65 protein-coding genes and 1 pseudogene (1 of these 66 cut by a window edge) are annotated in these 53,872 nt (G+C 64.1%); 24 read left to right on the top strand and 42 right to left on the bottom strand.

Annotation, left to right across the window (positions count from 1 at the left end; genetic code table 11):
• Together ACWEQQ_RS08095 and ACWEQQ_RS08100 are read left to right on the top strand one after the other, a co-directional pair.
• Window positions 1-363, top strand: a 363-nt coding sequence (locus ACWEQQ_RS08095) for a sterol desaturase family protein (protein WP_452347701.1), incomplete at its 5' end; no start/stop codon positions are given.
• 450 nt (window positions 364-813) lie between these two features.
• Window positions 814-1,146 carry a hypothetical protein gene (locus tag ACWEQQ_RS08100; protein WP_452347702.1) on the top strand — a complete coding sequence of 111 codons (333 nt, stop codon included), beginning with the start codon at window positions 814-816 and terminating at the stop codon, window positions 1,144-1,146.
• A 281-nt stretch (window positions 1,147-1,427) separates the two neighbouring features.
• On the opposite strand, the gene ACWEQQ_RS08105 is transcribed toward ACWEQQ_RS08100, so the two are convergent.
• The 4 genes from ACWEQQ_RS08105 to ACWEQQ_RS08120 all read right to left on the bottom strand — a co-directional run bounded on the left by ACWEQQ_RS08105 (window position 1,428) and on the right by ACWEQQ_RS08120 (window position 2,776).
• Window positions 1,428-1,787, bottom strand: a complete 360-nt coding sequence (locus tag ACWEQQ_RS08105) for a DUF732 domain-containing protein (protein WP_452347703.1) — start codon at window positions 1,785-1,787, stop codon at window positions 1,428-1,430.
• A gap of 83 nt (window positions 1,788-1,870) precedes the next feature.
• Window positions 1,871-2,071, bottom strand: a complete 201-nt coding sequence (locus ACWEQQ_RS08110; protein ID WP_452347704.1) for a hypothetical protein — start codon at window positions 2,069-2,071, stop codon at window positions 1,871-1,873.
• 17 nt (window positions 2,072-2,088) lie between these two features.
• A complete protein-coding gene (locus ACWEQQ_RS08115) occupies window positions 2,089-2,280 on the bottom strand; it encodes a hypothetical protein (protein WP_452347705.1) in 192 nt (63 codons plus the stop codon).
• Between the two features lie 193 nt (window positions 2,281-2,473).
• Window positions 2,474-2,776 (bottom strand): hypothetical protein, encoded by a 303-nt coding sequence (locus ACWEQQ_RS08120; protein WP_452347706.1) that lies wholly within the window; start codon window positions 2,774-2,776, stop codon window positions 2,474-2,476.
• A gap of 407 nt (window positions 2,777-3,183) precedes the next feature.
• Here ACWEQQ_RS08120 and ACWEQQ_RS08125 point away from each other — a divergent pair, with 407 nt between their 5' ends.
• The gene (locus tag ACWEQQ_RS08125) at window positions 3,184-3,774 is read left to right on the top strand and encodes a hypothetical protein (RefSeq protein ID WP_452347707.1); all 591 of its coding nucleotides are present in this window, start codon (window positions 3,184-3,186) and stop codon (window positions 3,772-3,774) included.
• A 499-nt stretch (window positions 3,775-4,273) separates the two neighbouring features.
• Here the strand turns inward: ACWEQQ_RS08125 and ACWEQQ_RS08130 are convergent, their stop codons facing one another.
• The 3 genes from ACWEQQ_RS08130 to ACWEQQ_RS08140 all read right to left on the bottom strand — a co-directional run bounded on the left by ACWEQQ_RS08130 (window position 4,274) and on the right by ACWEQQ_RS08140 (window position 5,775).
• The gene (locus ACWEQQ_RS08130) at window positions 4,274-4,729 is read right to left on the bottom strand and encodes a hypothetical protein (RefSeq protein WP_452347708.1); all 456 of its coding nucleotides are present in this window, start codon (window positions 4,727-4,729) and stop codon (window positions 4,274-4,276) included.
• Window positions 4,729-5,076 (bottom strand): GntR family transcriptional regulator, encoded by a 348-nt coding sequence (locus ACWEQQ_RS08135; protein WP_452347709.1) that lies wholly within the window; start codon window positions 5,074-5,076, stop codon window positions 4,729-4,731. Before ACWEQQ_RS08135 ends, ACWEQQ_RS08130 begins: the two co-directional genes overlap by 1 nt.
• 282 nt (window positions 5,077-5,358) lie before the next feature.
• A complete protein-coding gene (locus ACWEQQ_RS08140; protein WP_452346467.1) occupies window positions 5,359-5,775 on the bottom strand; it encodes a nuclear transport factor 2 family protein in 417 nt (138 codons plus the stop codon).
• A gap of 398 nt (window positions 5,776-6,173) precedes the next feature.
• Here ACWEQQ_RS08140 and ACWEQQ_RS08145 point away from each other — a divergent pair, with 398 nt between their 5' ends.
• From ACWEQQ_RS08145 to ACWEQQ_RS08155, 3 genes are all read left to right on the top strand, one after another.
• Window positions 6,174-6,899, top strand: coding sequence for a DUF4232 domain-containing protein (locus ACWEQQ_RS08145; RefSeq protein WP_452347710.1), 726 nt, complete (start codon window positions 6,174-6,176; stop codon window positions 6,897-6,899).
• Window positions 6,900-7,394: 495 nt separating this feature from the next.
• A complete protein-coding gene (locus tag ACWEQQ_RS08150) occupies window positions 7,395-7,841 on the top strand; it encodes a hypothetical protein (protein ID WP_452347711.1) in 447 nt (148 codons plus the stop codon).
• A 594-nt stretch (window positions 7,842-8,435) separates the two neighbouring features.
• Complete coding sequence (locus tag ACWEQQ_RS08155) at window positions 8,436-8,957, top strand: hypothetical protein (protein WP_452347712.1); 522 nt, start codon at window positions 8,436-8,438, stop codon at window positions 8,955-8,957.
• Between the two features lie 201 nt (window positions 8,958-9,158).
• Here ACWEQQ_RS08155 and pip read toward each other — a convergent pair whose 3' ends face one another.
• The 3 genes from pip to ACWEQQ_RS08170 form a co-directional block, all read right to left on the bottom strand.
• On the bottom strand, window positions 9,159-10,127 hold the full coding sequence (gene pip, locus ACWEQQ_RS08160; protein WP_452347713.1) for a prolyl aminopeptidase: 969 nt from the start codon (window positions 10,125-10,127) through the stop codon (window positions 9,159-9,161).
• 253 nt (window positions 10,128-10,380) lie between these two features.
• The gene (locus ACWEQQ_RS08165; protein WP_452347714.1) at window positions 10,381-10,560 is read right to left on the bottom strand and encodes a hypothetical protein; all 180 of its coding nucleotides are present in this window, start codon (window positions 10,558-10,560) and stop codon (window positions 10,381-10,383) included.
• A gap of 526 nt (window positions 10,561-11,086) precedes the next feature.
• Window positions 11,087-11,272 carry a hypothetical protein gene (locus ACWEQQ_RS08170; protein WP_452347715.1) on the bottom strand — a complete coding sequence of 62 codons (186 nt, stop codon included), beginning with the start codon at window positions 11,270-11,272 and terminating at the stop codon, window positions 11,087-11,089.
• Between the two features lie 308 nt (window positions 11,273-11,580).
• Here ACWEQQ_RS08170 and ACWEQQ_RS08175 point away from each other — a divergent pair, with 308 nt between their 5' ends.
• From ACWEQQ_RS08175 to ACWEQQ_RS08185, 3 genes are all read left to right on the top strand, one after another.
• Window positions 11,581-12,021 carry a TY-Chap domain-containing protein gene (locus tag ACWEQQ_RS08175; RefSeq protein ID WP_452347716.1) on the top strand — a complete coding sequence of 147 codons (441 nt, stop codon included), beginning with the start codon at window positions 11,581-11,583 and terminating at the stop codon, window positions 12,019-12,021.
• Between the two features lie 304 nt (window positions 12,022-12,325).
• On the top strand, window positions 12,326-12,586 hold the full coding sequence (locus ACWEQQ_RS08180; protein ID WP_452345946.1) for a hypothetical protein: 261 nt from the start codon (window positions 12,326-12,328) through the stop codon (window positions 12,584-12,586).
• A gap of 129 nt (window positions 12,587-12,715) precedes the next feature.
• On the top strand, window positions 12,716-13,147 hold the full coding sequence (locus tag ACWEQQ_RS08185; protein WP_452347717.1) for a hypothetical protein: 432 nt from the start codon (window positions 12,716-12,718) through the stop codon (window positions 13,145-13,147).
• 636 nt (window positions 13,148-13,783) lie between these two features.
• Here ACWEQQ_RS08185 and ACWEQQ_RS08190 read toward each other — a convergent pair.
• From ACWEQQ_RS08190 to ACWEQQ_RS08205, 4 genes are all read right to left on the bottom strand, one after another.
• Window positions 13,784-14,047: an SbtR family transcriptional regulator gene (locus ACWEQQ_RS08190; protein ID WP_452347944.1), complete on the bottom strand. Its 264-nt coding sequence runs from the start codon at window positions 14,045-14,047 to the stop codon at window positions 13,784-13,786.
• 9 nt (window positions 14,048-14,056) lie between these two features.
• Entirely contained in the window at window positions 14,057-14,590 is a 534-nt protein-coding gene (locus ACWEQQ_RS08195) for a dihydrofolate reductase family protein (protein WP_452347718.1), read from the bottom strand.
• Window position 14,591: 1 nt separating this feature from the next.
• Window positions 14,592-15,515, bottom strand: coding sequence for a helix-turn-helix domain-containing protein (locus ACWEQQ_RS08200; RefSeq protein WP_452347719.1), 924 nt, complete (start codon window positions 15,513-15,515; stop codon window positions 14,592-14,594).
• 780 nt (window positions 15,516-16,295) lie between these two features.
• Entirely contained in the window at window positions 16,296-16,697 is a 402-nt protein-coding gene (locus ACWEQQ_RS08205; RefSeq protein ID WP_452347720.1) for a nitroreductase family deazaflavin-dependent oxidoreductase, read from the bottom strand.
• Between the two features lie 97 nt (window positions 16,698-16,794).
• Here ACWEQQ_RS08205 and ACWEQQ_RS08210 point away from each other — a divergent pair, with 97 nt between their 5' ends.
• Window positions 16,795-17,463, top strand: coding sequence for a TetR/AcrR family transcriptional regulator (locus ACWEQQ_RS08210; protein WP_452347721.1), 669 nt, complete (start codon window positions 16,795-16,797; stop codon window positions 17,461-17,463).
• 63 nt (window positions 17,464-17,526) lie between these two features.
• Here the strand turns inward: ACWEQQ_RS08210 and ACWEQQ_RS08215 are convergent, their stop codons facing one another.
• The 6 genes from ACWEQQ_RS08215 to ACWEQQ_RS08240 form a co-directional block, all read right to left on the bottom strand.
• Window positions 17,527-17,757, bottom strand: coding sequence for a hypothetical protein (locus ACWEQQ_RS08215; RefSeq protein WP_452347722.1), 231 nt, complete (start codon window positions 17,755-17,757; stop codon window positions 17,527-17,529).
• A 580-nt stretch (window positions 17,758-18,337) separates the two neighbouring features.
• On the bottom strand, window positions 18,338-18,967 hold the full coding sequence (locus tag ACWEQQ_RS08220; protein ID WP_452347723.1) for a hypothetical protein: 630 nt from the start codon (window positions 18,965-18,967) through the stop codon (window positions 18,338-18,340).
• Between the two features lie 85 nt (window positions 18,968-19,052).
• On the bottom strand, window positions 19,053-19,700 hold the full coding sequence (locus ACWEQQ_RS08225) for an MspA family porin (RefSeq protein WP_452347724.1): 648 nt from the start codon (window positions 19,698-19,700) through the stop codon (window positions 19,053-19,055).
• Window positions 19,701-21,240: 1,540 nt separating this feature from the next.
• On the bottom strand, window positions 21,241-21,402 hold the full coding sequence (locus ACWEQQ_RS08230) for a hypothetical protein (RefSeq protein ID WP_452347725.1): 162 nt from the start codon (window positions 21,400-21,402) through the stop codon (window positions 21,241-21,243).
• A 71-nt stretch (window positions 21,403-21,473) separates the two neighbouring features.
• Complete coding sequence (locus tag ACWEQQ_RS08235) at window positions 21,474-22,094, bottom strand: gamma carbonic anhydrase family protein (RefSeq protein WP_452347726.1); 621 nt, start codon at window positions 22,092-22,094, stop codon at window positions 21,474-21,476.
• 301 nt (window positions 22,095-22,395) lie between these two features.
• Window positions 22,396-22,623 (bottom strand): hypothetical protein, encoded by a 228-nt coding sequence (locus ACWEQQ_RS08240; RefSeq protein ID WP_452347727.1) that lies wholly within the window; start codon window positions 22,621-22,623, stop codon window positions 22,396-22,398.
• An 89-nt stretch (window positions 22,624-22,712) separates the two neighbouring features.
• On the opposite strand from ACWEQQ_RS08240, the gene ACWEQQ_RS08245 reads away from it, so the two are divergent.
• The gene (locus ACWEQQ_RS08245; RefSeq protein ID WP_452345933.1) at window positions 22,713-23,369 is read left to right on the top strand and encodes an HAD family hydrolase; all 657 of its coding nucleotides are present in this window, start codon (window positions 22,713-22,715) and stop codon (window positions 23,367-23,369) included.
• A gap of 301 nt (window positions 23,370-23,670) precedes the next feature.
• Here the strand turns inward: ACWEQQ_RS08245 and ACWEQQ_RS08250 are convergent, their stop codons facing one another.
• The gene (locus ACWEQQ_RS08250) at window positions 23,671-23,985 is read right to left on the bottom strand and encodes a hypothetical protein (RefSeq protein WP_452347728.1); all 315 of its coding nucleotides are present in this window, start codon (window positions 23,983-23,985) and stop codon (window positions 23,671-23,673) included.
• A 225-nt stretch (window positions 23,986-24,210) separates the two neighbouring features.
• Between ACWEQQ_RS08250 and ACWEQQ_RS08255 the strand changes: the two genes are divergently transcribed.
• Complete coding sequence (locus ACWEQQ_RS08255) at window positions 24,211-24,684, top strand: hypothetical protein (protein WP_452347729.1); 474 nt, start codon at window positions 24,211-24,213, stop codon at window positions 24,682-24,684.
• A 265-nt stretch (window positions 24,685-24,949) separates the two neighbouring features.
• Here ACWEQQ_RS08255 and ACWEQQ_RS08260 read toward each other — a convergent pair whose 3' ends face one another.
• Window positions 24,950-25,843 carry an NADP-dependent oxidoreductase gene (locus ACWEQQ_RS08260; protein ID WP_452347730.1) on the bottom strand — a complete coding sequence of 298 codons (894 nt, stop codon included), beginning with the start codon at window positions 25,841-25,843 and terminating at the stop codon, window positions 24,950-24,952.
• A 130-nt stretch (window positions 25,844-25,973) separates the two neighbouring features.
• Between ACWEQQ_RS08260 and ACWEQQ_RS08265 the strand changes: the two genes are divergently transcribed.
• Window positions 25,974-26,552, top strand: a complete 579-nt coding sequence (locus ACWEQQ_RS08265) for a TetR/AcrR family transcriptional regulator (protein ID WP_452347731.1) — start codon at window positions 25,974-25,976, stop codon at window positions 26,550-26,552.
• Window positions 26,553-26,953: 401 nt separating this feature from the next.
• On the opposite strand, the gene ACWEQQ_RS08270 is transcribed toward ACWEQQ_RS08265, so the two are convergent.
• From ACWEQQ_RS08270 to ACWEQQ_RS08290, 5 genes and pseudogenes are all read right to left on the bottom strand, one after another.
• Window positions 26,954-27,160: a DUF4265 domain-containing protein gene (locus ACWEQQ_RS08270; RefSeq protein ID WP_452347732.1), complete on the bottom strand. Its 207-nt coding sequence runs from the start codon at window positions 27,158-27,160 to the stop codon at window positions 26,954-26,956.
• 49 nt (window positions 27,161-27,209) lie between these two features.
• Window positions 27,210-27,482: pseudogene (locus ACWEQQ_RS08275) on the bottom strand (DUF4265 domain-containing protein); the annotation flags it as partial.
• Between the two features lie 33 nt (window positions 27,483-27,515).
• Complete coding sequence (locus ACWEQQ_RS08280) at window positions 27,516-27,905, bottom strand: hypothetical protein (protein WP_452347733.1); 390 nt, start codon at window positions 27,903-27,905, stop codon at window positions 27,516-27,518.
• A 283-nt stretch (window positions 27,906-28,188) separates the two neighbouring features.
• Window positions 28,189-28,635, bottom strand: a complete 447-nt coding sequence (locus tag ACWEQQ_RS08285) for an RICIN domain-containing protein (protein WP_452347734.1) — start codon at window positions 28,633-28,635, stop codon at window positions 28,189-28,191.
• Between the two features lie 611 nt (window positions 28,636-29,246).
• Window positions 29,247-29,660, bottom strand: a complete 414-nt coding sequence (locus tag ACWEQQ_RS08290; RefSeq protein WP_452347735.1) for a hypothetical protein — start codon at window positions 29,658-29,660, stop codon at window positions 29,247-29,249.
• A gap of 1,175 nt (window positions 29,661-30,835) precedes the next feature.
• On the opposite strand from ACWEQQ_RS08290, the gene ACWEQQ_RS08295 reads away from it, so the two are divergent.
• Complete coding sequence (locus tag ACWEQQ_RS08295; RefSeq protein WP_452347736.1) at window positions 30,836-32,119, top strand: FAD-dependent monooxygenase; 1,284 nt, start codon at window positions 30,836-30,838, stop codon at window positions 32,117-32,119.
• Between the two features lie 455 nt (window positions 32,120-32,574).
• Here the strand turns inward: ACWEQQ_RS08295 and ACWEQQ_RS08300 are convergent, their stop codons facing one another.
• Entirely contained in the window at window positions 32,575-33,465 is an 891-nt protein-coding gene (locus ACWEQQ_RS08300) for an alpha/beta fold hydrolase (RefSeq protein ID WP_452347737.1), read from the bottom strand.
• Window positions 33,466-33,501: 36 nt separating this feature from the next.
• Window positions 33,502-34,158 (bottom strand): TetR/AcrR family transcriptional regulator, encoded by a 657-nt coding sequence (locus tag ACWEQQ_RS08305; protein WP_452347738.1) that lies wholly within the window; start codon window positions 34,156-34,158, stop codon window positions 33,502-33,504.
• Between the two features lie 220 nt (window positions 34,159-34,378).
• Here ACWEQQ_RS08305 and ACWEQQ_RS08310 point away from each other — a divergent pair, with 220 nt between their 5' ends.
• On the top strand, window positions 34,379-34,894 hold the full coding sequence (locus tag ACWEQQ_RS08310; RefSeq protein ID WP_452347739.1) for a hypothetical protein: 516 nt from the start codon (window positions 34,379-34,381) through the stop codon (window positions 34,892-34,894).
• A gap of 186 nt (window positions 34,895-35,080) precedes the next feature.
• Here ACWEQQ_RS08310 and ACWEQQ_RS08315 read toward each other — a convergent pair whose 3' ends face one another.
• Together ACWEQQ_RS08315 and ACWEQQ_RS08320 are read right to left on the bottom strand one after the other, a co-directional pair.
• On the bottom strand, window positions 35,081-35,899 hold the full coding sequence (locus tag ACWEQQ_RS08315) for a hypothetical protein (RefSeq protein ID WP_452347740.1): 819 nt from the start codon (window positions 35,897-35,899) through the stop codon (window positions 35,081-35,083).
• A gap of 198 nt (window positions 35,900-36,097) precedes the next feature.
• Window positions 36,098-36,874, bottom strand: coding sequence for a hypothetical protein (locus tag ACWEQQ_RS08320; protein ID WP_452347741.1), 777 nt, complete (start codon window positions 36,872-36,874; stop codon window positions 36,098-36,100).
• Window positions 36,875-37,146: 272 nt separating this feature from the next.
• Between ACWEQQ_RS08320 and ACWEQQ_RS08325 the strand changes: the two genes are divergently transcribed.
• The 3 genes from ACWEQQ_RS08325 (at window position 37,147) to ACWEQQ_RS08335 (ending at window position 38,736) form a co-directional block, all read left to right on the top strand.
• Window positions 37,147-37,482: a DUF4913 domain-containing protein gene (locus ACWEQQ_RS08325; protein ID WP_452347742.1), complete on the top strand. Its 336-nt coding sequence runs from the start codon at window positions 37,147-37,149 to the stop codon at window positions 37,480-37,482.
• A gap of 292 nt (window positions 37,483-37,774) precedes the next feature.
• Window positions 37,775-38,269, top strand: a complete 495-nt coding sequence (locus ACWEQQ_RS08330; RefSeq protein WP_452347743.1) for a DUF6301 family protein — start codon at window positions 37,775-37,777, stop codon at window positions 38,267-38,269.
• 17 nt (window positions 38,270-38,286) lie between these two features.
• The gene (locus tag ACWEQQ_RS08335; protein ID WP_452347744.1) at window positions 38,287-38,736 is read left to right on the top strand and encodes a TY-Chap domain-containing protein; all 450 of its coding nucleotides are present in this window, start codon (window positions 38,287-38,289) and stop codon (window positions 38,734-38,736) included.
• A 319-nt stretch (window positions 38,737-39,055) separates the two neighbouring features.
• On the opposite strand, the gene ACWEQQ_RS08340 is transcribed toward ACWEQQ_RS08335, so the two are convergent.
• Complete coding sequence (locus tag ACWEQQ_RS08340; RefSeq protein WP_452347745.1) at window positions 39,056-39,337, bottom strand: hypothetical protein; 282 nt, start codon at window positions 39,335-39,337, stop codon at window positions 39,056-39,058.
• 416 nt (window positions 39,338-39,753) lie between these two features.
• Complete coding sequence (locus ACWEQQ_RS08345; protein WP_452347746.1) at window positions 39,754-40,440, bottom strand: sensor domain-containing protein; 687 nt, start codon at window positions 40,438-40,440, stop codon at window positions 39,754-39,756.
• A gap of 643 nt (window positions 40,441-41,083) precedes the next feature.
• On the opposite strand from ACWEQQ_RS08345, the gene ACWEQQ_RS08350 reads away from it, so the two are divergent.
• The 3 genes from ACWEQQ_RS08350 to ACWEQQ_RS08360 all read left to right on the top strand — a co-directional run bounded on the left by ACWEQQ_RS08350 (window position 41,084) and on the right by ACWEQQ_RS08360 (window position 43,393).
• Complete coding sequence (locus tag ACWEQQ_RS08350) at window positions 41,084-41,755, top strand: hypothetical protein (RefSeq protein WP_452347747.1); 672 nt, start codon at window positions 41,084-41,086, stop codon at window positions 41,753-41,755.
• Between the two features lie 305 nt (window positions 41,756-42,060).
• A complete protein-coding gene (locus ACWEQQ_RS08355) occupies window positions 42,061-42,693 on the top strand; it encodes a hypothetical protein (RefSeq protein WP_452347748.1) in 633 nt (210 codons plus the stop codon).
• 214 nt (window positions 42,694-42,907) lie between these two features.
• Window positions 42,908-43,393 (top strand): hypothetical protein, encoded by a 486-nt coding sequence (locus ACWEQQ_RS08360; RefSeq protein ID WP_452347749.1) that lies wholly within the window; start codon window positions 42,908-42,910, stop codon window positions 43,391-43,393.
• Window positions 43,394-43,718: 325 nt separating this feature from the next.
• On the opposite strand, the gene ACWEQQ_RS08365 is transcribed toward ACWEQQ_RS08360, so the two are convergent.
• From ACWEQQ_RS08365 to ACWEQQ_RS08375, 3 genes are all read right to left on the bottom strand, one after another.
• Window positions 43,719-44,312: a hypothetical protein gene (locus ACWEQQ_RS08365; protein ID WP_452347750.1), complete on the bottom strand. Its 594-nt coding sequence runs from the start codon at window positions 44,310-44,312 to the stop codon at window positions 43,719-43,721.
• 400 nt (window positions 44,313-44,712) lie between these two features.
• Complete coding sequence (locus ACWEQQ_RS08370) at window positions 44,713-45,009, bottom strand: hypothetical protein (protein ID WP_452347751.1); 297 nt, start codon at window positions 45,007-45,009, stop codon at window positions 44,713-44,715.
• 133 nt (window positions 45,010-45,142) lie between these two features.
• Window positions 45,143-45,427, bottom strand: coding sequence for a hypothetical protein (locus tag ACWEQQ_RS08375; RefSeq protein ID WP_452347752.1), 285 nt, complete (start codon window positions 45,425-45,427; stop codon window positions 45,143-45,145).
• Window positions 45,428-45,694: 267 nt separating this feature from the next.
• Here ACWEQQ_RS08375 and ACWEQQ_RS08380 point away from each other — a divergent pair, with 267 nt between their 5' ends.
• The gene (locus ACWEQQ_RS08380) at window positions 45,695-46,153 is read left to right on the top strand and encodes a DUF4279 domain-containing protein (protein ID WP_452347753.1); all 459 of its coding nucleotides are present in this window, start codon (window positions 45,695-45,697) and stop codon (window positions 46,151-46,153) included.
• 239 nt (window positions 46,154-46,392) lie between these two features.
• Here the strand turns inward: ACWEQQ_RS08380 and ACWEQQ_RS08385 are convergent, their stop codons facing one another.
• On the bottom strand, window positions 46,393-46,815 hold the full coding sequence (locus ACWEQQ_RS08385) for a nuclear transport factor 2 family protein (RefSeq protein ID WP_452347754.1): 423 nt from the start codon (window positions 46,813-46,815) through the stop codon (window positions 46,393-46,395).
• 70 nt (window positions 46,816-46,885) lie between these two features.
• Between ACWEQQ_RS08385 and ACWEQQ_RS08390 the strand changes: the two genes are divergently transcribed.
• Complete coding sequence (locus ACWEQQ_RS08390; protein ID WP_452347755.1) at window positions 46,886-47,482, top strand: TetR/AcrR family transcriptional regulator; 597 nt, start codon at window positions 46,886-46,888, stop codon at window positions 47,480-47,482.
• A 304-nt stretch (window positions 47,483-47,786) separates the two neighbouring features.
• Here the strand turns inward: ACWEQQ_RS08390 and ACWEQQ_RS08395 are convergent, their stop codons facing one another.
• The 5 genes from ACWEQQ_RS08395 to ACWEQQ_RS08415 all read right to left on the bottom strand — a co-directional run bounded on the left by ACWEQQ_RS08395 (window position 47,787) and on the right by ACWEQQ_RS08415 (window position 53,275).
• Window positions 47,787-48,242, bottom strand: coding sequence for a DUF2871 domain-containing protein (locus ACWEQQ_RS08395; RefSeq protein ID WP_452347756.1), 456 nt, complete (start codon window positions 48,240-48,242; stop codon window positions 47,787-47,789).
• On the bottom strand, window positions 48,239-49,897 hold the full coding sequence (locus ACWEQQ_RS08400; RefSeq protein ID WP_452347757.1) for an MFS transporter: 1,659 nt from the start codon (window positions 49,895-49,897) through the stop codon (window positions 48,239-48,241). Before ACWEQQ_RS08400 ends, ACWEQQ_RS08395 begins: the two co-directional genes overlap by 4 nt.
• Before the next feature lie 458 nt (window positions 49,898-50,355).
• Window positions 50,356-51,345 (bottom strand): TY-Chap domain-containing protein, encoded by a 990-nt coding sequence (locus ACWEQQ_RS08405; protein ID WP_452347758.1) that lies wholly within the window; start codon window positions 51,343-51,345, stop codon window positions 50,356-50,358.
• Between the two features lie 387 nt (window positions 51,346-51,732).
• On the bottom strand, window positions 51,733-52,521 hold the full coding sequence (locus tag ACWEQQ_RS08410; RefSeq protein ID WP_452347759.1) for a DUF6881 domain-containing protein: 789 nt from the start codon (window positions 52,519-52,521) through the stop codon (window positions 51,733-51,735).
• Window positions 52,522-53,077: 556 nt separating this feature from the next.
• Entirely contained in the window at window positions 53,078-53,275 is a 198-nt protein-coding gene (locus tag ACWEQQ_RS08415) for a hypothetical protein (protein ID WP_452347957.1), read from the bottom strand.
• On the opposite strand from ACWEQQ_RS08415, the gene ACWEQQ_RS08420 reads away from it, so the two are divergent.
• Window positions 53,201-53,872: the 5' portion of an NAD-dependent epimerase/dehydratase family protein gene (locus ACWEQQ_RS08420; RefSeq protein ID WP_452347760.1), read on the top strand. 318 nt of this gene lie beyond the right edge of the window; the window shows 672 of its 990 coding nt (coding positions 1-672); the start codon lies at window positions 53,201-53,203; its stop codon lies beyond the right edge, outside the window. The genes ACWEQQ_RS08415 and ACWEQQ_RS08420 overlap by 75 nt on opposite strands.

Here is a 53,872-nt window from a genome sequence, read left to right on the forward strand (position 1 = left end):
CAGTGGCCGCTGCACACCCGACGCATCGGCATGCTCCCGGCACCGATCGAATACCTGTTCAACACCCCGTCACATCACCGCGTGCACCACGGCTCCAACAACCCGTACCTGGACAAGAACTACGGTGGCATCCTGATCGTCTGGGACCGCGCGTTCGGCAGCTACGCACACGAATCGGACCCCGTCGTCTACGGACTGACCAGGAACATCGCAACGTTCAACCCGATCACCACGAACTTCCACGAATTCCTCGCCATGCTCACCGACATCGGCCGAGCACACAACATGCGCACGGTGTTGCGCGCGGCCTTCGGCCCGCCCACCGCGCCGATCAGGTCCGCAATCACCACACACACGCAGTGACGAACACAGTTCGACCTGCGCCCACAACACGGTCCTGCGCGGCGGACCCGGCAACACCGTCGACGAAGCCCTGACCAGACTACTGGCCCATTACCTCGAGTACTGATCATGCTCGAGGCTCCGGTAGTTTCCGCCCCCGAACTCCAGTGGCGGCCGTTCCGCCATCCCGAATCCGCACGGTCCTGGGGAGCCGTCGGGGTCAACCGTGCCGAACCCGAACGAGCTAAGTAGGGGTGCCATCACCATGCACTGCCGGCGGTTGGTCAGCCGCCCGAGATGCCCGGGGCCAGTTGATCTTCCGATGCCCCGGCGCTGGCCGGCTCGGTCAGCGCGGTATGCGGCAGTTGCGGACGTTCTTCGCACCGCGCCGTAGGGTCGCGATCACGACCGATGGCCGACCGTCCGGTCGATCGCGCTGGACGTCCAGACTCCATCCACCACACTTGAGCCGTGGAACGAGAACTGACCGTTAACGAGCAGGACGCTCTGTGCGCCATGCTGGAGGGAGATTTCCCGGGCGCTGTCGAACTGCGAGCACAGGTGCTCACGGCCAAGGTCGTCGGGAAGTGCCGCTGCGGCTGCCCCACTATCGACCTCATGGTCGACCCGAGCGCACCCACCGCTCCGAACGTAGCCAATCCGGTTATAGAGGCCGTGACCGACGACGGAGGAATCCTCCTGTTCGTTCAGGAAGGAAAGCTAACCGGCCTCGAGTATTACTCACTGACCGACGACACACCCGATCACTTCCCACCACCGGATCGAATCCATCCCACGCCGTGACAGGGCCAGTTCAGCGGGATCGGAGGAGACGAAAGAAGCCGCTGTGGAAAGCATTAGAAGCGCATCGCCGTCTTCTGCGTGTAGCCAGGCATGAGCGACGTGCCAGTGCGCGATATTCGGCATTATGGTGCGTTCGGCCGGACTCGGATCGCCACGGCCAGTTGATCTTCCGCCACGCCGCGCTGGCCGGTTCGGTCAGCGCGGTATGCGGCAATAGGGTGCGTCGCGAGAGCCAGCGAGGACGAGGCGAACGTTCAGGGCGGGCCAGCCATGCACCGGCATCAGCCGGGGCAATAGGCAGTCTCGGCGGCGTTCACGAAGGCCATCGCCGAGCCGAACTCGCCTGGCTCTTCGCTCAGGAACTCGGCCAGACTGTGCTTCGATAGGCCGTCCGCGAGCAGATCGCAGACGGCATGGCCACCTTCGGAAATGCCTGGGAAATCCGAGATGATGTCGGGAAGTACCTGAATGCCATCCCGCTGGATGAGCAGGAACCCAAAATACGCGTCCTGTAACGGGCCGTAGTTGTGGGGGCCCGCGACCGGCCGAAGCTCTGACGACGGCAATGCTGAGGCGGGGGCGGCGAACAGAACAGCAGCGGCCGCGGCGGCGAGCCCTGTAGCGATCTTCGAGAAGAGCAAGACGATTCCAATCGTGGGACAACTGCGCGACCCGGTGGTCGCCACGAAGATCGTAAATGAGGGTCGCCGAACTCCGCCGGGCGTCAATTCGCGTTACGCCACTGGACCCCACGTGGCGGGTCGCCGGCAACCTCGTCGGCCGGTTCGGTCAGCGCGCTCAGCGGCAGAATAGTGCGTTCGGTCGGCCGAGATGATCTCGGCACGTTGATCTTTGGGGCTGCGGTGTAGCTCGCTTCAAACCGTGCGGCACGCTGCAATAACGGATAGCCGATGTTCGTCGGCACCGCCTATCCCAAGGCTGTCACAAGGTGCAGTGTTCCCAATTGATCGCGTCGAGTCGTTCCCATCGGTTCTCCAGCCAGTCCCACAGCAGCTGCTCGACCTCGTTCACGTCCGTCACAGTCGTGCACAGGTATCGATACTCGCCCTCGCCAGTTCTGGGGTGTACTTCGAGGTCGTATTCGGTGTCGCTGGCGCGGTAGATCTGGATCATGGGAGCCTGTCCAGCCCTTTGCATCGTGATGAATGGCCCGGTGGGTATGTAACGCAGTTTGCTCAACTAGTAGTGCAGATGGTCGCGGGTCAGCGTTGTCAGTCTTCTACCGCCGACGGTCACCTCCAGGTTTCGGAACACCACTGGTGCCTGCGCGGGCAACGTGTCGGCCCAGGGAGCGCCAAGTTCTTCGTCAGATTTCATCGGGGTACCCCCAGCCGCAAAAGACTTCAGCGTGTGGCACCAGCGCGGCGACCCTGCGGGTGAGCTTCTGCTCGAATTCCTCTCGCCAAAGAAAGAACCGGCTGAACACGACGGGATGGTCAGAATCCGCTTGGACGCGCAGGTCATCACCATCTTCGGTCAGAGTGATGAACACGGCATCACCCATGCTCTCCTTGTCGAGTACGTCGGTCAGCAACGCGGTCACGCCAGCGCGTTCGCGTTCGTCCCTCAACCCTCGAATCGTCAGGGAGACATCGATATTCACAGACACGTTACCGACCCTAACCTCGATCACCGACAGCCCACCGCCAGCCCAGTCGAACGTGGACCGAATACGACCGGCCTGAAACCACCCAGGTCGCGGCATAGCGGACGTTCTGCACCGCACCAGGTTCCGGCAGTCGGCACCTTGCGCTGGCCGGTCCGGTCAGCGCGGTATGCGGCAGGAGCGGACGTTCGTCTGTGAATCGACGACACCACTGCCGTTCGTGCTTTGGGCCACGGGTCACGGTGGCGCGATTTCCGCAGATCCGATTGATCAGCAGGTTCGAGTCCTTGATGCTTCCCCTTACGCGCCGTGGGTCATGTCTTGCGCGTCGCAAGCCGATGAGCTTCGGCGATCCATCGGTGATGAGATGAAGCGCCCGGGTTGGTCCGAGCATTCGAGAGAGAGCCGAGATGACGAGCGATCAGTTTCCGCCCCACCCGGGTCAGTACACATACGAGCCGTTCGGGGCGGGGCAGACCTATCCCGGCGGACCCACGACCGGCAAGGAGACGCCGCCGAGGACTGTGACCTACGCCTTCTATCTGATGCTGGCCGGTGCGGTGCTCACCCTGATCGGTCTGCTGTACAGCTTCACTCAGTTGTCGCACGCACGCGCGAAGGCAACCGCCCACGCCAGAGGGAATCTCACCCACAGCCAGGTCGATTCGATTGTCACTGTCTCCTTCGTGGTCGGCATTGTGATCGCCTTGATCTCCGTTGGGCTGTGGATCTGGATGGCCATCGCGAACCGTGCCGGAAAGAACTGGGCGCGCATCACCGGTGCCGTCTTGTTCGGTCTGTACACGCTCAGCATGCTGGTTACGGTGACCATGTCACGCAGCGACACGTTCTCGCCTCTTCTCGACGTCCTGACCTGGCTGGCGGGCCTTGCCACCGTAATCCTTTTGTGGATCAAGCAATCCAGTGCCTACTTCCGCCCCACCCCGTCCTACATGCCGTACGGTCCCGGCACCTACCCGATGAACCCCCAAGGCTTCTGACCCGTCCTCCGGCGGCCCACCAAGCTTCGGCGAATTCCCTGCGGGCTGGCGCGTCGGCCACAATCGTCCGGTCTGCGCTCCACTCGGACACATCAGGCCTCCACATGGGCAAGACCAGTGGGCATCCGCTCACCCTTGATACGCCGCTTCTTCCAGCGTGAGAAGCCGCAGGGAGCGGACACTCGGCGTGCCGGGTGAGCGTCTGTGGTCCAGCAAACGGGCCCGGCTTCGAGTGGGCCTGAACCTGCAATCAGGCCGAGCCACCGTCGGAAAACTGATGACCTCCATGGGACTTTGCACGATGAGGCCCATTGCACGGAAATCGGCTAGTAAGGGGACGTTCTACACCGCACCAGATTCCGGCCGCCGGTGCCCCGCGCTGGCCGGTTCGGTGAGCGCGGTATGCGGCGATAGCGCGTACGAGTGACGACCGTATGACGCTCTGCACGTTGATCTTCGGCCGTCAGTTTCGATCGACTTCGGCCGGGCTATCACATTGCTACGGTGCGATGCCCATTGCGCACAGCGCTGCAGCAGGATCTCTCATCGAGACAGTGAAGCGGCGACCGCTGGTCGAGCGCAAACGCAATGCGGGGCCGGTGTTCAGGGCCAGCAGCCATCCGTATTTCGGTCGCCAGGTCACGCCTGTCGTGCTCCATGGGCCACCTGGTAGGTCGATGATCTCCGCATGGGCAATGGCGGTCCGAGCAAGGGTGACACGCGGGAAGCCGAACGGGCCGAAGTTCACGGTCAGGCCGGTAGAGCCCGCGCTGATTCGCTGGGTCGATAGCATCACCGCGGTCACAAGCACGATGATCCAGACCGCGGCGCTCAGAAGGTTGTCGAGTTCGGGATCCCACACGGAAATGTAGGTCCACAGAGTCACAACGGGGATGCTGAGGACCAGCATCGCCCAGTTGGTGACGCGGCAGGTGTAGACCGACGCGGCGGGCATTACATCAACTCCTCGATCAAGCCGAGCACCTCGGCCTTGCTGTACCCGTTGGCGAGTGCGGTCTCGATCAGCTGACGCGCGGCCTGTTCCACAGGCGCCGAAGCAGGCGCGCTAGCGGTGACTCGTACTCCACGGCCTCGGCGGAAATCCACGACCCGTTCGGCTCGGAGCTGCCGATACGCGGCCAGGACAGTATTGCGATCGACGGAGAGGGCTTCCGCCAATTCCGTTGCCGGCGGGAGCTGTTCGTTGATCGCCAACTCCCCGGTGGTTACCGCACGCCGAACACACGCCGCGATCTGCTCCTGCAGCGTCGCCCTGGAGGTCTGATCAATGTGCCACAACATGGTGCCAATGAAACTAGCACTATTTGGACACTGCATCCTGCTGCGCGAAGATCCAACCTCCCCGACCCCACGATCCACACCGAAGAATCGATCACGGGCGGACGCAACGTAATCGGCATGAGCGGACGTTCCGCCTGCCTAGGATCGGCACGGCCAGTTGGTCTTCCGCCGCGCCGCACTGGCCGGTTCGGTCAGCGCGGTATGCGGCAGGATAGTGCGTTCGACGCAGGACGAACCTGGGCGCGGCACCGTTGAAACGAGGCAAGTTCCATCCGGTTGGGTTCAAGCGTGCGCGAAGGCTCGCCGGACCACCGCAGGATGTCGAACGAGCTTGGGGCCGAGGACGACCGCCAACAGCGTCAGTCCCAACCAGGGACGAACGTGTGGCGTCAGGCGTCGTATGCGGCCGTCGGTGTCCTGTTCGATCATCATCGCGTCCCCGATCCGCACACCCAGGACGCGCGCTTCGGCCACTGCGACGGCGGTGCTGTCACCCCTGACCACGTGATACCAGGTAAATCCAGTCAAGGCAGGCAGCAGAATCGAGAACACCACACGCAGATCATCATGGCCACGAAAGACCGCGTGACCGGCCAGCGGCGACACCAGTTCTGCGTCCGCCGCCAACGTGCCGATCACAGCATCGACGTCGCCCGTCGTGGTTGCCGCACAGAATCGAGCGATCACATCGTCTTCCACCCAACCCCCTCGCCAACCTGTCTACTACGCAGTGTAGTCATCAAACGTCGGGTGCGCCGAGTTTGCGTGATGCACCAAACTCGGCACGAGCGCGCAAGGCAGGCGGTCGTACGGCGCTCTGCCCGTTGATCTTCCGATGCCCCGCACTGGCCTGTTCGGTCAGCGCGGTATGCGCAATGACCGCACACGGCCGGTAGGTAGTCGAGGCGGGCTCGCCGTAACCGCCGGCAGCGGAGAGCCTCCCTCCAACCCGGGCGTATACGCCGCATCGACAATTGGGAACATTCTTGTTCGCTAACACTCGGGGCGGTCGCGCAGATATATCAATCGTTGCAGCAGTGTCGCCGATCGGTTTGCAGCGCAACGGGATACGGCGCGAACGAGGGAGTGATCGGATCATGAAGCGAACTACCGCGGGTGTGGCAGTGTTGGCCGGCGTGTTGGTGGCGGTGACCGCTGGGTGCACCGCGAACGGAAATGGGTCACTGACGGTTTCGCCGGGTCCGGTCACCGTGTCGAACTCGGTTCCGACCGGCGGTCCGACGGGTTCGGGTGGGACGCCGGCACCCAGCGGTGCGCCTGCTTCGCCGGGGCCGGGGGGCTCGCCGGATTCCGGCGGCGGGCAGCCATCCGGCGGAGGTAGTCCGGTTGCGGGCGATGGTTCGACCGGGACCCCGGCGCCGACGCCGACGGTCGCGCCCATCACGGAATGCACGAACGGTCAGATCCATGTCCGCGCCGAAAACCTGGCAGCCCTGAACCAGAACTACGCCGGCACCGCGCTGATCTTCGAAACCACCGGCGACACCTCGTGCTGGATGGTCGGCTACCCCGGCGTCGACATGTGGGCCCCGGGCAACAACTGGGTGCACGCCCGGCGCTCCCTGTACAGCGCCGTCTGGGGTCAGAACCCCGACCACAGCTTCTTGACCCCACAGCAGGTGACGATCAAGCCGGGGCAGCCCGCCCACGCCATCGTCGAAAGCACCACCACCGATAACGGCCGCCCCTGCCCGGTATCCCACACCCTCAACGTCACCCCACCCGACATGACCGCCACCCAACCGGTGGAGACCGGCAGCATGTACCCCTGCTCGGTCGTCATCCACCCCATCACCCCGTAGCCCGAGCAACTCCCCGCCGTCCGGCGCCCAGGAATCACTGTGGTGCACAGGGCCGGCCGCGGAAGAACCGCATGTATCGATGATCCCGGCCACGTCGGTTTCCTCGGGCACATTCGCCACGTCCACTCCACAGCTCGGCGAGAGTAAAGGGGTTGACGGTCGTGAAGTGCTATGCGGCAGTCAATGGTCTGCGACCAGGGCCCATGACATTGAGCCCATGGCCGTTTCGAACCGCGCACTCTGCGGCGGAGAAGGTGCATACAATGCGTTCCGAACCGGGTCGTTCGGCTAGCCAGGAGCAGGCCGCGGGGACCGGTTCCGGCGCGAACCGATCGTCAGGATCGATCTCTCGAGGGCAGTCCGATGGTGGTTTCACCGATTGCTTCGATTTTGTGCCGTCTGATCGTATCGTTAACTGGCTCAAGAAAACTCGCTACTTCAAGGGAACGTGCAGTGTCCGAGATCTGGTCGGACCGAACTCAGAGGGGAGAACGAATGAGAATGCGCGCCTTCGCTGGTATGGCCGTGGCCGCAGCAGCGATTTCGATGGCCTGTGCGGGTACCGCCAATGCGGATGCGGTGAATCCGAACGACTACATGATCGGTGACACCGTCTACTTCAATGTGGGTCCCGCACAGTGTTCGATCAAGTCGGATGGCACGACGGGTTGTGACATCGCGTCCGGCATCGCCAGGTGGCTGAACATGATTCCGGTGACCGATCTCGCCATCGATGTGCCGTTCCTGCCCGCGCACCCGACCTTCGGCGTGTTCGGTCCATACGGTCGTTCCGATGCCAACACCCTCCCGCAGGGCAACGGATACGGCTCGACCATCACCTACGCGGGCGCCACGTGCAGTGGTGGCGGGCGCGGCGGGATCCTGTGCAATTCGAAGGGACACAGCTTCGACTTCGGCTGGTCCGGCACCACGACCACCTAGACCGGATTACGCGGCAGCCTGATCATTTGACCCTTTACGCGGGCAGGGCGGCAAGAACAGCCGCTTTCGATTCTGTCTGGGCCGGCAGTATCCCGACTACGTACAGTTCGTGGTCGCTGACATCCACCGACGTTGTCAGTCGATACTGCTCGGTCATCGGCATCGCGGTGCGTTCGGCCGTCCTCGGATGGCCGCAGCCGGTTGATCTTCCACCGCCCCGCGCTGGCCGCATCGGTCAGCGCGGATGCGGCAGGAGTCGGCAGCGACATCCATGGAATACCCGGCCGGCAATGGCAGATCGGGCCGATGACCCCTCGCACGCTCATCGACAATATGCTGCTCGGCCGGGGCGCGTGGATTGCGGCATAGAGCCCACTCGCCTTGACCACGGCCGGGCATGGCGGTGAGCCGGCTGGGTCGGATGTCGGCACTGCGGACTACAGTTTCGGCCGGATCGTGAAGTGGGCCAGGCGGGTTCGGTGCGAGTGGCGTGATCGCGGGATCGGGCCGTGTTCGGCACTCGGTGACGACCGAACTCCCAACATCTGTGTAGTGTCTGAATCACATTCGATTCGGCATACGCGGGGGCGAGATATGCAGATTCACACTTCCCATCCAGTAGTGGACGCAGTACTCGACCGGTATCACCGTGAGCTGGGTGACGAGTTACCGAAATATCGAAATCACGTACTGCGCAGCCTCAACTACCAGCAGTTGCTACTGGGCGAACCAGTGCCCGACACCGCAGCATTGGCATGGGCCGTACATGATCTGGGCATATGGACGGCTGGAACCTGGGACTACCTCGAACCCTCGGCGCAGTTGGTTACACAACACGCCGCAGAGTTCGGAATCGACGATGTCGAGAGAACCCGGCGGATGGTGCTCGATCATCATCGACTGCGCGGCACCAACGATCGACTGTCCGAAACATTCCGTGTCGCCGACCGCATCGACGCCAGCCGCGGACTCGTCTATCACCCATTGACACGCGCCGACGTCAAATCCGTTGTCGCACAGCTACCTTACCTCGGATTTCACATGTTCCTCGCCCACCGAGCCGCCACCTACGCACTGGCACACCCCATCCGGCCCCTACCCATGGTCCGCTGGTAGACCGACTACAGCATCCGGACCGGGCGCTGTCATCGGCGGCTGCGGAGGTTCCGCCAGCCTCGGATCGGCACGGCCAGTTGATCTTCCGACACCACGCGCTGACCGCCTGAGCCCGCAGACATGAGCGGATGTTCCCCATAGCTCGATGATTGAGGACGCCTACCACGGCGGGTGCCCGTCGTCGCCTCCGCTTGCCGCCGTCTAGCTGATCCGATTGGTATCAGACTGTGCGAAACGGGCGATGGCGCGGGCGACCGCCTCGCTCATGGCGGGGCTGCCGGTGTGACCGGAGTCGTCGATGATGCGAAGGCGGGCATCCGGCCAGACTTTGGCGAGTTCCCACGCGGTTTCGAGCGGGGCGCTGAGATCGAGGCGGCCGTGAATCAATTCGCCGGGGATCCCGGCGAGCCGACCGGCTTCGCGCAGCAGTACGCCTTCGTCGAGCCACGCCGCGTGCGCGAAGTAGTGCGTGCAGATCCGGACGAAGGCGAGCATGGCGGTATCCGGCTTGCTGCTGTACTGCCCTGGGCTGCCCAGGGATTCGTGCGCGATGACCGCATCCTCCCAGCGACACCACTCGATCGCGGCGCTGCGGCGTACCACCGGGTCCGGGTGTTCCATCAACTGCCGGTAGCCCTCGACCGGGTCACCGTCGCTGGGCAGCGCGGCCCGGAACCGCGCCCATTCGGCGGGCAGCAGCCGCGCGACACCCCGGTACAGCCAGTCGATCTCGCGGCGGCGGGTGCTGGTGACGCCGACCAGCACGATCCCGGTGACCCGCTCCGGGTACCGCTCGGCGTAGGCGAGGATGAGCGTCGAGCCCCAGGACCCGCCGTAAAGCAGCCAGCGGTCGATGCCGAGGTGGGTGCGCAGCCGCTCCATATCGGCGATCAGGTGCTCGGTGGTGTTCACCGCCATGTCGGTGTCCGGATCGGCGGCGCTCGGAATGCTGCGTCCGCAACCGCGCTGATCGAACTGCACGATCCGGAAGACGTTCGGATCGAACGACTTCCGCGCTCGCGGGCTGCTCCCGCTGCCCGGTCCGCCATGTACCACCAGCGCCGGTCGGCCCGCAGGGTTGCCGCTGGTGCACCAGTACACCTGGTTTCGGTCGCCGACCTCGAGCAGACCGCCGGCGTACGGATCGATCGAGGGAAAGGACGCCGGCACGTTTGCCAAGGTTAGCGGAGGCACGCAGCATCGACGGCGGCGCGGGCGTTGACCTGGCCGTGGCACCAACGTACGGAACGTATTACGGGAATGGACCTGGTCCAGCGGGATCCGCACATCAGCTGTTGCGGATGTCCTGCACCGCACCAGGTTCCGGCCGCCGGCGGCGCCCGCGCTGGCCGATTCGGTCAGCGCGCCATGCGGCATGACAATGCTTTCGGCGTGCGGTGCCGCGCCGGCGGTGCTGCATCTGTCACTGGAGTTCGATGAATGTGTACTCTCCTGGGCGCCACACGTCCCAACTGTTGTCGTTGAACCCGCGAAGCATCGCGATCTCGGGACCTTCGAGTTCCTCAGCCGTCGGGTCGACGGAGAGCGTGCCCGTCTCGAACCGCAGTACAAGACCGACCTCGACCGCGTCCTCGGTGGACACCACGGTCTCATTGATCGCAGGCAGCAGCCATGGCCGGTTCGAACCCGCCCGGGTCGCGGCACGACAGGACACTGCCGGTACGAGCAGCTGAGCGGAGGAAGGAGCGGAAGCCGCAAAAGGTCCTCGCCGGTATCCTGGCCGGAATGGTCGGCTTCGATCTTCGCCGTCGACGTGACCGCGCCGAGCGGAGCCGTCTCGACCGCTTCGACACCGCTACCACTCAACCGGTGGGTTCGAAATACCGTCTTGTGCACGGCCTGCCGCCGGTTGACCCAACTGGGCTGTGGCTCAGGCTGGTTCAGCGCCGCCACCACCATGTTGGTCGGCACCGGCGCCCTCTCCGGCGCCAGTGTGAGCCATGGCGGAACCCGGTTCCAGCCGGGCGTGGCCGGTTCGATTCGGGTACCTGGCCGCCTCGAATCTCGCCCGTTATCCGAGGTTGGTCGATGTCGACTGACTTCGTCACCGCGCTCCAGCCCGCGCAGGACTGGATGGCTGCGGTGTCTAACCAGGTAAAGGCCGGCGGCTACGACGGCCGAGTCAACAACTCGGTGACAGTAATGGCACCGGTCATGTCACCGGGCGACATGGACATGATCAGAGCCTCCGCGGCGTAGACGTCGCCGTTCTCGAGAAGCAGGGCAGCCTCGTCGAGCTGACGTGCGGTGCGAACGGCGGTGTCGTCGCCGGATTCGGCGGTCTTGGTAGTCATTGCGTCGCCCTCCCTCTCCAGCCATCGGGTTTGCCCCGAGTGCAGCCGGTCGAGAAAGGTTAAGTGCGCCAACAGATTCGGGGCTACCGGATCTGCGACGACAACTTCCCGATCTGCGACAGGCAAGCACGAGCCTCGTCGGAATCGCTAGGTCGGCCAGGCGCAGAGTGTCAGTGGAGGCTCGTAGTCTTTGCGGCACATGACAACTCGCGATGTATCGGAGATTCGATGCCGACGCTGGACGTCAAGCCAACACGCTGTTTGCCATCGGGGACGAGACGGCCGGAATGGCTGGACAAGGGGCTCCTGTGACCAGCTGGGACGAATTCGCCCGTAGACTCGCTTACCAGTTCGCCATCCTCCCCGACGGGGCGATCCTTCTGATCGATACCGACGAACCCGACACTCAGCCCGGCTTCGCCCAATTCGCTCAGTTCGAAGACATGCTGCACGCCGAACTCGGCGCATACGCCGACCTGGACCGTAACCCCGGGCTGCACAATCCCGGGCACCAGCTCGCACTGCGCGCGGGCTGGCATCCTCCTGACATCGACTGGGATAACTGGTGGTTCCAGGTGCCTCGGGCGGTGCAGCCGGTGGCCGGTCGAGAGTTGGCCGCCATGGTGATAGTTGGCCTGCGAGACGCGTTCCACGTTCCCAGCCCCGATCGGTTGGTGTACACAGCGTGGAATGCCCGCGCCGGCAACCGGCCGCTGGATCTTCCTTTGCTGGGGATCGCCAAGCAGTAAGCACCCGACCCTCACCGCCGCGTGCCAGTCGGCACTCGAACTCCGCGATTGGATGGGATTCGCTGCGCGGCATGGTGGTTCGGCGGTTGCCCCGATTCGGCATCGCGTACGGGCGTGGACGCTCATACTTCTGGGGATTGCGTCGAGAACACCGTGGCAGGCGAGCCGGCCACGGCCCGACGGGGTTGGTTATCCGACGGTCGATCGAGCTCGTTACGTGATTGCGGGCCCCCAGAATTCGCGGCAGTCCTGTGAGACGGACTCCACCTAGAGTTCTACGCAGCGCAATCCGAAGGAGACGGCGATGAAATCGGTTCTGCGAAGTCAACTCCCACAAGTACTGGTCAGCTGTCTTATTGCTGGCGTGCTCGCCGTCGGCACCGCGCAGGCCGCACCTGTCGTTCTCGACCCTGAGCAGTCCAGCGCGGCCGCCATCGCCACCGGCGACGATTCCGGTTCAGCGGCAACTGGGTCGGTCAGTTCATCGGAACTCGCGATACTGCGAGTGCTTCTGCTGTGCCCCCTGGGCCTCATGTCGGGTCAATCTTGCAATCTGATGCCGTGACTCTGCCGAACGACGAACCGATCTTCCCAGCGCAACAACACATTTGGTGAGAACATCCAGAACAAGGAGTGCGATTTGAAGTATCAAAGCCTGACGCGTCTGGGCTCGTGCGCCGCCGGCATAGCGGTCTTGGCCGCGACCACGGTGTCGATGGCCTCGACGGCCGCCGCCGACGACTGGATCCAGGTTTCGGGTACGGTCCAGTGCGTCAACCAGACGTACACACTCACCGTGCCGGCATCGAGGATTCAGACCGGTATCTCGTCCTATTACTTCCTTGACGGCAAGAACTTGAACACCGCAACCATGATCGGCACCGAGCAGCCCATCCAGCACGGCCAGAACGCCACGGCTTCCTGGACCCCCACCACCAGCGGCACCCACACCGTGTGGTGGCGAGGCATTCAGGCCGGCGGCGGGGGCATCATCGGTCCTCAGGAAATCACTGTGGTCGACCAGGCGCCCGCTGGACAGAACTGCAATTCGACCACCGGCGGCGGCACGGGCAGCGCCGATTCCCTGCCGATCATCGGTCCGCTGCTGAGCCAGCTGGGTCTCTGAACCGAACGGGCACAGTCGAGCGGCGTCGGTTCAGATCAGTCCACGACCAGGCCTGTCACCGAGGGAGCACCGAACGCATTTCGATGATGTCATCGTCGATGAGCGCGGTTTCGAAACCTTGCCCGCGCCTCCGATGAAAAGGTCAAGGCAGCCCGCCTCGGTGCCGAAATCCTCGGCGCAACAACCCCTGCCGGTCGCCGCCTGACCGAGATCGGCCGATACCTCGACTACCTCGGCCGCGAGATGGTCCAGGCCGTTGAACGCTGACGCACATCACCGATGCAACTCGACGATCGCTGATACAGTGCCGCTCACTGCACTGCGAGCGAGTCCGCAAAGACGCTGGCGGTGCTCGACGTTCGAGCTTCCGCCCGTGACCCGAGCCGCCAGACCACGAGCCGAACAGCAGTCATACTCGCTCTGAACCACACCACATTCGGCAATATGGTGCGTTCGGCCGGTCTCGGACGGACACGGGTACTTGATCTTCTGGCGCCCACGCTGGCCGGCTCGGTCAGCGCGACCAGCGGCAGAATAGTGCGTTCATCAGATTGCGCGGGGCATCGCTCAATAGCCCAGTAAGTTCGAGCGGACTCGCTGCAAGTGCGCGATCCGTCGATACTGCGTGGTGGTCGGTTATCGGGTATGGAGCCCGTCGAGCACGAGTGTGATCAGCTGGTTCGCGGAGCCGCGTGGTTGAGCGCGGCGGACCGCTGTCGCGGTTCCGATGAGCAGATCGAGCACGTCGGTGCCGTCGACGTCCGCTCTTACCGTCCCTGCCTTTCTCGCCTGTGCGAGAACGTCTTCGAACGATCGATTGAACTCCCGAACGCGCCACGAATCACGTTGCGCGACAATTTGTATGCCATATTCCGAAATCCTTACCGCGATGAATGGGATGGTGGGGCGTCAGCGCACGACCGAGTAACGCACGCAGGCGAATTCGCCGTTATGAGCGACTTCCATGGTCTTCAGTTCGAGGCGGCGGGGGAGCAGGGGTGCGCCCGCGCCCAGCGTGACGGGGGCGATGGAGACGATGATTTCGTCCAGCAGGCCCTGATCGGCGAATTGGCCGACCAGCTCGCCGCCGCCCATCAGCCAGAGGTCTTTGCCGTCGGCGGCCGCGGCCATCTCCTCGTGTACGACCTCCACCGGCTTCGAGGTCAATCGGACGTCGCGGTCGTCGTCGAAGGCCGGGAACTCGCGATGGGTGAACACCCAGGTCGGCATGTTGTAAGGCCAGGGCTCGGTGGAATTCTCATTGATCCATTGATAGGTGCTCGAGCCCATGGCGATCGCGCCCGCACCAGCCGCGAACCGGTTCAGTCCCAGCGGGCCGTCCCAGTCGACCTGCCGAGACAGCAGCCAATCCAGGTTGTGGTCGGGGGTCGCCAGGAATCCGTCCAGACTGGTAGCGGTGTGGTAGACGGTCTTGAAGGTCACGTCATCCTCTCTGGTGTAGCCATTCGATGGGATCGCCGTCTCCGATTTCGGTTCCGGCGATGGATAACTCGGTTCGCAGCCAATGCCGTACGAGATACCTGCGGTGGGTGGAGTAGCTGAGGATGTGGGCGATCACGCTGCCGATGACGAAGCTCTGCGGCGGCTCGCACAGCGCATCGATCAGGGTGTCGTCCCACCCGCAACGCCGGGTGAGATCACGGATGGTATCCAGCCACCGAACCGCTACGCGCTCATGGCGTTTCACCAATTCCGGGAGGGCGTCTTCGGCGGCCGTCGGGATGTCCTCGCCGTCGATCGCGGCCAGCCACACCTCCTTCGACTCGATGAGATGGGTGAGCACGGTGGCAATGGATTCCTCAGGGCCCCGGAACGACTCCACCAGCAGGCCCGGAAATCGCACCCGCCGGTACTGCGATTCGTCGAGTTGCGCTGCCATACTGAGGAGTTCGCGAGTGTCGTCGATATCGTGATGGATCAGCAGGGTCGTGGGATCCAGCACGGCCTGTTCTTTCGGCGCACTCGTCACCCACAGCGACATGGGCGGGTGAAAGTGGATGCCATTGCTCGTGGGCAACCACCGTCGGCGCTCGTCCGCGGGAGTCAGGCTCGGCGGATGCCCGAACGCGGCGTTGAACGCGCGGCTGAAACCCTCCACCGAGTCGTACCCGGCCGCGAACGCGACGTCGGTCACCGACTTACCCGTCGACAGCTCCCACGCCGCCCGCTCCAGCAGCACCCGCCGCTTCAGCGCCACCGGCGGCTCGCCGATACCGCGCGAGAACTGTCGGGTGAAATGGAACGGCGAAACGAACGCATCAGCCGCCATCGCACCGAGCGTGGTGTTGTTCTCGTCCAGCACCGCGTCGAGCAGTTCGCGTAGTCGATCTCGTCCGGTCTTGGCCACACGACGAGTCTGCCAACGCGGCCCCGAGACCCGCTTGACCGATCTTGCTCAGCCTCCGACTCCACCTCGGCATACGGGTTCAGGCCGTACTCACACTGCAAATGATGCGTTCCGCCAGCGACGGATCAGCAGGGCCAGTTGACCTTCGCCTGCCTTTCACTGGCCGGTTCGGTCAGCGCGGTGTGCGGCATAGAAAGACGTTCTGTGCGTCGGGTGTCTGGACGTGGGGAACGTCCTCCTGATGCGCTTGTAGGGCTTGGTGTCCCGTCGCAGCAGGAGGACGTTCCATGAACAACGGTAATGGCTTGTCCCGGGGTGATCGCAACCGTAACGCGCGCCTGAACCGGCTGCGCGCCTTGGTCCCGACTGGCAATGCGTTCGTCGGGATCGACCTGGCCGACCGCAAACAGATGGTCGTGATCACCGATCATGATTCGAAAGTGCTGGCCCGCAGAACATCCTGTCCCTACGGACTTCACGGAGGCCACCTTCTCCGGCACCACGCACTTCACGGAGGAGCCGCATGCCGCTCTGACCGCGCCGGCCAGAACGCCGGGTCGGCGTGGCCTTCGAATTCGGTAGCGGCCCAGCGGGTTCGGTGTGGATGGAGATCAGGGTCCCCGAGGCGCGCACCGAAGTGCTCGATAGGTTGGCGGCGCGAGCCGGGGCGAGGCCCGCTCGCCGAGCTGACCGCGGTGCGTGACACGACGCGCTGGCAGCCGGGTGCGACGATCCGGCGGTGTGCAGCGAGAACCCGGACCGGACCGGTACCTACGCGGATCAGCGAGCGGATTCGGAGCTGAAGGTCACCGTGTTGCCGAGGTCCATTCGCAGGAATTCGGTGATGCGGAACAGCTTCGGCGGGCGTGCGGCATCCGCGGGCAGCGCCTGGAATGCCTCGGTCTCCCCGACGATACGGGGGGCGGCGAGTTCCACGTCGCGGCCGCCGATCCGCAGGGATGCGCCACCGGCCGCCAGGACATTGCGCACCCAGTCCGCGCGCGAGCCGTAGACCAGCACGAACAGATACCCGCCCGGGACGGGATGGGCGTCGAGCGGGGTGCGGTAGGTCGTGCCCGAGGTGCGGCCGATGTGCGTCAGCACCGGCCACTTCCCGTTCGCGATCGCGCGCGGATTGAACAGCCGCTTGTTGACGTGCCCCCACCATCTCGGCATCGGCATCGGATTCTCCTTCTCTTACGGGCGTAAGGTTGACTTACAGCCGTAAGGTAGGCTTACGGGCGTAAGCCTGTCAATACCCTTCGAACCGGGAGCCGCAGTGCCACGAGGATCGCAACCGCTCAGCCGGGAACGGGTGCTGGATGCCGCCATCCGGGTCGCGGATCGCGGTGGCGCGGAATCGATCTCGATGCGGCGGGTGGCCCAGGAACTTGGAGTGGAGGCGATGTCGCTGTATCACCACGTCCCGAACAAGGAGGCCATCCTCGACGGTGTGGTGGATGCGGTGTTCGCAGCGATCGACCTACCTGATACCGGCCGGGCGGACTGGCGGGACGCAATTCGGGTACGCGCCCATTCCGCCCGGCAGGTGTTGTCGCAGCACCGCTGGGCGCTGGGGCTGATGGACTCCCGCCGCAACCCCGGACCAGCCACGCTCCATCACCACGATGCGGTACTCGGAGTCCTGAAAGCGGCCGGGTTCACTCTCGCCGACGCCTCGCATGCCGTCTCCGTCATCGACAGCTACATCGGCGGTTATGTTCTGCAGGAAGCGAATCTGCCCGCCGCGACCCCTGCCGATGTCGAGGACGTGGCGAGCGACATCCTCGAGCGCCTGCCCGCGGATCGGTACCCACACCTGCGCGAGCTGATCACCGATCACGCCCTGCGACCGGGCTACGACCATACGGGCGAGTTCACCTACGGCCTGGATCTGATCCTCGATGCGCTCGAAGCTCGCCGCAGCCCCGGGCAGGGTCCCCGCTGACCTGACGGCGTGGGCTGGCACCACACCCAACCATTCATGTCAGGATTTCCTGACAGGATTCAGTCACGTAGGCGAGGCAGAGGTTCCGGTAGTCATCGGCACTGTGCCCTGGGGCTCTGCGAGCCGGTGCCGGCCACCGGCCGAGGGTGCCACCGCGTCAGGGCGCACGGCTGTGGGTATGTCCAGCAGAGCGTGCAGACGGGCGAGGAAGGCGTCGATGCTGCCGTAGCGCGCGAGGATCTGCGCGAGCAACTCGTGCGCGGTCGATCCCATCAGATCGGTCATTTCACCCATGAAGGTTCACCGACCGGTCGGGCCGGTTCCCTCCGGCATTCTGCACCGCGATCGCGACCATGTAGCTAATTCGGAGATATCTGCGCCGTCATCCGCGCCGAGCACGACGCCATCGAGGCGCGGATGTCCGGAGGTGGCACATCCCACGCTGACCACATCGGAAGGACGAGGGTCTCGCCCCAGCGGCGCGGTAGCGCACGTTAGGCGAGACCCTCGTATCGGCTCAGCGGGGTCAGGGGGTTGTGTGCTGCGCCGACACCTCAGCGCATACCAACAGGTCGGCCTTCTCAATCGGTCGGTGCCCGATCGTGGCCGAGGGATGATGAGGTCGTTACCGGCTCCCCCATCCCGTCCGACCATGTCGTTGAGTGTTCGAAAACGATCGATGCGAGCAATCCGCTGGCACAATGGCGTCGGACCATCGAGCGGTCTGGTAGCCGGTTGCGCCCGCGGTGAGGAGGTCTGCCACGTCGAGATACGCCACCCTCGGTTCGTGCGCACCCTCTTCGATCCACTCGGGGTGAGCAGCATCGGACCGTGAAGCGCTGCGGTCGGTGCTGTTGCTGGGGATAGCCCGGGATCAGCTGATCGTGTTGATGAGCCAATTGCCCAGACTTTGTGTCATCACCTCGTCGCTGTCGTCGATGCGTTCACGATCGAACTCACCGTTGCCGAACCAATCGACCTCGGCCTGGGAGCGCACTTTGATTTTCACCGGAATCCGGGGCCACCAGCCCACGCGTTCCATCAACGCGCCTTCCTCGCTCCGGTGCGGTGTCCCGTTCCAGGACACGTAGAACCCGGTCCGAGTATCGACGCGTTCGGTTTCCGACTTCGCGAGCGCGTAGCGGGCAAGCAGCGCGCCGCGCCCGAGACCACCGACGGTGAGCGAGTGTTCGGAACTGCGTACATCGTTGGCGAGGGTGATCGTTTCGGTGATCACCGAGGAGTTGGTCTCGAGATCGGCCGCACCGTTGTTGTATCCGACCAAGATGACGTCGTAACCAGCCGCGTGCAGGGCCGCAAGCAGCGAGTACTCCTCGTTGGCGACATCCTCGAGGAGAACGTCGAGGTCGGTGGGCCGGTTATGGATGGAACCGGCGGCGATGATGAACGGATCGACGAGATCAGCGCCGTCGGCCGGATACAACCGCGCCTCACCGGCATCGAACTTCCAGGTTTCGGCCGGCTCGGGGATAGCGGGCATCATGTCCTACCTCTCCTTCGTGCGAGCATTGCCTGTTCAGCAAGAAACGTTGTGGTGCAAAGGATTTCAACTCGACCGTGCCACCGTTTCAGAAGGTGAACTGGTCGCCGTAGGCGGTGGTCTGCACCAGCCGCTCAGCGGTGCTCACCGTGGTGGTGATGAAAGGGACGGCCGATACCGGCGAGGCGCATTGGGCGATATTGAGCGCGGCATTGTTGAACGCGATGCGATGCGGGAAGGTCGTGGTGGCATCCAGGCGGGCCGTCTCGGTTCTGGCGATAGTGACCTGGCCGGGTCCCAAGTTCGCGAACACGCCTTCGCCCACGCCCAGATTCCCGATGACACCGGGCCTGATCACCCGACCGGGAATTCTCGCGCCCAGCCGTTGATCGGTGCCGATCTCGACACCGAAGCCGCCGTCCACACTGATCCCGCAGCCGAGGATGAATCCCGCGACCGCCTCACCGGAGGTGATCTGGCCGCCGTCGACGGTGACCGAGTAATCGCCGGACATCTGCGCGGCATGCGAGAACGTCATCAGGAAGTTCGGTGTCCGGTCACCGGGCGGGTTCGCCTCGATGCTGCCGACCGACGCCGTCAGATGGACTCCCCCACCGGAGACCTCCGCACCGGGCGGCTGGGCGCGGCCGAGGCCGGCGCCACCGGCCCACATGCCCAGCCCAGCCAGATTTGCCGCGACCGCAGCGGCCACAGCGCCGGTGAACGAACCTCGCATGCCTGAGCCTTCCGGTTCGCGACGATAGGCAACTCGACAGCACACGAACAAATCCACATGGGAGGGATACCGTTCGGCAAGCCTAAACGGCGCCACCAGCCAGGCGATGTCACGGCCAGGCGTGTCGACCAGGGCACCCGGCGTCGATCCGCGTCGATCCCGACGGACATCGACGCCGAAGCCGCCTCCCTCCCGCCCGAGTGGGCGGCGACCGGGACACAGATATCGATCGGTGGAGGGTCAAGGGCCAGCGGATCCGAGCGTCAGGGCCAGTGGATCCCAGCCGCGCCGGCACGTCCTCGATCCGGAGCGGTGACCGGCACGTCGGCGCATGGCCGACGCGCGACGGACGGGCCATCGCACCCTCAACCGAGCCACGGCGGTTCGTACGACTCGGTCGCGCCCGACCAGGCCAACGAGGGACACCTCGCCCCCGAGGGGTAGTCAGTTGAGCACTGGCGCCGCCATTCAGTTCGGAAAGGCCTCCGGCCCTGCAAGTGACGCCTTTTCTGCTCTGTACGGAGGAGCCGAATTGCCCTGTTTCCGGGGCATCGTGCCGGGAGACAATCAACAGGTCGATACCGCGCGGGTTGCGTCGGTTCACGCATCAGGAGCTGCTCATGATTGCGCCGGTCATACCCCACCGGCAACGGTCGACAGCACCAGAGCGCTCGGCCACCAGAGCGCTCGGCCACTGCCTGTGCTGGGCGAGTCCCGAAATCGCCGCAGAGAACACAGTGACGACATCTCGCGACCGTGACTCCTGGTCACAGGACCCCGCACACCAGCATGAGCTGATACATCGGCACGAGCTGACTGCCCGCCACGTCACCCGGACGGCTGGACAATACAAACACGGTGGCGGTCACCGCAGCCGGTCAGTGCATCCGCCGAAAATTCTCCGGACTACCACCGTCATGCTCGGATCCCTTGCAGCCGCGACAGTGATCGCGTTCGGTGCGTCGGCGAATACGCCGACCGTCGAACTCCCACAAGTACCCAGCAGTTTCTCTGGCGAGCTGCGCGGGGGCAACCTTGGCACCTGCGCGGATATCAGCCCGGACTCCCGGGGTCGTGCTGGCATCCTGGTCCGCACTTTCGACGGTCCGGAGGCGACGCATACGCCGCCTCCGACAACCACCACAACACCGCCGCTGCATCCCCCACCGCCGGTGAATCCCCCACCGCCGGTGCTTCCCCCACCGATACTCTAGGTCTGAGCATCGACATAGCTCGCAGGGTATGAGGCGCAATCAGATTCGGCCGCCGCGGACCAACCGCATCAGCGCCTCGAACCCAAGACAGTTGCGCCAGCCTACCGGCCTGTCGTGCTGGGAGAACTGGATGCCCCAAGCCCGCCACGCCCTGTATGCCGACGGGGAAACCCTCCATATCTCCACCTGGCCCGGATCGGTCCGAAACACCCGAGACATCACCCGATTCGTCGCACTGGAAGGTCGGGTCTACTCCCTGGCCGCCCGCAGCCGTGCTCGACTAAGGCGATGTGCCTGAGGACTTCCCGCTGCGAGACATGCTGATCTCACAAGGCAAACCGGCCGGTCATGACGGCGGCTCCGCGATCGCCGGACCCGATGGCGCCGGGCTGGTCGAGCCGGTGAGCGGTGCGGAACGCCTCGTGATCGCCGATATCGATCCCGCCCGGGTAGCCCAGGAACGACAGAACTTCGATCCTGCCGGCCACTACTCTCGCCCCGATGTCTTCTCGGTCACTGTAGACCGCCGCCGTCGCTCCCCTGCAACCTTTCTCGACGACTAGCTACTGCCATCACTGCGGCGCAATTCGTGCAAGGGAGTCGACACGTCTCGGCCGGTGCCGAGTCGCGGCCGGTCGATCGGAATTTCGGCCAGTGGTGCGGTCTCCCGCATCGAAGCCAACGACCTCTTGGCCAATTCCTGATAGACCTTGACGCCGTTTGCCTTCCACCGCAACGTCTGCTCATCCAACGGCCGGGTCTCGGTCACCGGATTACCCACCGCGAGATGCTCTGCGGGGATCGTCGTGTCCGCCCGAACCATGCTCCCGGCGCCCACGAGCGCGCGTGCCCCCACCCGTGCGCCATCCATCACGACTGCGTTCATGCCGACCATCGCCCCCGACTCGATCACGCAACCGTGCAGTACCGCACCGTGCCCGATGTGAGATTCGGCCTCCAGCAACAACTCTCGCCCCGGAAACGAATGCAGCACACAGCCATCCTGAACATTGGATCCCGCACCGATGACGATCGGGCCGAAGTCGCCTCGGACGCTGGCCACCGGGCCGATGTAGCAGCCAGTTTCGACCACGACGTCTCCGATCAGCACTGCCGACGGGTGCACGAACGCGTCGGCGGCTACAACCGGTATAACTCCGTCAATCTCATAGCTGGGCATACCCACTCCTGTTCCCCCGGGCGGCCCCGGTCCCTTTTCGGAGCCTCTCACAACGTCTCAGGGCGTCAGAATTCGGCATTGAAGCAGGGCTTGAGCCTGTAATCGGCATACCGTGCACTGTCGGCGGTCGGGCAGCCGTCCGAGATGCCCTCGGCCCATTGATCTTCCGAGGTACCGCGCTGGCCGGTTCGGTCAGCGCGGTATGCGGCAATTGAGTATGTTCGCTGCATCGGCCGCGGCCTCTCATAGCGGGGCTGTGTCGGAATCCGGTTGCCGATCCCGCAGCGCACCGACACACTGCTCACGTGAATGACGAGACCTCGGTGAACGACTGATCGTCGCTGAGAAGGTGGTTCAGGCTCTCCGCGCCATCAGGACCGAAACGGACTGCAGTATCCACGAGGCCATCGATGAGTTCGGGCTGCGTTATAACCGTCTGCGCCCGGAACGACCGGACGATTTCACACTGCCGCACGGCGAGTACGGTCGCAACGTCTACATCTGAGTGCCACGACTTCTGCGCCGACACCGCATGTCTCCCGCGCCTCGCGCTGGCGGGTTCGGTCAGGGCGATAGGCATTACGGTGCGTTCGGGAAGGAGCTGATTTGAGACATCCGATGGCATTGTTCGACCTGGATGACACGCTCGTGGATCAGACCGGAGCATTCGGCCTGTGGGTATTCGAGTTCGCCGAAGAGCATCGGCTGCCAGACGGTGCGGTGGGCTGGCTGCAAGCCGCTCCGAAGATGTGGCCGGGGCCGAAGGAGCGAATGTTCAATGAGATCAGAGCACATTTCAGGCTGGCCGAACCAGTTGAGCTGCTGTGGCAGCGGTACCGGCACAGAATGCCCGAACTCGTGCGACCGCGGCCGGGAGTGCTGGAGGGCCTCGCGCTGCTGCGCGGCGGTGGATGGATCGTCGGCATCGTCTCCAACGGTGCACTGGACAATCAGCTCGGCAAGCTCGAACGCACCGGGCTCGCTGAACACGTTGACGGCTACTGCATTTCAGGTGAGGTCGGCTTACGCAAGCCGGATGTCCGCATCTTCGAGCTCGCCGCTCGCCAGATCGGTGCCGATGCCGTCGAGCAGGGATGGATGATCGGCGATGACCCCGAACTCGACGTCGCCGGTGGACACCGCGCAGGAATGCGGACCTGCTGGATAAGCCACGGACGCACGTGGAATGCAGATCTGCCTGTCCCGACCCGTCAGGCACACGACACCAGAGCGGCGATCGACGCGCTGCTATCCCCCGACGCGTCACCGCGATAGCGGGATTCTCCTCAGTACCGATCAGTCACGTCGGCTGCCTACCGGCCCTGCGGTTCGACACGCGCCATTCGGCAGTTGCGGACGTTCCGCCGGCCTCGGATCGGCACGGCCAGTTGATCTTCCGACACACGCGCTGGCCGGTTCGGTCAGCTCGGTATGCGGCATGTGCGGATGTGGCCGCATTTGCTTTGTCGATCTTGCGCTCTGCTCGCCGACGTAGCGGGAACCCGTCGGGTTCGGTCCGCCGCAGGACGGTGGGACCGAATCAAACTGGGGGCATAGTGATTCGCGCGCGAATCGCCTAGTATCCCAATAGGCCGCCGTTGCAGTAGCCGCCGCCACCCATAGTGGGGTGCATGCGGCCGCCAGTCAATTCGCACAGCGTCACCGCCACCGATCCGATGTACCCCGGCTCCTGCGTGGCCTGTTGGAAACTCCCGGTGTCCACGATCGGAGCGACTTCCGGCAACGGACCCGCCGCGGCCGTACCCAGGGCGGAAAGTCCGATTCCGGCCGAAATCATCGCTACTGCAGCTATTTTCATCGGCGTGCGGGTCATTTTGGCAACCTTTGCTCGTGACAACTTGCCAGACGGACGATACGCCTTCACGGCCATGATGAAACGATCATGCTTCCGATTTTGAGGGCACAACTTTCTCGGTAGCGGCAGCGCGCATGTGCCCCCCAGAGTGCTCGCTCATCGGCAGTAGCGGACGTTCTGCGCCGCAACAGGTTCCGACCGCCGGCGCGCTGCGCTGGCCGGTTCGGTCGGCGCTGTCAGCGGCATTACCATCCATTCGTGGAGCCGTGTCTCCGATCTTCAAGCCAGGAGGCACCGACGATGAGCATGTCCATCGACTGGGAGCTGGAAGACTTCGGTTGGGCGAATGTTCGTGTGTCCGATGAGAACACCGACGCAACGGCGGTCGCCTCCTACGTCACCGGTGCACCGCAATATCTCCTGCGAGCGGTCACCGACATCGTGCGCGGCCTTCCCCAGGCCCACGCCGAGTTCGAGGCCGAGCCGACCGTCTATCGATGGCTGTTTCGTCGCCAGGGAAATGAGATCGACATCCGGCTGCTCGAGGTTGCCAACTACGATCTGCCCGACTCGTCAGGAACTCAGCTGTGGCACAGCTGCCAGACCGTCTGGGCACTCGCCGCCTCAGTGTGCATCTGTTTTCGTGACGTCCTGCGACGTTACGGTTTTCAGGGATACCTGGACCGATGGGGCTATCCTTTCCCCCGCAGTGAAGTTGAGGCTCTGACCAGCGGCATCCGTCAGCTGGCGCAACCCGGTGCCGATTCCGATTAACTTCGCGGTGACGCTGCTGCCATTGTCACGCGTTTCCCCCGTCCTGCATGTCCAGCCGCGTGCTCCGGTGCGACCACACCCGGCCGGTTCGCTCAGCGCGGTATGCGGCAGTTCCGGATGTTCTCCTCGCCGCGCTGCAGGGTCGCGATCATGACCGATGGCCGACTGGCCGTCTGGTCGATCGCGATGGGGCACGACGCGCGCGCCGCTCCGACCGGACGGAGTGTAGGTGCCGAAATGGGTCCACGGCCCGGGGACGATCGGTTCAGACGAGCAGGACCCGGCGTCCGCGGGTGTGCCCGGCCTGGCTGTCGGCGTGCGCGGACGCGGCCTCGGTGAGGGGATATGACCGGTCGACCGGGATGTGGAGCTTCCCGCGCGCGATGAGGTCGGCGGCCGCGGCGAGAGCTTCGGGCATGCTGCCGCCGACACCGGCGAATCGGATACCGAGCATCGGCGCCTCGAGGTCGGCGATGGTGATCACTTTGTCCGGGTCTCCGGTCAGGTCGAGGAGTCCGCGGATGACGCCCGCGCCGTTGAGGTCGAGGGCGGCGTCGATGGTGCCGAGCCGGCGTGCTCGCTCCTCCCAACCTGCGTCGTAGGTAATGGCGACGGCGCCCAGGCTTCGCACGTAATCCTGGTTCGCGGCTCCGGCAGTGCCGATCACCTTGATTCCCCGCTCGCGGGCGATCTGCAACACCGCCGACCCGACTCCGCCCGCTGCGCCGCTGACCAGCAGCGTCTGTCCCGGCTGGACGCCGACCAGACGGATGATCCGTAGCGCGGTCTCGACCACCGACGGGTACCCCGCCGCTTCGGCGAAGCTCAATCCCTCGGGTATGCGCGCCCAGGAGGACAGGACGGCGAATTCGGCGTAGGTGTTCGAACCCCGGCCGAACACGGGCTTACCGACCTCTATACCGACTACGCCGTCGCCGATCTCGTCCACCACGCCCGATGCGTCCTGTCCGACGCCGGCGGGCAGCGGGATCGGGTGGATCCGCCGGAACTGTCCCTCGCGGACCCGCCAATCATGCGGGTTCACTCCCGCCGCCCGCACGGCGATGCGTATCTGGCCGGGGCCGGCGTGGGGCTCGGCCACCTCTACCGGTTTCAGGACTTCCGGGCCGCCGTACTCGGCGAAGCGCATTGCTTTCATGCCTCCACGTTATGACTAACGGTTAGCCTTTTACAACGGTTGTTATTTTGTATCGGTTGGTGCTATAGTCGCTTGCCTAACCGTTAGGAATTCGACACCGATGCACTTTTGCAGCTGATAGCATCAAGCGATGACCGTGCCGACCGGGCGTCGTGAGCGCAAGAAGGCCGCGACCCGCCAGAAGATCGCCGACACCGCGCTCGCACTGTTTCTGGAACGCGGATACGACGCGGTGGGCATCCGCGACGTCGCCGCCGAGGCCGACGTGGCCGTCACCACCGTCTTCTCCCACTTCGCCTCGAAAGAGGCCCTCGTCTTCGAGCAGGACGAGAACTTCGAGCAGCGCCTCACCCAGGCGGTCACGGGCAGGTCGGCGGACGAGCCACTGATCCCCGCGCTGCGGCACGAGATCCACGCGATGGTGCGGCACTGCGCGGCCGAGGGCGCCGCGCCGATCTGGCATCTGATCGACCGGACACCCGCCCTGCGCGAGTACGAGGAGTCGATGCGGCTGCGCCACGCGAAGTCGCTGGCGGCGGCCATCGCCGCGGATCTCGGCCAGCCGCGCACCAGCACGGCAAGCCAGGCGATCGCGCGGTTCGTGATCGACGCTTACTCACTGGCCCGTGAGGCAGCCGATCCACAGGCCGCGGTGGACGAAATCTTCCGGATGATCGAAGCGGCCTGGGAGACCGCCCGACCCGCCTGAGGTTCGCAATGCCGTTGCCATTGCAGCACTTGCCGCTGGACCCCAACCGGCCCTACACGGACCGGGCCGCCCTGGCTGCCATCGATCTTCGGCGGTATTGCGGCAAAATAGTGCGCTACCGCTGACTACGTGCTCAGTTCGTTGAACGGGAACACATCCCGGAACCACTGGAGGACATCAGGTCTCATCAGCAATACCCGCTTCGCCTCGGCCGGACTCAGCGGCGGGTCGAACATGTCGGTTGCCGGATTGAACGCCCTCAACTCGGCAGTTGCGGACCGTTCCGCCGGCGTCGGATCCGCAGGGCCCGTTGATCTTCCGATGCCCCGCGCTGGCCGGTTCGGTCAGCGCGGTATGCGGCATGAGCGGATACCACGAGTGGATTCGCCGAAGGCGGTCGGCTACCCGGCCTCGTCCCATTCGTCGCCGATGCATCCCTCGTCGTAAGCCCACCACCCGTCTCGTTCGCCTTGGCGGAGCAGACGTTTCACGGCGGACAGATCGACATGCGGGGGAATACTGAGGGCGACCATCCCGTATTGCTGAAGGCCCTCGTAGTTCGCTCCCAGTGACGCAAAGGTACCGATCACTTGCTTGCTGCAGGTCACCTGCCAATGGTCCTGAGCGGTAAGGGATTACGCGGATCGTGCAATTTCCCGACCACGACACGTGCTCCGTCATCCGCAGCAGGCCCGCGCTGTCGGCAGCGACCCGAATGATGTCACCGATGGCCAGCCCGCGGACAAACCAGGGGGTGTTGGCGAGTTCGACGAGTCCCGGCTCGATCGAAGGGAGTGCCCACATGGATTCGGTACCTACGGGCGGCCAACCGTCCTCATCCACCTCGAGGTCGAAATGAACGCGAACATGGCTCGCCCTTTCCTCATGCGATTCGGTCTGCCGGTCGATCATCACCACAGAATGCACCATGCCCGGATGTTCGGCCGGACGTAGTGCCGGCTTTCATTCCAGGTCAGCGAACACGTCCTCACCGGGACGCCATACGTCCCAGCTCCTGTCGGGGAAGCCTGAAATCATCGCGATTTCGGGGCCAGTCAGTTCCTCGAGTGCCGGATGGATGGAGACCGCACCTATCCCGAACCGCACGACAAGTCCGAGGCCAACAGCTTCCTTGGTCGATACGACGGTCTGGCTTATGAAGGCGCACAACGCATCCCGATATCCGGCATCTCCCAGCGACCGAGTAATGCCGTCGGCGTGAACGGTCGGCCACACATAGCAGGTCAAGCGTGGGCCGTCGAAGTCGAACTGCAGGTAATCCCTGACGAACACCACCGAGGCAAGTTCGAGACCGACCAGGCGAGCGAGCAGCGAATCTCCGAGGGGGTCCATTGGCCTTCCTGGCGGGTGAACTCAGAGGGTTGAGCGGGTTGAACGAACGAACAATAGCCACACCTGGCCGTACCGCTCGTACTGACTGCTACCTCACAACGGTCTGCGTGGTGCACACCGATCGGCAGTTGCATGTGATCGGTCGGCCTCGGATCGGTATGGCCACTTGATCTTCCGGTGCGCCGCGCTGGCCGGGTTGGTCAGCGCGGTCAGCGGCAGAATAGTGCGTTCGGAGCGATCTACCAGAAGGTCAGGCACCTTCCGGATTTCGCCCGCAATAGATTTACCAGCGTTGATTGGCTTGACCGTTGCACGGGTACGTGACGACCGGTGCCGGATCAGGGTTCGCCCCCTGGATATCGAGGCAGAAGTCATTCAGATAGCTACGGATTTCCGCGCCATTCCTGTACCAGGCTTGATTGAGCTGACCGTTACACGGGTACGTGACGACCGGTGCCGGATCGGGGTTCGCCCCCTGAATATCAAGACAGAAACCATTCATTCCACTACGGATCTGCTGGCCGTCCCAATACCAGGCTTGATTGGACTGACCGTTACACGGGTACGAGACGACCGGCGCCGGATCAGGGTTCGCCCCCTGAATATCAAGACAGAAACCATTCATTCCACTACGGATCTGCAGGCTGTCAGCTGACGCCGTAGACGCTACAGTCAATGCGGCAATAGCCGTCAGCAATAGAATGACAGATCTACGAATGCCTTTCAGCACGTTCTTTTCCCCTCCAGTTGCAGCCCCGCTGGCGGCAACTCCGGATGGAGGCTAGCACAGCCACCCGGCGCCGTCTCGGCAGTTTCTCCGACCCTGAGAATTGACGAAAGGCTCTGCCGCGATACGCCTTCCACCCTTCGGGTCCAGCGTCAGTGGGCCGTGGCCCTGCGTCATGGCTTCTCCGTGCGATTGATCGGTGATGACGGGTACGACATGGAGATGAGGGTGGCGGATTACCAGTTCGCGAATGCTGTCGACCTCCGGGTCCGGCGGAGTTGGTTGATCATCTACGGACCGCTCCTCACCGCAGGCAACTGGTCTTTCCCGATGGAAGGCCCGAACCCCGGAAGACGCGGTCGCGCGGGCGCAGTCGGTTCGGCAGGCGCGCCCGAGCCTCATCGACACTGAACACCGGAGTGCGCGACCGACATTCACCGAACGCCACCTTCGTGACACCGAGGCCCGATCATCCTGCCTCGCAGCCACAGCGTCACCTGTACCGACTTCGGATGGCGCACAAGCGATCTGCGGCACGCCTCTGCTTTGCGGTGTCTCGAACGGGTTGCCCTCAGCCGGGCGGCAGTGTCGGTGACCTGTTCGGCCGGCCATGCCTACAGCCATAGCGAAGTGCCAGGTTTGTCCTCGTGAATTGGGTGGTCCGGGCTGAGCAGGTCGATAGACGAGTGCGTTCGACCGGCAATCGTTTTCGAACGGTTGCCGCGTCCAACTGTTGTCGAGCATCGTGCGAACCGTCGATAAGCGAAACCCAAGATTTCGTTAACGCCGTCCTCACAGAGTGGTCTTGTCAGACGACGAAGGGAGAACACAGTGAAGGCACTCGCGAGCACAGCCGTCATCGGCGGAGTCATTGCGGCGGCGGTCATCGGATTGGCCGGGTCGGCGGCGGCGACGGCGACGCCGGTAGTGAACACCTGGTGTCCACACAGCGAGTTGATGCATCCGACGTGGGATGTGAACACCGGGGAACCTGTCATCTGCGTCAGCACCGGGATCACCGGGTACATGTGGGTTCCTGACGCCACCCGCTGATCCCCGGCCACTGCCGCGGATTCACGTGGCGCCCCTTCGGATCCATGCCGGTGAGCGAATCTGGCTGTGCCCCAGTCACCGAAGCGTCCAGCCGACGCAATCCGCAGCAGAGGCCGACACCCGAAAAGCATATCCGCTGCCAGATCCATCGAGTGGCAGACCGGTAGCTGGGCTGATTTCCCGGGCGGCAAGCCGCTCGGTCATCGGCAGTAGCGGACGTTCTGCACCGCACCAGGTTCCGGCCGCGGCGCCCCGCGTTGGCCGGTTCCGTCAGCGCGCCATTCGGCATTCCAAGACGTTCGCCCGCGGGTCCGCTACGTCAGATGATCTCTGGGCGTTGGTCTTCCAACGTAATTGTGCTGGCCGGTTCGGTCAGCGCGGTCAGCGCAGCCGTAGGCAATGGCGGATGTCTTGTACAGCAATGGTTCCCGCACGCTGCGGCTAGTTGGATCTCTCGACGGCGTAAGCGGGGAACCGTTCCCGCATCGCGGCGTCGAACGCGGACGCATCCTCGAGGGAGTCCCACCGGTGGATCTGGTCCCGCTGCAAATACCACCGCATCAACGACGCCGCCTCCGACGCCCGGCCGTCCAACACGCACAGCACGATAGTTCCGCGCAGCAGCGTCGGATCCGGATTCGTTTCCCACGGCGCGATTGTCGGTTCGCGTGCCGTCTGCAGAAGAGCAGGGAACGTGGATCGTTTGGCGAACCACTCACGCAGGCGGAGTTCGATAGCAGATGTTCTGTGCCGCAGCGAGTCTGACCAACTGATCGTCTCCAGATGACCAGCGCTACCAGCGCAATATGCGGTAGTAGAGGGCGCTCGGCGGCGTTGCAACCTGCGCGTAGGAGATACCCTGTCGCCTGCCAGCTTGAAGGGACCACCACGTTGCCAGTCGTGGGACCACCGACAGCGGGTGGTCCACTGAGCGAACATGTTCCAGATCCGTTGTGCGGACCGATCATGGCGAGAGCAGCCGGACGTTCGATAGGTAGCGGAGTTCAGGGTGTTCGCGGGAGTGTGGATGCGGTTTCGGCTGCACCGATGAGTTTCGGGTGGATCCGTAGTCGATACGGCTGGATACACCGACAGCGGTGGGCCTGTGCGGGGAGCGTTCCGGTGCGGGAGGAAACACATGGAGGCAATGATGAGTGTCGACGACCTCGGGCAGGAGTGCACGATCCTGACGGGTGAGCAGGAGCCGCGGGTGAGCGGTGCCAGGGTGTTGGTGGCGGGGGCGAGCATCGCCGGGCCCGCGCTGGCCCACTGGTTGCGCCGACGGGGAGCCGAGGTGACCGTAGTCGAGCGAGAGCCCGAACTGCGTCCAGGCGGGCAAGCGGTGGACGCGCGCGGAGTAGCCAAGGAGGTCCTCCACCGGATGGGTCTGGACGCGGCGGTGCGCGCGGCCCGCACCGAGACCGCCGGCGCGTACACCGTGGACGCGGACGGGAACGTGCTGGAGACCTTCCACGCGGACGACGACGGTGGCGACGGGTTCATCGCGGAGATCGAGATCCTGCGCGGGGATCTGTCCCGGGTGCTCTACGACGACACCCGCGCCGGTGTCGAGTACCTCTTCGGCGACCGGATCGCCGAACTCACCCAGGACGCGGATGGGGTCGAGGTGAGTTTCGCAAGCGGCGACCGGCGCCGCTTCGATCTGGTGGTCGGGGCGGACGGGCTGCACTCAGCGCTGCGCGCGATGGTCTTTGGGCCGCACGAGCGGTTCCTCCGCCACCTCGGGCACGTGCTGGCCTTCTACAGTGTGCCCAACGAGTTCGGGCTGGATCGCTGGCTGCTCGAGTACCAGGAGCCCGGCCGCTCGGCCCTGCTGCGCCCCATTCAGGACGCTACGCGGGCGATGGCCATGTTCTACTTCGTCGCGGCCGACTTCGACGTCGACTACCGTGACGTGGAGGCCCAGAAGCGCCTGCTGCGTGAGCAGATGGCGGGCCTGGGCTGGTTGACCCCGGACATCCTGGCGCATCTGGACGACACCCCGGACTTCTATCTCGACCAGGTTGCCCAGGTGGTGATGGACCGCTGGTCGATCGGACGGGTGGGGCTGCTCGGGGACGCGGCGTTCAGCTCATCGCCGATGTCCGGGCAGGGCACCGGGTTGGCTCTGGTCGGCGCCTACCTGCTGGCCGGTGAATTGGCCGCCGCCGGATGGGATCCCGCGGCCGGATTCGCCCGCTACGAGGCGCGGATGCGGTCGTTCGTCGAGGCCAACCAGGAGATCGGCCGGTTGAATGCCCGCAGCCGCGACGTCCCCGGGCCGGACGCCGAGCCGGGTCCCGATTTCGCCGGCGAATGGTTCACCGAACTGCTCGAGCGCGCCATCAACGGCGTTGAGTTGCCCGACTACTCCGGGGTGCCCGACACCGGGGCCCCATCCGGACCGGCGATCATCTCCTCGGCCAGGCCGTAGCGGTCATACAACGCGTCGAGCGGGGACGACGCTTCGGTAGGCCACCGCCTGGGCCGGTTCGGCTCATGCCGCTGGTCACGCATTCGGGAACGCGGCCTCCACCAGCCGAACGTGCGATAACTTGTTCCACTTCTGCACTGCGTCCGGTGGTCCCAGGACTGGCGGCTGTCGAGCGGTCGGTCGGGGCGAGCCCCACACGGCATCGAGACACACCGTGATCTCGCCTGTAATCCTGGGCAGCCCCGACCTGTCGTCACCTCAACCCGATTACACGCTGCAGGGCTTCAACCCCATTACCGCTATGCCGGGACGACGACAGACCAGGGCACCGACCGAACCGCTTGACACAAAACGCCTTACGCTGATTACAGGACGTTGCCGGTTCGCCACCCAGCAGCTATCGATGCTGGGTGGGCCCACTCGACGAGTTGGAAACTTCCTCCGAGCTTGTCGGTTCATGCGGGTGTGCGTTGTACCAGGTCCAGGATGAAGGCGGTTACGTCCGTTGGCTTTTCCTCGGCCATGAAGTGGCCGGCGTCGATCGGCTGGTAGGTGGCGGTCGGAGCCCATTGCCGCCAGAGAGCGGCTGCGTCGAATCCGAGACGTGCCCCCCAGTCCTGGGAGATCACTGCAACAGGCATGGCCAACTGGGCGCCTGCCTTGCGGTCGGCTCGGTCCATCGCCAAATCGATTCCGGCGGTGGCCCGGTAGTCGGCGACGATGGATGGCACAGCGCGCGTGGAGCTGTCGATGTAGTGTCGGCGGACCTCGGGTGGGAAGGTGGTTCCGCTGGGGTCCCAGGCGTCGAGGAACGAGCTGAAGAAGTCTTCGGCGACGGCTTCGATCATCCGCTCGGGCAAGCCCTTTGGTTGTGCCATCAGATATAGGTGCCAAGCGACGGCGGCATCGACACCGTGCAGCACGTCCCAGGTATCCATGGTCGGCAACACATCCAGAATTCCCAAGTGGGTGATCATGTCCGGGTGGTCGAGCGCTGCTCGGACCCCGACCAGCGCTCCGCGGTCATGGCCGATGAGGCTGAACTGTTCGTAGCCGAGTTCGCGCACGACACTGACGATGTCGAGCGCCATGGTCCGCTTCGAATAGGTGTCCGGCGTCGCCTCTTCGGGTTTGTCGCTCGCACCGTAGCCACGCAGATCAGGCACGATCACCCGGTGGCGGTCTGCCAGTTCACGGGCAACATGCCGCCACATGAGGTGAGTCTGCGGAAAGCCGTGCAACAGGACGATGGGGTGGCCGTCACCGCCGACGGCGACATTCAGATGGACGCTGTCCGCCCCCAGGACATGGCGGTATTCGAAGTCGTTGATTGTCGTGCCCGACATGGGCGCGCACCTTTCGTCGATCGGTTGGACGTGTCGTCAGGAGAAAATGGCGGGTAGCGGAGGTTCTGCACTCGCGCTTGCTCGCAGAGCCGGGACAAGAATCGTGTCGACCAGATGTGCCAGATACTCGGCTCCGGCGGGAAGCCCGTTCAGCCTGCGTAGAAGCAGCACTGCCCCAGTGATTTCCTCGAAAGGGAATGGTTGAGCACCGGCTGGTAGCTCGCCCCGGGTGATGGCAGCCGATATCACCGAGGCTGGCAACTTGGCGCCGGTGGGCCCGCTCGCTTCTTCGATGTGGCGACACAGGTCGGGATCCTCCAGACCCGCATGCAGCAGCATCAAGCTCATCGTCGGGTCGGCAGCATCCATCGTGGTGGCGAGCCGTTCACACAAGGCAATCAGGTCTCCGCGCAAGGAACCGGTATCGACCGGGTCCGCGGAGGTGCCGGCTGCGGGACCGGCCTTGACCGCGGCAACCACCATGTCCCGCTTGGTCTCCCAGCGCCGGTACAGCGTCGCCTTCGACGCCCGAGCACGACGCGCGACCGCCTCGAACGTCAAAGCGTCATAACCGACCTCACCCACCAGCTCCAGCACACACGCGAGGATCTCGACCTCACGCGCCGCATCACGGGGCCTTCCTGCACGCACTTCAGGTACCGGATCCGTGGTGTGACTATTACGAAACGACACGTTCTGTACCGTATGTGGAATTCGGCTGGTTGTCCACCGATCGGTCCGGTCATCCCGAAAGCCGAATGGCGCTGAACAACTGCCCGGCATTTCGACATCCGTACATCGGCCTGATGGTGGGTCCACTTGCAGGCGCCGTGGCTGCTGCCAACCGCCCGGGTCGCGGCATGACAGTGCACTGCGGATGCCCGTGTCGGCGGGTTGATCTACATTTCAGAACGTGTCATCTGCATTCTCCTGGCTCGCGGTACGCGGCCTGTCTTCTGGTGCCGTGCTGGACCATCTCGGATTAATCGATACCGGCGTCGCCCACACTGCTGGAAGTTCACAACTTGCTGCCAAGGCACTGTCCGATGGCTGGTACATCGTCGTGAATTACGACGTTGACCCTGCGGGCTATGTGAGCAAAACCCAGCTCCTGGAACGTCTCTCAATGCAAGGCGATGTGATTGCCTGCTATGACTCGTCCTACGGTGACAGCGCCGTTGCTGAGTGGAGAAGCGGTCGTCGGATCTGGAGCGTGGCCCACTACTGCGTTGGCGGGGAGATACCCGACCACCTCGAATACGAGGGCGACCTACCAGTTGCGTTCTCCAAGATCCTCGCCAAGGCCCAAGCCGCCTATGCTGACTTCGGTTTTTGTTTCCATGCGGTCGCGATTGACCTCGCAGGGGAGGTCACGGGTTCCCGTGAGAATCGCGAGCTGGGCCTCACAGAGATCGCTTGGGCCAACTGACAGCACGAAACTCAGCAGAAGCGGACGTTCTGTAGCCGGCTGGATTCCGGCCGGCGGCATCCCGCAGTGGCCGGTCAGGTCAACCCGGTCAGCGGCATTACCGGATATCTCGGGCCGCAGCGCGTTCAGCAACACTCGGTCGCACATCCAGCGGCAATCGCGGGACCTCCTGGACCCCAGACGATTTCACTCGTTCTTGGGAAGTCGTGGTTCCGTGTCGGGTGAAAGCCGTTCGCTGCCGGAAGCGTCGACCGGACCCGGGCGAGTGACGACCAGACGGCTGATAGCGTCCAGCCACACGTCCTCGGGTGAAAGCGGTTCGCTGCCGGGAGGATAGATCGGTTCCTGGCGAGTTCCGAACAAGTAGTCGCGGAAGGCTCGCAGGTACTCGTCCAGATCCCGTTGATCGGCGAACCTGGTCTCGGTCGGATCGAACCATTCGTCCGGTGTCGGCCGCCACCAGATCATGAAATCGAGGGCTTCGCGCACCAGGGCCCCGTAGGTCGGATCCGCGGCGCAGGCGTGACGCAGCACCGAGGCGTAATCCCGCATTCCACGGCCGCCCTCGGCGCGGTGCATGTCCATCAGCGGCCACAGCAGGCCATCGATATGCGGGATTTCGTCCCACCATGTGGTTTTCGTGCGCGGATTCGCGTCAGCCCGCACTCGGCGGTGTGATGCGGCGACTGGCGTCGGGTAGTCGCAGGGTGCTCCCCGTCGGTCGATATCGTGGGTCGGCCCGATTCCGAGGTTCACGGGTGGGTACCAGACCCCGCGCCACACTGAAACGCCGAGATAGCGGGGATTCACCGGTAGTGGCTCGGCCAGTGAGACGTCGACGGTAATTCGGTGCACGGGTGGCAACAGTCCATCGGGGAACAGATCGGCGACCATCGACAAGCAATCCCGCACGTCGAAGCCGGTCACACCGACACCCCGCCAGAACCGGGCGTCAACGCACTCGTGCGGGTCGAATTCGATCCAGAACCGCCGCGCCGTGGTCATCCGCGATTTCCTCCCACCGGCACCGATGTCGAACGTCAACCCGATAATCCCAGAGCTGATCAGCGTCCACCACTCGATAATCGGCATGAGGGTGCGTTCGGCCGGCCTGCGGCTCGGCCTGTCCGAGCCGCCCCGTAAGCGGCAGTAGAGGATGTTTGTAACGGCGCTCGTAAGGAGCGGCACGCACATGCCTGTCTGTCAGATGTCGAGCGTGTCGGCGAAGTCCTCCGTGTAGCCAATGAGCAGGATCCGCTGCCCGCAGAATATCGTCGCGAGCTCCGACCAGGCGGAGGAGTCCGAGGCGCCGTACAACGAGGCCAGATCGGCGACGACTGCTTGCGCTTCCTCGTAGGTCGGAGCAGCGGGGCGGGCGAAGCCGAGAAGCGAAGCGCCGGTACCGATGTGGCGATATCCATGGCCAGCCATTCGCCGCGCGATGGCGTGGTTCTGGAAGGTATCCCAATCGCCATCGAAATAGCCGTTCGGGATTCCGGCGAGCGCGAGGTCGTCACGACTGACCGGCACGCGCTGGACCACCACCACATCGTCGACAGCACGATCGGGCTGCCGATTGACCTCGACGAGAGCCTTGACGTCGGCCTCCGCTCCGCCTCCGTTCCGAGTACCGACGAGTGCCTCCCAGTCGACGCGCAAGTCTGGATCGTCGAGAACCGCGGCGATGCGGTCGATGCGCGCGTTGTCGGCATGATGTGCCGCGGTGAAGTCACCTTCTTCGTACTCGTGCTCTTCGTAGCCGAGCCGATCATCGAAGGAGGCGTGGATGCTGGTGTATTGACACTGGTCCACATCATCGAGGCTGCACAGAAGCCGTGCGGGCGCGTACTTTCCGCGAAGTGAGTCCAACGCGGTCAGCAACTCCGAGAACGAATCGACCTCATCGAATCGGGCCACTGTGTTGGTATTCCATCGTTCTCGCGTGACTGGGCCGATGGTTTCGTAGGAGGTCACTCGCATACCGCGTATTCTGCCAAGCCGCCGCAGTCCGGGTGATCGCGCTCAACTCGGCAGAATAGTGCGTTCGGCGCACCGCGATGACCGCGGGCCAGTTGTCCCTCGGGCCCGCAGTACGGGAGCCGTGAATTGATGCCCGGGTCGCGCTGGCGCGGGACGTTGAGGGCAACCGTTCGAGCCGGTATCGGACTATGCGGTCGGCCTGATCCAAGCGCGCCGAACCTCTTGCGGCCGAGTACGTTCAATGTTCTGTGGAGCCTAGCAACCTTCCGTCGGTGTACGGATCTGTCGTTGAATTCGTGGAGAACCATCTCAGTCTTCTGTACCGGCGAGAAGTCGGTAAGGGCCGTCGAGTGTGGTGTCCGCAGTGGTGGTTGCACGCTGAGGCCGTCGCGCGACTGGATGCTATGTGGCGGGCGTGGGAGCATTATCGGATCGATAGCAGAACGGGTTTGAGCGTGTGGTTTCTCGACCACGCCGATCCGCATATGAGCATCCTGTTCGACCCGGACGGCCCCTTCCAGTTTTGCTCCACCACATCCGGACACTCCGACGAAATGCCGCCGCTTCAGCTGATCGCGACGCCGCCGGGCCTCTACAAGTCATCCTGAACTGTTGCGCGCCCGGCACACCTGCTTTTCGGGGTGGTCCGCTGGTTCAGCCTCTGGTGATCGACTGCCATCGTGTAATCGGCATGAGCGGGCGTTCTGCGCCGCACCAGGTTCCTGCCGCCGGTGCCCCCGCGCTGGCCGGTTCGGTCAGCGCGGTATGCGGCAGAAGAGTGTGTTGTGTCGGGGGGATCAGATACATTCCCCGCATACCGCATCGGTGAGGTTCAGAGTTGTTCGCGACCGACCGGGCCGGTCGGCACACATCCAGTCCAGTGCTGAAGGAAGTATCCCGTTGCGGGTCGATGTTGAAGGCGCGGTTCGAACTGCGCGCTTGGCGGCCGAGTTCGACTGGACCTGGTATCTGGACAAGGATCTTCCCAGATTCTGTGATGCTGCCGGGTGGGATCTCGGCGAATCCACCGAGTACGGAACGGACATGCACACGGATCTGCGGGTAGTTCACCCTCGTGCGTCAGTGTGGCGACGGAAACGAATGTTCGACACGATGTTGGTGCACGTCAGCGACGAGATCGAGGCGTCGATTCCGTGGGCGGAGCGGCGGCGGTCGCTGGTGGATGGCTTTGCAGCACTTGGCAACGGTCTGTTTCCAGCGATGGGTCCTCCCACCCGGATCGCGCCGGGGCAATCGGCGATGATGAGTTGGGAGCATCCGCGGGTGTGGATCGAACTGAAGATCTTCTCCGACACCGTCATGTTGACTCTCATCAGTCAGGATTGGCAGGCCACCGCTGATGCCGAAGCACGATACTTGGCCGGTGACTGGTGAGCATCGAAGGTACTGACATGAACGCGATGGGCCTCGACACAACGTGGCAGGAGTTTTCTGCGGGATTGGCATTAGCCTTGTCGTGCATGCCCGCCGAGGCGTATCTGGTGCTCAACGCTGCAGACGGCCGGTATGCCCGCTTCTACGTGAATACGCCCGTGCTGTGGTGCGAAATCGTTCACAACGAGCAACTCGCCGAAGCATGGCGGATGCCTGAACAGGTCGAAGCCGTTCTACAGCAACACAGTTGGGCGTCTCCGGTCGATGGGCAGTCCGTCAACTGGCATCGATTGGTAGCCTGGCCGGTGCCTTTCCGTGCATACGAGTTGGTCGCGGACGATGTATCCGTAGCGCTGTGTCACGGTGTGCGGGTGGGAGATCCGACCGAGCTCAGTATCGATGCCTGGATCCAGAACTCGGACGAAGACTTCAACATCTCAGTGTTGACGGGTGTCGTCGAAGGCTGACTACGACACCTTGACCAGGAGTTGGGTGCCGCGGATGGCCAGACGAACGGGACCACACTCAATTCGGCAGTAGCGGACGTTCCGTCGGCCTCGGATCGGCACGGCCAGTTGATCTTCCGATGCCCGGCGCTGGCCGGTTCGGTCAGCGCGGTATGCGGCAATTCCGGATGCGCGTGGGTCGTCGCCTCTCCTAGCGAGCAACCGCTGTCTAACGAGAATGCATTGGCATACACACCATCTCGACGTCTCGTAATGTCAGCGCATGCTCATGCCACCTGAGCGCCTGGGCAGGGTGAGCAGGGGCGGATTGTCGGGTGGGTCAGGGGGCGACGAACATGCCAGTGATCGCGTGAGAGAACGGGATGAGCAGCATCGACAGGATTGAGAAGAACAGGGCATAGCCGGCAGCGCGCTCATGTCTCCAGTGGCCGATGCCGCTGAACATGAATGCGGGAAGGACCAGAACCGGGCCGATGACGATCGACAGGGTTGACAGCACGATAGAGATGACCGAGCACGCCGGTGTCGCGACACTGTGCACCTTCCTGTTGTCCGCGTAGTCCGGATAGTGCCGAAGGTCAGCGTTGCGACGGAATGCCATGGCGGTGATCGTATGGGACACAACCTATTTGCGATGGCGACGCCCCGGCCTCCCCTCCTTATCGCCCCGAGGCCCCTCGACGGTTACCGACTGACCGGCCAGAACATAGCCCAGCCCGATAGCTCGGCCCCGCGAGACGGGTCCGGTACACACGGCAGCACCACAGTGTCACAGCACCAAGGGCCGCCTCTGCTGAGAATGGGCCTGACCCTCCACTAACGACGGAATCGGCAATAGCGGACGTTCTGCACCGCACCAGGTTCCGGCCGCCGGCGCCCCGCGCTGGCCGGTTCGGTCAGCGCGGTATGCGGCATATGGTGCGTTCGAAGACCTTCGCCTTGTCGCACGACTGGGCTGCCCGATTGCGCTGAGTTGATGTCTGGCCGTGTCACTGCTCTGCAGGGCACGACCACCGCCTACGAGCGCAGCGCGGTCGACTCCGCGGGGACGGCCGCCGCCCGGCTGGTGGTCGGATCCTGAATGCGTCCCTGAATGACGGCGAGCCGGGTGAGCAGGGTCTGCGCGAAGGCGGCCTGCAGGGCGGCGCTGCCCCGCTGGACGGTGTACACAGTGAGCAGCGCTACGACACCGACGATCGTGTTGAAGACCGTCCGGTTGTGGGCGGTGTCCGCGCCCATGATCGTCTCGATGACGATGTCGTGGCTGTCGCCATAGGGAATGAACCTGCCCCAGAACCAGTACGTCAATCCACCCAGCGTCATTGCCCACCACACGATCGGCAGCACGAACGTGATGATCGCGATCGGTAGGTTGACGACGGTATATAACAGATCCAGCCAGCTCTGCCCCTGCCCGATCGGCGCGGTGATCCGACGGAACCACCCCGCCCCCTCCGGTGCCTCGGCGTAACGAGGCCGTGGTGCTGCCCTGCCCGTCAACTGCCGAAGGCGTACCCGCTCGATGTCGGCGAAACCGCGCGCGAGCAGCAGCGTCAGCGCGAGCAACGGAATCCCGATGAAGATCACCGCTGTGCCGATGCTCGCCGCGAAAAGGGACACAAGGAGGCTGAAACTGACCAATGCGAGGGGCAATTCCAAGAATATGTATGCGAAGTCGAGGCCCAAGCGCCGGATGATCGTCACGCAGACAACGCTAGGACCACACCCAGCGAGACCCCATCCAACCCTGGTAGGGGATCGGGCTACCCCCAGGGAGGGACGGCAATTGCCAGTATTCGCTGCGAGACCGCGCGACCAGCGGCAATTGAGTGCGTTCGGCGGACGGCATCGATCAAATGGGGCGCAAGGGAGCCCGCATCCATACGCGGGCTCCCTTCGGACTCGGCCCGGCTCGAACGGGCAGCTACCCTCTCCAAACTGCGGGCGCGTTCATCCGGTGGCCAACGCGCCTTAGGCGAGATCAGCGCAGACGGTAGCTTCCAAACTGACTCGCGGGCAACAACTTATCCAAACCGCCCGCTGCGACCCGTTCGAATCGTTCAGATCCGCGTGGTGGTGCCTTCTACAGCGGTCGCCGTGACCAGTTCAGTCCGCGCGACCAGCGGCATTACCGTGCACTGACGGGTTCTTGGAGTTTCGCCCTGCGACTGTGCCGCTGCCTGGCCCGGATAGGTCTGCGCTCGTACTCACGCGGCGTACTCCGCCACGCCCGCATCGAACGAGAACGCGTCGAGGCCCTGCATCATCGGGCCGACACCGGCCGGGTCACCGCAGTGAACGTGCTCGTGCACCGCGCATGTCATCCGGTCGGACTACCTTCGCCGCCATGAGTTTGGCGGCAGAACACGACGGACTGGGCTTCGCGAAGGAATGCGATGGCGACCCTGACGATCGAGAGTTCCTCGAGTACCTGGACAGCCAATTGCGCGCCTTCAACGAACTGCTGGCAATCGAGGGACTCCCGGCCTTGACCAGGCCGGCGGTGCGGGGCACGGCGGAGACGCGAGACCGCACAACTGGGATTCCTTACGCCTTTCTGCACCATCTGCGCAGTGCCTACGCCCGAGCCTGCACGTACCCAGACCAACCTCTGAAACTCGTCGAGACTGAGGAGGACCATCGTGTGGCCGACGAAGCCGTCGAAGAACTCGGCTACACCCTTGCCTCGCACCTCATCTGTCACTCTGATTGCGAAGGCTATTACCTTCCAATCGAATTCGGCGAGCCGCTGTACGGAGAAGACCTCGACATAGACGGTGGCCTGGTCGGATCGACTCCGGCTCTCCTTCGTGAACTTGTCTATGTCTCACCGCACTTGGGCATCAACATCGTCGACGGTGTACTCTCCGACGCCGAAATCACGCGCATTTACGCGGAACAAGGCGACTACCTAGACAATCCGCATCCCTTCTACCGTGAACGTGAGACCTGGATCCACCTCTTCGAGGTAGCGAGAGTATCGATCGAGAATGGCACCGTCATGGACTTCTGCGGCTGACCACCGCCTGCCCGCTCATCATCGGTCCGGAGGCCGCACGGATGCTTGCCCACGGGCATTGATTGTCCGCGAGGAGGGTGCACTGCGCTGCCGCCCGCGCGGTCAGCGGCCACGAGCGGACACCAGAACAGCCCACCTGCCCCCGGGCCGCTGATCTCAAGCTAGGCCGCGCTGACCCCCGCGAATCGCGCGGGTCGCGGCATGTGCGGATATCCATGGAGGAGAAGCAATGCGTCCCTGTCGCACTGGTATGGCACTATCCGCGATGGATCGACAACCTGTGAAACACGGATAGGCCGAACTGGATGACGCTTACACGCAATGAGGCATTGGCGCTACTGAGCGACTCGATCTCGGCGCGACGGCGACGCGGCGCGAAACGGCTACGCGCGCTCGCGGACCCGACAACAGCGGCTCAGGTCCGCACCGCGCTCGAACGCGAACTGCTGGACAAACGCACCTGGGAAACGCAGTACCAATTGATCATGACGCTGGGAATGACCGGCAGCCGCGGAGATGTCGAACTGTTGAAAGAACTGGCGCTGCAACCCCGCTCGGCAACGATGGTCAACACTGCCCTCGGCGACGCCATCGTCCGGCTGGGTCGCGACGTCGACAACGACCCGGCTCCCACCCTGTGGTGCCTGCGACAAGACGTCGAGCTCCTCGCTGACGGCGCGCTGCGCGCAGTCGCGATGCTGCGACTGAAATTCCCCGACACCGCGGTAGACGCCGTCCTCGACTACGCCGAGGCCAATTTCCACGATCTCAACCACAAGTCCCTGGCGTACTGGCCCGCGGTCGCAGCAGCCGGTTGGACCGGGCCTCGCGTACGGGCGTTTCTGACCCGATGCTCGCAAGACAGCCGCCAGTACATCGCCGAAGCCGCAACAGACGCCCTGAACGGTCGCTATCCAAAAGGCGTGAGCGTGCTGTAGCTGACATGGAGCCGAATGCACCGCAATGCCGGGCGGCGAGGACGGTAATCGGCAGTAGCGGACGTTCCGTCGGCCTCGGATCGGCACAGCCAGTTGATCTTCCGATGCCCCGCGCTGGCCGGTTCGGTCAGCGCGGTCAGCGGCAAATGAGTGTGATTGTTGGCCATGGCACGCACCTTGTCGGCCGAGTCCTGAGGTTTCGTTAGAATCGCTCATGACGCCGAGGCAACTCTTTCTCCAGCTGGGCGCTGATCGCCGACGACAGGTCCACCTATCGCTGTGCGAGGATGCCCTGCCGATCTGGCTCGGTTACGTCCGGGGCGAGCCCGCCCGGCTTCGCTACCGGGACTCGGTTGTCGGGATGAGGCACCACGTGGATGTCGAGCTTCCCACCGATGCCCTTCGCTCCGCACGCGCCGGTGTGGATCTCGCGGATATCGGCAGCCGATACCTCGAGCCCATCACCGCGCTGCAAGACGACGATCTGGTCTTCCCTGACCCGGTCGAGTTCGCCTACTACGCGATCTACAACTGTTTTTGCAAGTACGTCCGCGGTGACGACATCCCAGATTGGCTGATCGTCAACCAGGCCTTGTCGGTTCACGACCACAGCGAGGTGGCGTCACGTCTGACGCGCGCGATCGACGACATCGATCCAATCACGAGCGGGAACGCCGAGGATGTTGGACCGATGCGATAACGCCCCACTCAGCAGTACGGGCGTCCGAGGTGCTCAGATCGGCACGGCCGGTTGATCTTCCGGCGCCCCTCTGGCCGGTCCGGTCCAGCGCGGTATGCGGCAGTTGAGTGCGTTCGGGTGGCAGGCGCACGGCGGCCTATTTCATACCCCGCGCTGCGGATGAATCCGGTCGAATCGGCCAAATGATCTACCTCAGCCGGGCTGGCGGTCCATTGCATCGCGCAGTGGGCCGCGGGCATGGCGGCGGCCTGTACCGCGAAGGTGGTCTCGGTACCGAGTTCGATAGTCATCACGCTGCGCTCAGCTGATTGTCGGAAGCCTCGGTTCAGAACTTGCCGGTGTGGTGTTCGATTCGGTGCCCGAGTTGCGCAGCGAATTCGGCGATGAAGTCCTCGGTGAGGGGCGGCCAACCCCAGAAGTCGAAGGCGAGGCTGCCCAGAGCGAAGTTGTCTGCCCATTGCCAGGTGGTGATGGGGCTCGGTGTGTTGCAGGAGGGGCAGATCGCCGCGCCGGTGCCTGTTTGTTTCCAAGCGTCGATGGCGTCCGAGAACGGCTGCCATACAGCGGGATCGGCTTCCCATTGCTGCGGGTAATCGATGATCACAGTGGTGTTCTGGCAGCGTGGGCATACCGAGGAGGCCGGTTCGATGCCGCCCTGTCCGGCGTAGTGGTCGTGGCGTCCTACGATGACGGCAACGGGACCTGGGATCCAGGCGGCGCCCCATTCCTGGGTGATCTGCGGCCAGTCGGGGCCCGGCACATAGCCTTCGTCGACCTGGAGGCTGTACATCGCGTCGCGCGAAGTCTCCCGAAGCAGCCATCGCCGCGACACCATCCAGTCCACCATGTGCTCGGCCAACGTGCTCGCGTCCGCCGAGGTCACATCGAGGTCGACGATTCGTTCGAAATAGTCACCCACACCCGCATCCTGTCACCAGGGACCGACGCCCATACCCGAGCCAGTCGGAGGTGGAGGCGCACTGTCGGTCCATGAGTGCCTGCGACACCATCAACGCCGCCAGCATCGACAAGGCCCGCGCCGCCGGGTGGCCCGAGCGCGGCCTTCTGCCAGGTGCGGGGTGCAGACCAGGATGGCCAGCGACACGCCCGAATTGGTAGATGTTTCAGGCCACCTGCGGTGCCGTGAGATGGACACGGATGCAGTCGAGCAGTTCACCGCTTCTGAGCGGTTTAGGCAGGTAGTCACACGCACCGGCCACGTAGGCGTAACCGATGGCATCGGGATTGCCATCAAGGGACGACACTCGGCGCGTGATCTTCGGAGGCTGCGGACGACCGTTCGGGACAGGTTGGCTGTTTCAGTCGGTGGCGAATGGGAATTCGACGAACTCGACCGGACCGAACTCGTCGGAGGCTTGCTCGCGCGCCCCGGCGACACTGTGGTGGCAGGTGTCGGTGATGACGTTCCACTCCCCGTCGCAATAGAACAAGTACACCTCGGGGCTCGCGTCGTACCGCGCTATCGCCAGTCCTGCGAAGTCTTTGACGACGAGACCGTCCACCTCGTGCCTCGTGCGTCCAGATGGTGTCGCACCGCGGATGTCTGCTGCGCCCAGCACTCGTGCGCCATCGAGGAACCTCGGTACGTCCGTCACGAACCGAATTGTGCACCCGCGCCGACCGCTCGCGCTTGCCGCCCTCGTGTCGAAGACGTGCACTGAAATCAGTAGCGGATGTTCTGCACCGCACCAGGTTCCGGCCGCCGGCGCCTCGCGCTGGCCGGTTCGGTCAGCGCGGTATGCGGCATTTCAGGCGGGTCGGTCCGGTTTCAAGGTTCACGGGTGGATACCACACGCCGCGCCACACCGAGACCCCGAGATAGCGGCGACTCACCGGGAGTGGTTCGGCCAGTGAGATGTCGACGGTAATTCGGCTCACGGGCGGCAACGGTCGGTCGCGGACCAGATCCGCCACCATCGACAAGCAATCCCGCACATCGAAGCCTGACACACCGACGCCCTGCTGGAGCGGGCCGTCGGAGCCCTCCTGCGTGTCGAATTCGATCCTGGTCATCTGCGATTTCCTCCCACCGGCACCGATGTCGAACTCCGACCCCGATGATCCCAGAGCTGATCAGCATCCACCACTCGACAATCGGCAGTAGCGGACGTTCTGCACCGCAACAGGTTCCGGCCGCCGGCGCCTCGCGCTGGCCGGTTCGGTCAGCGCGGTATGCGGCAATCCAGTGCGTTCGGTGAGTAGGCGCGCGCCGGGTTGGCGCATTCTTCGGTCTCGAGAAACGAGTTCGCGTTGTCATGACTCGCCTGCGATGGTGTGGGCATGTCAGAGGACGTGGAGGCACAGCCGCAGTCGGCGTCGGCGGACAGGAAGTGGTCGGCAGGGTCAATTCGTCTGACCAGTCAGGCGGTTAGCGCGAGTGAGATCTCAGCTCGTCTGGGGATCGCGGCGGACAGGCAGTTCGAGCGGGGAAGCCTGATGAGTCCCCGAAATCCGGCGAGTGCTCGACGGACATGCAGTGTCTGGATCCGAAGCAGTGGGCTCGCAGACGACAGCGACCTCGCAGATCATGTCCGCGCGCTGATCGGACTGTTGGACGGGTGCCGTGAGGAGTTGGCTCGCCTTTCGGTCGACTGCGAGCTGGAGTTGTTCCTCGGTTTCGGCAGCGAGAACGGCCAGGGCGGCTGTGCGCTGCCTGCTGGACTGCTTGCCGATGTCGCCGCGTTGGGACTCGACATCGTGCTCGACCTTTATCCGCCTGGAGTGCCAGAAAACTGGTGAGTTAGGTATTCACTTGGAGTCACCACGCGACGAGACCCTGCCAGCGGGCCCGAACTGTTGTTGCGCACGCAAATCGGCAGTAGCGGACGTTCCTGCGCCGCAGTCGGTCTCGCCGGAGTCCGCCCCGCGCTGGCCGGTTCGGTCAGCGCGGTATGCGGCAATAGCGGACGTGTCCAGGAACCGCCCTATGGGAGGTTCTCGGTGGAACCTTTCCAAGGCAACGGGCGGCTGTGTTGCCTTCAGTGGGCGGAAATATCTTCTGGTGCTGCATCTTTCGATTCGGGTAGGTCGCGCGTGATGGCGTCGACCCGGAACAGGCGGCCGTCCGGGGCGAGATCGCCGAACATGTATATCTCGGTGGCGATCGTCCGGCCCGTGCGCATCGTGGCGGTGACGGTGTAGCGGGCTGCGACACGGTCGCCCGAGGCGATGGTGTCCATGATGTCGACCTGGCACTGGGTCACGTTCTTGCGGCTCGGTTTCGCGTGAGCCACCAACCGACTGCGGTCCATCGGGTGCCCGTCGCTGAGCCAGAGAATATCGGGGGTGTGGTATCGATCCACGATGACTTCGGGCTCTTCGGCTCCGAAGGCCATTTCTGCCACATATGCGGTGAGGTATGCCGCGAGGTCGTGCCCGGGGAGGGCGATGGAAGTTGCCATATCCGTTCATCCTTTCAGATAACTCGTACAACACTGTCAAGGCTAAGCTCGTCCGCTAAGCTTGACAAGGATGTCCGAGAAAACTGGTTCACCGCGCCGCCCACGAAGAGACGGCCTCCGTAGCGCGGAATTGGTGCTCGAGGCCGCCATACGGACACTCGGCGAGCGACCCGACGCAAGCCTCGAGCACGTGGCCGCAGTCGCAGGGGTCAGTCGGCAAACGGTCTACGCTCACTTTCCGACGCGCGACGTGCTGATCCAGGCCGCGGTTGCCCGCATCACGACAGAGGTCGTCGCGGCCATCGACGCAGCTCGCCTTGGAGAAGGCCCGGCGGGGGAAGCCCTCCAGCGATTCCTCGACCTCTGCTGGCACATCATGCAGCGCTATCCGATGCTGCTGCACCTGCCCGCCGCTGATCCGGCCGACGATCATGATGCCCACGCACCGATACTGGGGCCACTGGACCAGCTGATCCGCCGTGGTCAGGCCACCGGCGAATTCGATCCCCACTGCGCACCCGAATGGTTGTTGACCGCCATCATGGTGCTCGGCCACGCTGCTGGCTCCGAGGTGTCATCGGGTCGCATGACAGCAGGCGCGGCCATCGCATCGTTCCAGTACAGCGCTCGGAAGCTGATCACGGTGCAAGCAGTCCAACAGCGGTAGAAATGACAAAGAGTCAGGTCCGAGTACTACTCGCGAGCCGCGACCACTCACCTGGTCGCCATCCTGAATTCGGCACTACCGCGCGTTGGTCCGCGAATGCCGCCCTTCCGATCACCGCGTCGTGGACAGACCTGGGGTAACACCCTCGAACCCGAAGCTGAACAGGCGCAACCGGTTACGTCGACTACATCGAGGACACCATCAGCGAGACCCTAGAGAACACCTGTTCGAGTGCTTCTGATGGTGTGCGGAATCTGAGGCGTTCCAATAGGACCGGCAGATGATGCCGCGGCTCGACAACCACTCAGCTCGCGACCGGGTTCTCCGCGTTTTGCTTCGCAGCGCCGGACTCACGGGCCGCGGTCGTGATCGGGCCGCGCAGGCACAGGAAGAACATGGCGAAACCGATGGACAGCAGGATGTGGCCGAGTCCGGCTATGCCCGAGATGGCGGGACTGACATCGTGGTTCAGGACCGTGAGGATGCCGTGCGCGACCATCATGGACACAGTCACGACCAGTCCGGTGTTGTAGGTCCAGAAGAAGGCGTTGAACCAGCGGCCGGAGGTCAGCGCGAATTGCTTGTCCAACGCGATGACGATGAGGAAGAACAGCGTTCCGAGTGCGAGGACGTGGGTGTGGGTGGCGGTGAGTTGTGAGCTTCCGGAAAAGTCGTGGGCATTGGTGAATTCGCGGTAGAAGAACCCTAGGACCAGCCCCAGGAGTGTGTAGCAGGCGGCGGCGTAGAACGACTTTCTCATCGGCTCTCCATGGTGGAAGTTCGGCGGGTGCGGGAATTCAGGACGGTCGCGCTCACCAAGCCGAGCGCGAGGAAGGCGGCGGCCACGCCCAATGCGGTCCTGGTTGCGTCGCCGAATCCTTCGGACAGCGCGGTGGTCACCTGTCGTCCTGCGGGTCCGAGTTGTCCGGCGTCGCCTTGCGCGCGCAGTGCGGAGATCGCTCCTCCGGCCGAATCTCTGGTTGCGGTGACCAGGTGCTGTGCCGTTGGCGGTGGCAACTGGGGAACCGATTCCAATCGGTCGGTTAGGTTGTGGGCCAATCCGATCGACAGCACCGCGCCGAGAATGGCCGAGCCGAGTGCCGCGCCGAGTTGCCGGACCGTACTCTGCGTCGCCGAACCCTGGCCCGACCGCTCCGGCGGGATGTCGGCCAGCACGGTGCCGGTCAGCTGCGCCGAGGCGAGACCGAGTCCGGCGCCGTACCCGGCCAACAGCACGGCGAGCAGCCAGGGCGAGACCGTCGAGGAGAGGAGCAGCGCGACCACGGCGACGCCCACCGCCTCGAGGGCCAGGCCCAACATCACCGTTCTCGAGGTGCCGAGCAGGGTGGCGATGTGCCGGGCGGCGGCGCCGGATCCGAAGGCGCCCAAGGCCATTGCGGCCAGTACCAGGCCGGCGCCCAGCGTCGACAAGCCGAGCGCGTTCACCAGGAACAGCGGCAGCACGAGCAGCAGGCCGAACTCTCCGATCGCCACGGTCAGCGCAGTCAGATTGCCCCAGCTGAAGGTTGGGATGGAGAACAGGCTCACGTCCAGGATCGCGGACCGGCCCACCCGTGCCCGGTGTCGTTCCCAGACTACGAACAACACCAACGCGACCACGCCGATCAGCCCGATGACCGGAACCGCCGAGACCGGAGCGCTTCGCGGCCACTCGATTCCGAGGACGCTGAACGCGGAGTGCGGGCGCCACCAGCCCAGGCTCTGACCTTCGATGAGTGCGAAGACGACCCCGCCGAACCCGATCGCGCTGAGCAGAAGTCCGTCGACGTCGAGCCCGGGTTCGCTGATCGCGGCCTTGGTTTCGCGCACCGCGAGCCAGGTGCCGATCAGTACCGCCGCCCCGATCGGGATATTGACGATGAAAATCCATCGCCAGCTGAAGTAGGTGGTCAGGCTGCCGCCGAGGAGCGGTCCCACGGCGGCCATGCCGGAGATTACCGCGCCCCACACCGCGAACGCGATGACCCGATCCTTACCGCGGAAGGTGGCGTTCACGCTCGACAAGGTGGCGGGCAATACGAACGCTCCGCCGACACCCTGCACCACACGCGAAAGGATCAGCGCCGCAACGCTCGACGCGAGGGCGGCCATCAGGCTGCCCGCCAGGAACACGAGTACGCCGAGCACGAACATCCGGCGTCGGCCCAGCCGGTCGCCGAGACGGCCCGCAGTCAGCAACAGTGCGGCGAAGACGACCGAATAGGCGCTGTTGACCCACTGGGCATTGGTCAGATTGAGCCCGAGATCGGTGACGATCACTGGTAGCGCGACGCCGACGATGGTGCCGTCCACGACGATCAACGAGAGCCCAGCTGCGAGGACACCGAGCCCGATCCACGCGCTTCGGTCGGCCCGCGGCACCGAGTCGGCCACGGTAGTTGGATCGATCTGCATTGTTGCGATTCTGCGAGCTCGGACCGGCCGCCGGTAGATTCGATCGGTCCCTGCCGGACCAACCTTCGATGGAGTCCAGATCAACCGATCGGCAACCCACAGTTCGACGAAGGCGGCTGGCGACTCGTTCAGGCAATTAGAACGTGTTCCATATTTGGGGTAGCCGTTCCGCGAGCCCTCGGGGGTCCCGTCATGTACCAGTGGTCCGGCGAAGACCTGATGTTCCGCGACGCGCTGCGCGGCTTCATCGACAAGGAGATCAAGTCACATGACCGGCGAGTGCCGTTGCAGTACTAGCTAGCCGCCGGAAAGACGCGACACTCGGCAATAGCGGACGTTCTGCACCGCAACAGGTTCCGGCCACCGGCGCCTCGCGCTGGCCGGTTCGGTCAGCGCGGTATGCGGCAGAAGCGGACGTTTCCTGTTTCGAACACAGGTGTGGCTGCGGGACCTTGGTTTCACATCCTTGCCAGACCCAGCTCGGCGTCGAGGTAGGTCATGTAGGTATCGGGGTTACCGAGTGCGCCAGCGGCGAAAGCAAGGTCGCTGGGATTCGGGACGTCTGCGATCTCGGCGAAGATCAATGCGGTGTGACGCGCCAAGTCTTGCAGGCCGATCACCGATCCGATCCAGGCCTCCGGCGCACGCCAGGTTGAGGACTCATCGTCGTCCGCGGATACGGGTGCGAGTCGCCAACCCAGCTTGCTCAGGTGTTGGTCGAGTCTGTCTCGCGTGGCCGGAGTGCTCTGCCGGAGAACTGCATTGCCCTCGATCATCGCGCCGTTCAGCTGAAAGTCCATTGCTGGGGCGGATGGTCCGCCCTCTGGCGCGGACAGAACGACGATGCCGCGCTGCGGGAGAGTCGTCAATGCCCAGTCGAGCCGTTCGGTGAAATCCCGCCAGTCCGTCCAGTATTCGGGTGCATCGCGATGGGTCGGCCGGTCGGATGGGATCGGCCGACCGGCCGTCCAACCCATGCTGTCCCGGGGTCCGCGTCGGTCGGCGGAAATGAAGCGGAGCCCGTCGATCGCCATGCCGAGACCGTCGCACATGACCGCGAGCACAGCGGCGGCCACTTCTTCCTTGTGCTCTGCATGCACCCTCCAGCCCGTGGACCATTCGAGGGACTGGGCAGTACCGTCCGCCGAGCGTGACTCCGGCATCCACATCGCTTCCTCGGGTGGGCGCAGTTCGCCGGTGTGCGGGTCGGGTACGCGGCTGAACGATGATGTCCTTTGCGACTCGATCACAGCACGCAATCGTGTGGCCCGTGCGGGATCGGCGGGCTCCACGACCTTGACGAAAACGCTGGCATCGTCGATGTAGAGCAATACTCGGTCGTCACTTATCCTGTCGCACAGCTGAATACGGCTGTCAATCAGGTCGTAGTCCGGGAAGAACACTTGTGGCAACGCATCCGCCAGCCCTGCCCAGGAGTAGGCACTCAACTCCGCCCCTTTCCGTCGGCTTCGGAACTTACTCCCAGACAGTGACACTCGCTCCACGGAGTGCCGTACCGGCCAGCCGGCAGTTGGTTGCCATAACGACTTCGCAAGCTGGTCGGCCGCGCCATATCCGGCATTCGGCAATTGCGGATGTTCTGCACCGCACCAGGTTCGGGCCGCCGGCGCCCCGCGCCGGCCGGTTCGGTCAGCGCGGCATGGGGCAGTAGCGGATGTTCCGCCAGCCTCGGATCGGCACGGCCAGTTGATCTTCCGATGCCCCGCGCTGGCCGGTTCAGCCGGCGCGGTATGCGGCATGATGGTGCGTTCCAGCGACCGCGGGCTGACCGGTTCGAACAGCGCGCCACGCGGCAAAAGCGGATATTCGGCTGACTACCAGCCTCCGATGGCCAACCACTCCGTTTGGAACTCGACGGGTGTGATCTCCTCCGCCGACAGGTGCGGTAGGTCGGAGATCTCCGTCGCCGAGGGTATGCGGCCGAACAATCGAGTGAACTCGGTCCGACCCGAGACCGCGGCCAGGCCCGCACCACCGTCGCGGAACAGTTCGATCCGACGCCACTCGTCACCGGCGCTCAGGATCTCGCTGAACGACACAGCGATATGGTCGAACTCGGAGTAGTGCACGACCTTCAGGTAGCGCATCTCCTCCCGCACCGGGACAAACCCGGTTGCGCGTTCGACAGCCTGGGCCCGATCGATACAGTCGCAGTCTTGATCGCTGTTGCAGCAGTCCGACCGCGGCGGCTCTTCGATGATTCCATTGATCGGCAGTCGCTCGCCGAGCTCCACACGCATCCATTCGGGAACCGAATCCCTTGGATACAAACGCAAGTCGTCGACCAGCGGGTCCGCGAGCTGGCGTCCCAAGTGGGGGCGTTCGCGACTGAAACGCACACCGATCTCATTGTTGGCGGTGATGCTCAACCACATCGTGAACCACGTACCCCGGCCCGGGACATACATCGCCTGCCGCAAATCCATGACCTCGCGCGGAAAGCCGACCACCACAGAGGTTTCCGATTCCCGCTCCGCGTAGGCGAATGCACTCACCGCCATCCCCGCGATGTCGAACCTGACCTTGATCTCGGTCCATCCCGGCTCCACGTCGGCCACGATCTTGGCCACGATATCGGTCAGCAACTGCCGTTCCGCGATCATCGATGGAGAGATCGGTCCCCGAATATTCCGCCAACTCGCCGCTTTCGGGCGACGCTTCCACCGCCCGATCACCGGTACCACGTACCCCACCCGAGCGCACAGTCCACATGACTCATCGAACCGCCCCCAACCACCCGACCCGCACAACGACCCTCACCACCGTAGCGGACTGATACGCCGAATGGTCAGCGCCAATCGAGCTGTAATCGGCAGTAGCGGACGTTCCGACTGCCCCAGATCGATACGGCCAGTTGATCTTCCGATGCCCCGCGCTGGCCGGTTCGGTCAGCGCGGTATGCGGCATGAGCGGTGCGCTGAGTGCGCGTGTCCAAAACTCGACCACGGCCTCGACGCGGTCTTCGATCGCGCGGTCGGCCGGTGGTTCAGCGCGGCGCCATGGATCTGCGCTTCGACGGCCTGCACGAGCAGCACTGCGGTTAATGCTGGATCGGCTTCCGCCGACGCTGAGACGGCCCAGGTGAAAGTCGACCTCGTCCGCCAGAACGGTGCAACTGGGGCGCTGCGCCGAGCCCGAAAGATTTAATGGCATGAAGTGTCATTTATGGCATATCATGTCAAAAATAGTCTCGTTGATCAGGAAGACGCCCATGCGAGCAGGAATCGCCTGGTCGCCGACACCGTCAGCGAGCGCATCGAAGCGACCGGGGAGGAAGAAGACATGAAGATAGGTGTTACTGGAGCCGCTGGCTTCGTTGGCACGAACCTGATCGACGCGTTGGTTGCCGAGGGGCACGACGTGGTCGCCATCGACCGGGTGCGGAACCCGCGCATGACATCCGATCGAGTCAGCTGGGCCGAAGGCGATGTGCTGAACCCCGACTCGATGCGGCGCGCGCTCGAGGGTGTCGACCACGTGTTCCACCTGGTCGCAATGATCACGCTGCGGATGCAGGATCCGCTGGCGTGGCGGGTCAACACCGAGGGTGTCCGCAACGTCGCCGAGGCTGCACTGGCCGTCGGTGCGCGGCGTTTCGTGCACATCAGCTCGGTTCACTCGTTCGATCAGGAGGTCTGCGGGCCGGTACTGAACGAGAATTCGCCACGGTCGGAACGTCCGAAAATCCCTGTGTACGACCGTTCCAAATGGGCGGGTGAACAGGAACTACGCAAGGTCATCGACAAGGGTCTGGACGCGACGATCTGCAACCCGACCGGCATCTGGGGCCCGGTGGAGTACGTGACTGGAAAGTGGTCGCGGCTCAACGGCATTGCACACGACGCCGCGCGGGGCCTGGTACCCGCGTTCATCTCCGATGCCGTCTTCGACATCGTCGACGTGCGCGATGTCGTAGCAGGGGCGATGCTCGCCGCCGAGAAGGGCCGCACCGGC

The sequence above is a fragment of the Nocardia sp. NPDC004123 genome, assembly GCF_053603795.1.

What these genes read in the sequence shown, in the direction of transcription:
- ACWEQQ_RS08115 (WP_452347705.1), bottom strand. Translation starts at nt 2,280, where the DNA reads ATGATCCAGATCTACCGCGCCAGCGACACCGAATACGACCTCGAAGTA.
- ACWEQQ_RS08125 (WP_452347707.1), top strand. Translation starts at nt 3,184, where the DNA reads ATGACGAGCGATCAGTTTCCGCCCCACCCGGGTCAGTACACATACGAG.
- ACWEQQ_RS08130 (WP_452347708.1), bottom strand. Translation starts at nt 4,729, where the DNA reads ATGCCCGCCGCGTCGGTCTACACCTGCCGCGTCACCAACTGGGCGATG.
- ACWEQQ_RS08135 (WP_452347709.1), bottom strand. Translation starts at nt 5,076, where the DNA reads ATGTTGTGGCACATTGATCAGACCTCCAGGGCGACGCTGCAGGAGCAG.
- ACWEQQ_RS08145 (WP_452347710.1), top strand. Translation starts at nt 6,174, where the DNA reads ATGAAGCGAACTACCGCGGGTGTGGCAGTGTTGGCCGGCGTGTTGGTG.
- ACWEQQ_RS08150 (WP_452347711.1), top strand. Translation starts at nt 7,395, where the DNA reads ATGAGAATGCGCGCCTTCGCTGGTATGGCCGTGGCCGCAGCAGCGATT.
- ACWEQQ_RS08155 (WP_452347712.1), top strand. Translation starts at nt 8,436, where the DNA reads ATGCAGATTCACACTTCCCATCCAGTAGTGGACGCAGTACTCGACCGG.
- ACWEQQ_RS08170 (WP_452347715.1), bottom strand. Translation starts at nt 11,272, where the DNA reads ATGACTACCAAGACCGCCGAATCCGGCGACGACACCGCCGTTCGCACC.
- ACWEQQ_RS08180 (WP_452345946.1), top strand. Translation starts at nt 12,326, where the DNA reads ATGAAATCGGTTCTGCGAAGTCAACTCCCACAAGTACTGGTCAGCTGT.
- ACWEQQ_RS08205 (WP_452347720.1), bottom strand. Translation starts at nt 16,697, where the DNA reads ATGCCGATGCCGAGATGGTGGGGGCACGTCAACAAGCGGCTGTTCAAT.
- ACWEQQ_RS08215 (WP_452347722.1), bottom strand. Translation starts at nt 17,757, where the DNA reads ATGGGTGAAATGACCGATCTGATGGGATCGACCGCGCACGAGTTGCTC.
- ACWEQQ_RS08220 (WP_452347723.1), bottom strand. Translation starts at nt 18,967, where the DNA reads ATGATGCCCGCTATCCCCGAGCCGGCCGAAACCTGGAAGTTCGATGCC.
- ACWEQQ_RS08225 (WP_452347724.1), bottom strand. Translation starts at nt 19,700, where the DNA reads ATGCGAGGTTCGTTCACCGGCGCTGTGGCCGCTGCGGTCGCGGCAAAT.
- ACWEQQ_RS08235 (WP_452347726.1), bottom strand. Translation starts at nt 22,094, where the DNA reads ATGCCCAGCTATGAGATTGACGGAGTTATACCGGTTGTAGCCGCCGAC.
- ACWEQQ_RS08245 (WP_452345933.1), top strand. Translation starts at nt 22,713, where the DNA reads ATGGCATTGTTCGACCTGGATGACACGCTCGTGGATCAGACCGGAGCA.
- ACWEQQ_RS08250 (WP_452347728.1), bottom strand. Translation starts at nt 23,985, where the DNA reads ATGGCCGTGAAGGCGTATCGTCCGTCTGGCAAGTTGTCACGAGCAAAG.
- ACWEQQ_RS08255 (WP_452347729.1), top strand. Translation starts at nt 24,211, where the DNA reads ATGAGCATGTCCATCGACTGGGAGCTGGAAGACTTCGGTTGGGCGAAT.
- ACWEQQ_RS08260 (WP_452347730.1), bottom strand. Translation starts at nt 25,843, where the DNA reads ATGAAAGCAATGCGCTTCGCCGAGTACGGCGGCCCGGAAGTCCTGAAA.
- ACWEQQ_RS08265 (WP_452347731.1), top strand. Translation starts at nt 25,974, where the DNA reads ATGACCGTGCCGACCGGGCGTCGTGAGCGCAAGAAGGCCGCGACCCGC.
- ACWEQQ_RS08280 (WP_452347733.1), bottom strand. Translation starts at nt 27,905, where the DNA reads ATGGACCCCCTCGGAGATTCGCTGCTCGCTCGCCTGGTCGGTCTCGAA.
- ACWEQQ_RS08290 (WP_452347735.1), bottom strand. Translation starts at nt 29,660, where the DNA reads ATGTACCCGGTGATCCCGGTGCTGACGCAGATGACAGGTTCCCCGGTG.
- ACWEQQ_RS08295 (WP_452347736.1), top strand. Translation starts at nt 30,836, where the DNA reads ATGAGTGTCGACGACCTCGGGCAGGAGTGCACGATCCTGACGGGTGAG.
- ACWEQQ_RS08300 (WP_452347737.1), bottom strand. Translation starts at nt 33,465, where the DNA reads ATGTCGGGCACGACAATCAACGACTTCGAATACCGCCATGTCCTGGGG.
- ACWEQQ_RS08315 (WP_452347740.1), bottom strand. Translation starts at nt 35,899, where the DNA reads ATGACCACGGCGCGGCGGTTCTGGATCGAATTCGACCCGCACGAGTGC.
- ACWEQQ_RS08320 (WP_452347741.1), bottom strand. Translation starts at nt 36,874, where the DNA reads ATGCGAGTGACCTCCTACGAAACCATCGGCCCAGTCACGCGAGAACGA.
- ACWEQQ_RS08335 (WP_452347744.1), top strand. Translation starts at nt 38,287, where the DNA reads ATGAACGCGATGGGCCTCGACACAACGTGGCAGGAGTTTTCTGCGGGA.
- ACWEQQ_RS08340 (WP_452347745.1), bottom strand. Translation starts at nt 39,337, where the DNA reads ATGGCATTCCGTCGCAACGCTGACCTTCGGCACTATCCGGACTACGCG.
- ACWEQQ_RS08350 (WP_452347747.1), top strand. Translation starts at nt 41,084, where the DNA reads ATGAGTTTGGCGGCAGAACACGACGGACTGGGCTTCGCGAAGGAATGC.
- ACWEQQ_RS08355 (WP_452347748.1), top strand. Translation starts at nt 42,061, where the DNA reads ATGACGCTTACACGCAATGAGGCATTGGCGCTACTGAGCGACTCGATC.
- ACWEQQ_RS08360 (WP_452347749.1), top strand. Translation starts at nt 42,908, where the DNA reads ATGACGCCGAGGCAACTCTTTCTCCAGCTGGGCGCTGATCGCCGACGA.
- ACWEQQ_RS08375 (WP_452347752.1), bottom strand. Translation starts at nt 45,427, where the DNA reads ATGACCAGGATCGAATTCGACACGCAGGAGGGCTCCGACGGCCCGCTC.
- ACWEQQ_RS08380 (WP_452347753.1), top strand. Translation starts at nt 45,695, where the DNA reads ATGTCAGAGGACGTGGAGGCACAGCCGCAGTCGGCGTCGGCGGACAGG.
- ACWEQQ_RS08385 (WP_452347754.1), bottom strand. Translation starts at nt 46,815, where the DNA reads ATGGCAACTTCCATCGCCCTCCCCGGGCACGACCTCGCGGCATACCTC.
- ACWEQQ_RS08390 (WP_452347755.1), top strand. Translation starts at nt 46,886, where the DNA reads ATGTCCGAGAAAACTGGTTCACCGCGCCGCCCACGAAGAGACGGCCTC.
- ACWEQQ_RS08395 (WP_452347756.1), bottom strand. Translation starts at nt 48,242, where the DNA reads ATGAGAAAGTCGTTCTACGCCGCCGCCTGCTACACACTCCTGGGGCTG.
- ACWEQQ_RS08400 (WP_452347757.1), bottom strand. Translation starts at nt 49,897, where the DNA reads ATGCAGATCGATCCAACTACCGTGGCCGACTCGGTGCCGCGGGCCGAC.
- ACWEQQ_RS08410 (WP_452347759.1), bottom strand. Translation starts at nt 52,521, where the DNA reads ATGATCGCGGAACGGCAGTTGCTGACCGATATCGTGGCCAAGATCGTG.